General features: G+C 73.8%; 45 protein-coding genes and 1 pseudogene (2 of these 46 cut by a window edge). 38 read left to right on the top strand and 8 right to left on the bottom strand.

The window, feature by feature from the left end; all coding sequences use genetic code 11:
- From IE207_RS26195 to IE207_RS26175, 5 genes and pseudogenes are all read left to right on the top strand, one after another.
- A protein-coding gene (locus IE207_RS26195) for an SDR family NAD(P)-dependent oxidoreductase (RefSeq protein WP_190186767.1) crosses the window boundary here: on the top strand, window positions 1-4,164 show its 3' portion. Its footprint begins 1,338 nt before the window's first position; 4,164 of the gene's 5,502 nt are visible here — the last part of the coding sequence; its start codon lies beyond the left edge, outside the window; the stop codon is at window positions 4,162-4,164.
- Entirely contained in the window at window positions 4,161-5,396 is a 1,236-nt protein-coding gene (locus IE207_RS26190) for a cytochrome P450 family protein (protein WP_373304770.1), read from the top strand. The genes IE207_RS26195 and IE207_RS26190 overlap by 4 nt, the downstream gene beginning before the upstream one ends.
- Window positions 5,397-5,454: 58 nt before the next feature.
- Window positions 5,455-6,756 (top strand): activator-dependent family glycosyltransferase, encoded by a 1,302-nt coding sequence (locus IE207_RS26185; RefSeq protein ID WP_190186765.1) that lies wholly within the window; start codon window positions 5,455-5,457, stop codon window positions 6,754-6,756.
- Window positions 6,753-7,499: a class I SAM-dependent methyltransferase gene (locus IE207_RS26180; RefSeq protein WP_229874016.1), complete on the top strand. Its 747-nt coding sequence runs from the start codon at window positions 6,753-6,755 to the stop codon at window positions 7,497-7,499. The genes IE207_RS26185 and IE207_RS26180 overlap by 4 nt, the downstream gene beginning before the upstream one ends.
- A gap of 455 nt (window positions 7,500-7,954) precedes the next feature.
- A pseudogene (locus IE207_RS26175) lies at window positions 7,955-9,775 on the top strand (helix-turn-helix domain-containing protein); the annotation flags it as partial.
- Here the strand turns inward: IE207_RS26175 and IE207_RS34350 are convergent.
- The gene (locus IE207_RS34350) at window positions 9,765-11,072 is read right to left on the bottom strand and encodes an IS701 family transposase (protein ID WP_444545001.1); all 1,308 of its coding nucleotides are present in this window, start codon (window positions 11,070-11,072) and stop codon (window positions 9,765-9,767) included. The pseudogene IE207_RS26175 and the gene IE207_RS34350 overlap by 11 nt on opposite strands.
- A 450-nt stretch (window positions 11,073-11,522) precedes the next feature.
- On the opposite strand from IE207_RS34350, the gene IE207_RS26170 reads away from it, so the two are divergent.
- The 3 genes from IE207_RS26170 (at window position 11,523) to IE207_RS26160 (ending at window position 15,877) form a co-directional block, all read left to right on the top strand.
- A complete protein-coding gene (locus IE207_RS26170; protein ID WP_190186763.1) occupies window positions 11,523-14,048 on the top strand; it encodes a beta-glucosidase in 2,526 nt (841 codons plus the stop codon).
- A 35-nt stretch (window positions 14,049-14,083) separates the two neighbouring features.
- Window positions 14,084-15,490, top strand: a complete 1,407-nt coding sequence (gene hflX, locus IE207_RS26165) for a GTPase HflX (RefSeq protein ID WP_190186762.1) — start codon at window positions 14,084-14,086, stop codon at window positions 15,488-15,490.
- 204 nt (window positions 15,491-15,694) lie between these two features.
- Window positions 15,695-15,877 carry a DUF5302 domain-containing protein gene (locus IE207_RS26160; RefSeq protein WP_190186761.1) on the top strand — a complete coding sequence of 61 codons (183 nt, stop codon included), beginning with the start codon at window positions 15,695-15,697 and terminating at the stop codon, window positions 15,875-15,877.
- A gap of 300 nt (window positions 15,878-16,177) precedes the next feature.
- Here the strand turns inward: IE207_RS26160 and IE207_RS26155 are convergent, their stop codons facing one another.
- Window positions 16,178-16,948: a helix-turn-helix domain-containing protein gene (locus IE207_RS26155; RefSeq protein WP_190186760.1), complete on the bottom strand. Its 771-nt coding sequence runs from the start codon at window positions 16,946-16,948 to the stop codon at window positions 16,178-16,180.
- Between the two features lie 388 nt (window positions 16,949-17,336).
- On the opposite strand from IE207_RS26155, the gene IE207_RS26150 reads away from it, so the two are divergent.
- The 20 genes from IE207_RS26150 (at window position 17,337) to IE207_RS26055 (ending at window position 42,409) form a co-directional block, all read left to right on the top strand.
- The gene (locus tag IE207_RS26150) at window positions 17,337-17,573 is read left to right on the top strand and encodes a hypothetical protein (RefSeq protein ID WP_190186759.1); all 237 of its coding nucleotides are present in this window, start codon (window positions 17,337-17,339) and stop codon (window positions 17,571-17,573) included.
- A 74-nt stretch (window positions 17,574-17,647) separates the two neighbouring features.
- Complete coding sequence (locus IE207_RS26145) at window positions 17,648-18,472, top strand: thioesterase II family protein (RefSeq protein ID WP_229874014.1); 825 nt, start codon at window positions 17,648-17,650, stop codon at window positions 18,470-18,472.
- Window positions 18,473-18,505: 33 nt separating this feature from the next.
- Window positions 18,506-19,420, top strand: a complete 915-nt coding sequence (locus tag IE207_RS26140) for an isocitrate lyase/PEP mutase family protein (RefSeq protein WP_229874011.1) — start codon at window positions 18,506-18,508, stop codon at window positions 19,418-19,420.
- Window positions 19,417-20,397 (top strand): 3-oxoacyl-ACP synthase, encoded by a 981-nt coding sequence (locus tag IE207_RS26135; protein ID WP_229874009.1) that lies wholly within the window; start codon window positions 19,417-19,419, stop codon window positions 20,395-20,397. Before IE207_RS26140 ends, IE207_RS26135 begins: the two co-directional genes overlap by 4 nt.
- A gap of 1 nt (window position 20,398) precedes the next feature.
- Window positions 20,399-22,720, top strand: a complete 2,322-nt coding sequence (locus tag IE207_RS26130) for an iron-containing redox enzyme family protein (protein ID WP_190186758.1) — start codon at window positions 20,399-20,401, stop codon at window positions 22,718-22,720.
- An 11-nt stretch (window positions 22,721-22,731) separates the two neighbouring features.
- Window positions 22,732-23,925, top strand: coding sequence for an acyl-CoA dehydrogenase family protein (locus IE207_RS26125; protein ID WP_373304768.1), 1,194 nt, complete (start codon window positions 22,732-22,734; stop codon window positions 23,923-23,925).
- Window positions 23,926-23,956: 31 nt separating this feature from the next.
- A complete protein-coding gene (locus tag IE207_RS26120) occupies window positions 23,957-25,102 on the top strand; it encodes a cytochrome P450 (protein ID WP_190186757.1) in 1,146 nt (381 codons plus the stop codon).
- A 137-nt stretch (window positions 25,103-25,239) separates the two neighbouring features.
- Window positions 25,240-26,301, top strand: a complete 1,062-nt coding sequence (locus IE207_RS26115) for a saccharopine dehydrogenase (RefSeq protein WP_229874007.1) — start codon at window positions 25,240-25,242, stop codon at window positions 26,299-26,301.
- The gene (locus IE207_RS26110) at window positions 26,291-27,517 is read left to right on the top strand and encodes a saccharopine dehydrogenase C-terminal domain-containing protein (protein ID WP_190186756.1); all 1,227 of its coding nucleotides are present in this window, start codon (window positions 26,291-26,293) and stop codon (window positions 27,515-27,517) included. Before IE207_RS26115 ends, IE207_RS26110 begins: the two co-directional genes overlap by 11 nt.
- A complete protein-coding gene (locus IE207_RS26105; RefSeq protein ID WP_190186755.1) occupies window positions 27,514-28,845 on the top strand; it encodes an ATP-grasp domain-containing protein in 1,332 nt (443 codons plus the stop codon). Before IE207_RS26110 ends, IE207_RS26105 begins: the two co-directional genes overlap by 4 nt.
- Window positions 28,835-30,157 (top strand): MFS transporter, encoded by a 1,323-nt coding sequence (locus tag IE207_RS26100; RefSeq protein ID WP_229874005.1) that lies wholly within the window; start codon window positions 28,835-28,837, stop codon window positions 30,155-30,157. Before IE207_RS26105 ends, IE207_RS26100 begins: the two co-directional genes overlap by 11 nt.
- Before the next feature lie 91 nt (window positions 30,158-30,248).
- Window positions 30,249-31,577: a lysine N(6)-hydroxylase/L-ornithine N(5)-oxygenase family protein gene (locus IE207_RS26095; protein WP_190186754.1), complete on the top strand. Its 1,329-nt coding sequence runs from the start codon at window positions 30,249-30,251 to the stop codon at window positions 31,575-31,577.
- On the top strand, window positions 31,577-32,665 hold the full coding sequence (locus tag IE207_RS26090) for an NAD(P)/FAD-dependent oxidoreductase (protein WP_190186753.1): 1,089 nt from the start codon (window positions 31,577-31,579) through the stop codon (window positions 32,663-32,665). Before IE207_RS26095 ends, IE207_RS26090 begins: the two co-directional genes overlap by 1 nt.
- Complete coding sequence (locus IE207_RS26085; protein ID WP_190186752.1) at window positions 32,662-34,926, top strand: class I tRNA ligase family protein; 2,265 nt, start codon at window positions 32,662-32,664, stop codon at window positions 34,924-34,926. The genes IE207_RS26090 and IE207_RS26085 overlap by 4 nt, the downstream gene beginning before the upstream one ends.
- On the top strand, window positions 34,923-38,255 hold the full coding sequence (locus IE207_RS26080) for a non-ribosomal peptide synthetase (protein ID WP_190186751.1): 3,333 nt from the start codon (window positions 34,923-34,925) through the stop codon (window positions 38,253-38,255). The genes IE207_RS26085 and IE207_RS26080 overlap by 4 nt, the downstream gene beginning before the upstream one ends.
- Window positions 38,252-39,832, top strand: coding sequence for an AMP-binding protein (locus IE207_RS26075; protein WP_190186750.1), 1,581 nt, complete (start codon window positions 38,252-38,254; stop codon window positions 39,830-39,832). The genes IE207_RS26080 and IE207_RS26075 overlap by 4 nt, the downstream gene beginning before the upstream one ends.
- Window positions 39,825-40,103 carry a phosphopantetheine-binding protein gene (locus tag IE207_RS26070; RefSeq protein WP_190186749.1) on the top strand — a complete coding sequence of 93 codons (279 nt, stop codon included), beginning with the start codon at window positions 39,825-39,827 and terminating at the stop codon, window positions 40,101-40,103. The genes IE207_RS26075 and IE207_RS26070 overlap by 8 nt, the downstream gene beginning before the upstream one ends.
- A 3-nt stretch (window positions 40,104-40,106) precedes the next feature.
- On the top strand, window positions 40,107-40,718 hold the full coding sequence (locus IE207_RS26065; RefSeq protein ID WP_190186748.1) for a GNAT family N-acetyltransferase: 612 nt from the start codon (window positions 40,107-40,109) through the stop codon (window positions 40,716-40,718).
- Window positions 40,715-41,728, top strand: a complete 1,014-nt coding sequence (locus tag IE207_RS26060; protein WP_190186747.1) for a C45 family autoproteolytic acyltransferase/hydrolase — start codon at window positions 40,715-40,717, stop codon at window positions 41,726-41,728. Before IE207_RS26065 ends, IE207_RS26060 begins: the two co-directional genes overlap by 4 nt.
- Before the next feature lie 18 nt (window positions 41,729-41,746).
- The gene (locus IE207_RS26055) at window positions 41,747-42,409 is read left to right on the top strand and encodes a 4'-phosphopantetheinyl transferase family protein (protein ID WP_190186746.1); all 663 of its coding nucleotides are present in this window, start codon (window positions 41,747-41,749) and stop codon (window positions 42,407-42,409) included.
- A gap of 29 nt (window positions 42,410-42,438) precedes the next feature.
- Here IE207_RS26055 and IE207_RS26050 read toward each other — a convergent pair whose 3' ends face one another.
- A complete protein-coding gene (locus IE207_RS26050) occupies window positions 42,439-42,795 on the bottom strand; it encodes a nuclear transport factor 2 family protein (RefSeq protein ID WP_190186745.1) in 357 nt (118 codons plus the stop codon).
- A gap of 126 nt (window positions 42,796-42,921) precedes the next feature.
- Here IE207_RS26050 and IE207_RS26045 point away from each other — a divergent pair, with 126 nt between their 5' ends.
- Complete coding sequence (locus IE207_RS26045) at window positions 42,922-43,524, top strand: TetR/AcrR family transcriptional regulator (protein WP_190186744.1); 603 nt, start codon at window positions 42,922-42,924, stop codon at window positions 43,522-43,524.
- Window positions 43,525-43,584: 60 nt separating this feature from the next.
- On the opposite strand, the gene IE207_RS26040 is transcribed toward IE207_RS26045, so the two are convergent.
- Window positions 43,585-44,166 (bottom strand): TetR/AcrR family transcriptional regulator, encoded by a 582-nt coding sequence (locus IE207_RS26040; RefSeq protein ID WP_190186743.1) that lies wholly within the window; start codon window positions 44,164-44,166, stop codon window positions 43,585-43,587.
- Between the two features lie 103 nt (window positions 44,167-44,269).
- On the opposite strand from IE207_RS26040, the gene IE207_RS26035 reads away from it, so the two are divergent.
- On the top strand, window positions 44,270-44,716 hold the full coding sequence (locus tag IE207_RS26035) for an anthrone oxygenase family protein (protein ID WP_190186742.1): 447 nt from the start codon (window positions 44,270-44,272) through the stop codon (window positions 44,714-44,716).
- 255 nt (window positions 44,717-44,971) lie between these two features.
- Window positions 44,972-45,655, top strand: coding sequence for a TetR/AcrR family transcriptional regulator (locus IE207_RS26030; RefSeq protein WP_190186741.1), 684 nt, complete (start codon window positions 44,972-44,974; stop codon window positions 45,653-45,655).
- Window positions 45,656-45,712: 57 nt separating this feature from the next.
- Here IE207_RS26030 and IE207_RS26025 read toward each other — a convergent pair whose 3' ends face one another.
- Window positions 45,713-46,363 carry an NADPH-dependent F420 reductase gene (locus IE207_RS26025; protein WP_190186740.1) on the bottom strand — a complete coding sequence of 217 codons (651 nt, stop codon included), beginning with the start codon at window positions 46,361-46,363 and terminating at the stop codon, window positions 45,713-45,715.
- 74 nt (window positions 46,364-46,437) lie between these two features.
- Here IE207_RS26025 and IE207_RS26020 point away from each other — a divergent pair, with 74 nt between their 5' ends.
- Window positions 46,438-46,830 carry a winged helix-turn-helix transcriptional regulator gene (locus IE207_RS26020; protein ID WP_190186739.1) on the top strand — a complete coding sequence of 131 codons (393 nt, stop codon included), beginning with the start codon at window positions 46,438-46,440 and terminating at the stop codon, window positions 46,828-46,830.
- An 89-nt stretch (window positions 46,831-46,919) separates the two neighbouring features.
- The gene (locus IE207_RS26015; protein WP_190186738.1) at window positions 46,920-48,296 is read left to right on the top strand and encodes a serine hydrolase domain-containing protein; all 1,377 of its coding nucleotides are present in this window, start codon (window positions 46,920-46,922) and stop codon (window positions 48,294-48,296) included.
- A gap of 7 nt (window positions 48,297-48,303) precedes the next feature.
- Here IE207_RS26015 and IE207_RS26010 read toward each other — a convergent pair whose 3' ends face one another.
- On the bottom strand, window positions 48,304-49,290 hold the full coding sequence (locus tag IE207_RS26010; protein WP_190186737.1) for an ArsR/SmtB family transcription factor: 987 nt from the start codon (window positions 49,288-49,290) through the stop codon (window positions 48,304-48,306).
- A gap of 55 nt (window positions 49,291-49,345) precedes the next feature.
- On the opposite strand from IE207_RS26010, the gene IE207_RS26005 reads away from it, so the two are divergent.
- The 5 genes from IE207_RS26005 (at window position 49,346) to IE207_RS25985 (ending at window position 54,051) form a co-directional block, all read left to right on the top strand.
- On the top strand, window positions 49,346-50,614 hold the full coding sequence (locus tag IE207_RS26005; protein WP_190186736.1) for an MFS transporter: 1,269 nt from the start codon (window positions 49,346-49,348) through the stop codon (window positions 50,612-50,614).
- Between the two features lie 281 nt (window positions 50,615-50,895).
- Window positions 50,896-51,447, top strand: coding sequence for a helix-turn-helix domain-containing protein (locus tag IE207_RS26000; protein ID WP_190186735.1), 552 nt, complete (start codon window positions 50,896-50,898; stop codon window positions 51,445-51,447).
- 134 nt (window positions 51,448-51,581) lie between these two features.
- Complete coding sequence (locus tag IE207_RS25995; protein ID WP_190186734.1) at window positions 51,582-52,277, top strand: hypothetical protein; 696 nt, start codon at window positions 51,582-51,584, stop codon at window positions 52,275-52,277.
- Complete coding sequence (locus tag IE207_RS25990; RefSeq protein WP_190186733.1) at window positions 52,274-53,443, top strand: MAB_1171c family putative transporter; 1,170 nt, start codon at window positions 52,274-52,276, stop codon at window positions 53,441-53,443. The genes IE207_RS25995 and IE207_RS25990 overlap by 4 nt, the downstream gene beginning before the upstream one ends.
- Window positions 53,440-54,051 (top strand): phosphatase PAP2 family protein, encoded by a 612-nt coding sequence (locus IE207_RS25985; RefSeq protein WP_190186732.1) that lies wholly within the window; start codon window positions 53,440-53,442, stop codon window positions 54,049-54,051. The genes IE207_RS25990 and IE207_RS25985 overlap by 4 nt, the downstream gene beginning before the upstream one ends.
- Window positions 54,052-54,130: 79 nt before the next feature.
- Here IE207_RS25985 and IE207_RS25980 read toward each other — a convergent pair whose 3' ends face one another.
- Window positions 54,131-54,775, bottom strand: a complete 645-nt coding sequence (locus tag IE207_RS25980) for a TetR/AcrR family transcriptional regulator (RefSeq protein ID WP_190186731.1) — start codon at window positions 54,773-54,775, stop codon at window positions 54,131-54,133.
- A 239-nt stretch (window positions 54,776-55,014) separates the two neighbouring features.
- Window positions 55,015-57,671: the 3' portion of a type I polyketide synthase gene (locus IE207_RS25975; protein ID WP_190186730.1), read on the bottom strand. Its footprint extends 1,309 nt past the window's final position; only the last 2,657 of its 3,966 coding nucleotides appear in the window; its start codon lies off the right edge, out of view; the stop codon is at window positions 55,015-55,017.

Raw genomic sequence — 57,671 nt, 5'->3', positions numbered from 1 at the left:
TTCGGCGTGGGCGGCACCAACGCACACGTCATCCTGGAAGAGGCACCCCCCGCGCCCGCCCCGGCCCCCGACGCCGAAGAGGCGCCGCGCGTGGCCCTGCCCCTCGTGCCGTGGTTCGTCTCCGGCCGTACCGGGCCCGCGCTGCGCGCACAGGCGGCCCGGCTGCGCGAGCACCTCGCCGACGCCCGGCCCTGCCCCCTCGACACCGGCCTCTCCCTCGCCGCCACCCGTACCGCCTTCGACCACCGCGCCGTCGTCCTCGGCACCTCCTACGCCGACCTCGCCCGCGGCCTGGACGCCCTCGCCGACGGCACCCCCTCCCCGGCCGTCGTCCACGGTGTGCGCCGGCGCGAGGCGAAGACCGCCTTCCTCTTCACCGGCCAGGGCAGCCAGCGCCCCGGCATGACCCGCGAACTGCACTCGGCGCAACCGGTGTTCGCGAAGGCGTGGGACGCCGTCGCCGAGCGGCTCGACGCCCACCTGGAGCGCCCGCTGGCCGCCGTACTGACCGCCCCGCCCGGCACTGCGGACGCGGAGCTGCTGCACCGCACCCGGTACGCGCAGGCCGCGCTGTTCGCGGCGGAGGTGGCCCTGTTCCGGCTGCTGGAGCACTGGGGCATGCGGCCCGACGTCCTCCTCGGGCACTCCGTCGGCGAGATCGCCGCCGCACACGTGGCCGGTGTCCTCGGACTCGACGACGCCTGCACCCTCGTCGCCGCCCGCGGCCGGCTGATGGACGCGCTGCCGCCCGGCGGTGCCATGCTCTCGGCCCGCGCCGCCGAGGAAGAGGTGCGGGAGCTGCTGGCGGCGCACCCCGGCGCGGTGGACATCGCCGCCGTCAACGGCCCCCGGTCGGTGGTCGTCTCGGGCACCGAACAGGCCGTCGAGGCCGTCCGCGCCCTGCTGGAGGAGCGGGGGACGAAGACCAAGCGGCTCACCGTCAGCCACGCCTTCCACTCGCCGCTCATGGACCCCGTACTGGCCGAGTTCCGCGAGGTCGCGGACCGGCTGGCCTACCACGCCCCCCGCATCCCCGTGATCTCCAACGTCACCGGCCGCCGCGCCACCGGACAGGACCTGCGCACCGGCGCCTACTGGGCCCGGCACGTCCGCTCCGCCGTCCGCTTCGCCGACGGGGTGCGCACCGCCCGCGGCCTGGGCGCCGCCACCTACGTCGAACTCGGGCCCGACGGCGTGCTGTGCGCCATGGCCGAGGACGTACTCACCGCGCCCGACGCCACCGGCGCGGCCCCCGCCGACGAGGCGCCCCTGCTGGTGCCCGTACTGCGGCGCGGCCGCCCCGAGGGCGAGACGCTGCTGCGCGCCGTGGCCGCCGCCTCCGCCCGGGGCGCCGCCCTCGACCGCGCCCGCCTCTTCGAGGGGACCGGCGCCCGCCCGGCCCCGCTGCCGGTGTACGCCTGGCAGCACCGCCGGTACTGGATCGCCCCCGCCGGACGCGGCGGCGCCCGCACCGGGGCCCGGCGCTACGAGGTCACCTGGCGGCCCCTGACCACCCCGCCGGGCCCGGCCGCCCGCCTCCACGGGACCTGGCTGATCGTGGAACCCGCCGGGTCCGCCGCACCGCTCGCCGAGGCCGCCGAGCGGGCCCTGACGGCGCGCGGCGCGACCGTCCGCCGGCTGCCGCTGGACGCCGGGGCGGCCGACCGGACCACCGCGGCCGCCCTGTTCGAGGCGGCCGGCGACGGCCCGGCCGGGGTCCTGTCCCTGCTGGGCACGGCCGAGGACACCGGGTCCGACCTGGTCCCGGCCGCCGTCCGGGCCACCTTGCACCTCGCCCAGGCCATGGCCGAGAAGGCCCCCTCCGCGCGGCTGTGGTGCGCGACCCGGGGCGCGGTGGCCGTGACCGAAGGCGAACGGCCCCGGGCCGCGGGCGCCCAGCTGTGGGGCCTCGGCCGGGTGGCGGCCCTCGAACTCCCCGCCCTGTGGGGCGGCCTGGTCGACCTGCCCGGGACGGACCCGGCCGACGACGACGCCTGGCGGCTGCTCGCCACGGCGCTCGGCGGCCCCGAGGACCAGGTGGCCGTCCGCGCCGGACGCGCCTACGGCCGCCGGCTCACCCCGGCCCCCGTACCCCGCGCCGGGCAGACCCCCTACCGTCCGCACGGCACCGTCCTGGTGACCGGCGGCACCGGGGCGCTCGGCGGGCACCTGGCCCGCCGGCTCGCCGCCGAAGGAGCCGCGCACCTGCTGCTCGTCGGCCGGCGCGGCCGCCGGGCCCCGGGCGCGGCGGAACTGGAAGCCGAACTCCTCGCGCTGGGCGCCAAGGTGACCTTCGGGGCCGCCGACCTCGCGGACCGGGACGCGCTCGCCGCCCTGCTGGCACAGGTCCCCGCCGACGCCCCGCTGACGGCCGTCTTCCACGCCGCGGGCGTCCCGCAGGTCAGCCCGCTGACGGAAGCCGGCGCCGAGGTCTTCGCGGACGTGTACGCGGGCAAGGTAGCCGGCGCCCGCCACCTCGACGAACTGACCCGGCCCCTCGACCTGGACGCGTTCGTCCTGTACTCCTCGGGCGCCGGGGTCTGGGGCAGCGCCGGACAGTGCGCGTACGCCGCGGCCAACGCCGACCTCGACGCGCTCGCCCTGCGCCGGCGCGCCGACGGACTGCCCGCGACCTCCGTCGCCTGGGGCCTGTGGGGCGGTCGCGGAATGGGCGAGGGCGAAGGCGGCGCCTACCTGCGGCGCAGGGGCGTACGGCCGATGGACCCGCAGGACGCGCTGACCGAGCTGCTGCGCGCCGTCGCGGCGGGCGAGGCCAACCTGACGGTCACCGACACCGACTGGGGGCCCTTCGCGGACGGCTTCACCGCCTACCGCCCCAGCCCCCTGATCGCAGACCTCACCCCGCCCACCCCCGGCGAGCCCCGGACCCGGTCCGGCCTCGGCCCGGCGGACGCCGGTACCCGGTCCGGCCTCGGTCCGGCAGACGCCGGTGCCCGGTCCGGCCTCGGTCCCGCGGACGGCGGCGCACCGTCCCGGCCCCCGGCCGCCGCCGTCCCGGCCCCCGGCCGTGGCGTGGCCCACCTGCCCGCGGCGGAGCGCCCCGGCGCCGTCCTCGCCCTCGTGCGCGCCGAGGCCGCCGCCGTACTCGGCCACGACACCCCCGACGAGGTCGAGACCGACACGCCGTTCCTGCTGCTCGGCTTCGACTCCCTGGCCGTCACCCACTTCCGGCGCGCGCTGAACTCCGTCACCGGACTCGAACTGGACGCCGAGGCGCTGTTCACCCACGACACCCCGGCCAAGCTCGCCGCCCACCTGCTGGAACTCCTCGGCACGGAACGCGGCGAACAGGGCGCGTCCGCAGCCGCCACCCTCGTCCCGCTCTACCGCGACGCCGTCGCCACCGGCAGGGTGGCCGAGGCCGTCGACGCGCTCGGCGCCGTCGCCGCCCTGCGACCCGTCTTCACCCGCGAACGCCCCCACCCCGTCTCGCCCGTCCCCCTCGCACCCGAACCCGCACCCGACGCCCCCGGCCGGCCGCTGCTCATCGCGGTCAGCGGCACCGCCGCCGTCTCCGGCCCCACGGAGTTCGCGGCCTTCGCCACCGCCCTGGCCGGACGGCGCCCCGTCCTCGCCCTCCCGCAGCCCGGGTTCCGGCCGGGGGAGCCGCTGCCCGACTCCCTGGAAGCCCTGTGCGCCGCCCACGCCGCGGCCGTCACCCGCCTCGCCGCGGGCCGCCCGTACGCGCTGATCGGCCACTCCGCCGGGGCCAACGCCGCCCACGCGCTCGCCCGGCACCTGGAGGACACCGGCCCCGGACCCGCCGCCCTCGTCCTCGCCGACGTCTACACCCCGAGCGCGCCCGGAGCCATGGGCGTCTGGCGGGACGTCATGCTCCGCTGGGCGATGGACCGTACGCCCGTACCGCTCGACGACACCCGGCTGACCGCCATGGGCGCCTACCACCGGCTCCTGCTCGGCTGGGCCCCGCAGCCCACCCGCGCGCCGGTCCTGCACCTGCGTGCCACCGACCCCATGGCCGCCTGGAGCGACCCGGACCAGGACTGGCGGTCCGTCTGGGAGTTCTCCCACACCGCCCTGGACGTCCCCGGCAACCACTTCACGATGATGACCGAGCACGCCCCGGCCACCGCCCGCGCCGTCGACGCCTGGCTGGACGCGCTGCCCGGCGGCGACCGATGACGAGGAGCCCCATGACCTCAACCCTGCCGGCCCCGACCCTGCCGCCCGCGCCGCAGCCGTCCCCCGAGTCCGGACGGGACATCGCCCGTCGGGCCCGTGGCAGCCAACTCACCCGGGCCGCCCAATGGTTCGCCGGCATCGCGGGCGACCCGTACGGGCTGCTCCTGCGCGCCGGGACCGACGACCCGGCCGCCTTCGAAGAGCGGGTGCGGGCCCTCGGCCCGCTGCACCACAGCGAGCTGCTGGACACCTGGGTGACGGCAGACCACGCCGTCGCCCGGGAGGTCCTGGAGCACCCGGCTTTCGACGGACCCGGACCGGCCGCCGGTGACCCCGGCGACGACCCCCTCCCGTACCGCAGCACCGCCTTGACCCTCGACCGGGCGGGCGCCGCCCGGCTGGCCGCCCTCACCGCCTTCGGCGGCCCCCTGCTGCACGTCCCGGACGGGACCGGAGCCGAGGAGCAAGCCGCGGCGCACGCCCGTACGCTCCTGGCCGGGCTCGGCCGGCGCTTCGACCTCGCCGAGGACTTCGCACGCCCCCTCATGGGCCCCGTCCTCGCAGGACAGCTCGGCCTGCCCGCCTCCGCGCACGCGGAGTTCGCCCGCATCCTGCCCGGCTGCCGCCACGCCCTCGACGGCCTGCTCTGCCCCCAGACCCACGCCACCGCGCGGGCCGCCGAAGCCGCCGAGGAGGCCATGGCCGCCCTGCTGGCCCGCGCCTTCGACGGGGCCGGGGCCGATGCCGTGCGGGCCCGTCTGGTGGTGGCCGTCAGCGCCGCCGAGGCCACCGCCGTCCTCCTCGTCAACGCCGTCCGGGCGCTGCTGGCGGAGCCGGGCGCCTGGCAGCGCGTCGCGGCCGGCCCCGCCGCGGCCCGCGCGGCCGTCGAACACACCCTGCGCGTCGCACCGCCCGTACGGCTGGAGACCCGCGTGGCCCGCACCGGCGTCACCCTCGCCGGCACCCCGCTCCGGGCCGGGGCACGGGTGACCGTCCTCGTCGCCGCCGCGGGCCGCGACCCACGGGCACCCGAGGACGCCGGACCCCTCGGCCTGCCCGGCGACCTGCACTTCGCCCTGTCCGCCCACCTCGTCCGGGCGAACGCCGGCGCCGCGCTGCGCGTCCTCGCCGAGACCCTGCCGGACCTGCGCACCGTCGGCGAGCCGGTGATCCGCCCGCGCTCACCGGTGCTGCGCGCCCCCGCCCGCTTCCCGGTCGCCACGGCCGCCTGAACCGGCCCGACCGCCCGCCCGCCCACCGTCACGAGGGCCCCGAGGGGGAGACGACGTCATGCGCGTCCTGATCACGTGCTTCGCGCACAACACCCACTACTACAACCTGGTGCCGCTCGCCTGGGCGCTGCGCGCCGCCGGCCACGAGGTCCGGGTCGCCAGCCAGCCCGCACTCACCGAGGTGATCAACGGCTCCGGATTGACCGCCGTGCCCGTCGGCGACCTGGACTCCATCGCCGAACTGATGACCCGGATCGGCGGCGACCCCACCCCGTACCAGCAGGGCCTGGACTTCGCGCAGACCCGCAGCGGCCCCCTCGGCTGGGAACACGCCCTGGGGCGGCAGACCATGATGACGGCCATGTCGTTCGCGCCGCTCAACGGCGACACGACCATCGACGACCTGGTGGACTTCGCCCGCGCCTGGCGGCCCGACCTGGTGCTGTGGGAGCCGTTCACCTACGCCGGACCCGTCGCCGCGCACGTCGTCGGCGCCGCCCACGCCCGGCTCCTGTGGGGCCCGGACGTCATCCTCGCCGCCCGGAGCCAGTTCCTCGAACTGCTCGCCCGGCAGCCCGAGGAGCGGCGCGAGGACCCGATGGCCGAATGGCTGACCTGGACCCTGGAGCGGCACGGCACCACCCCCGACGCCGCAGCGATCGAGGAGCTCGTCGGCGGCCACGCCACCATCGACCCTGCCCCCGCGAGCCTGCGCGTACCCGTACCGGGCGAGGTGCTGCCGATGCGCTTCGTCCCGTACAACGGCCCCTCGGTGGTCCCCGACTGGCTGCACGCGCCGCCCACCCGGCGCCGCGTGTGCATCACCCTCGGTGTCTCCGCACGCGAGACCTACGGCCGCGACGCCGTCCCGTTCGAGGAACTGCTGCACGCGCTGGGCGACGTGGACGCCGAGATCGTCGCCACCCTCGACGCGAGCCAGCTGCGGGACCGCGAGGGCCTGCCCGCCAACATCCGCGCCGTCGACTTCGTGCCCATGGACGTGCTCCTGCCGACCTGCGACGCGATCGTCCACCACGGCGGCGCGGGCACCGGATACACCGCGACCCTGCACGGCGTGCCGCAGATCATCGTCGGCTCGCTGTGGGACGCCCCGCTCAAGGCCGAACTCCACGCCGAACAGGGCGCCGGCATCGACCTGCCGCCCGAGAAGCTCGACGCTGCCTCGCTGCGGGAGGCGGTCGTACGGGCCCTCACCGACCCCTCGCTCGCCGCGGGCGCCCGCCGCCTGCGCGAGGAGACGCTCGCCGCCCCGTCCCCCGCGGCCCTCGTCCCCGCCCTGGAACGCCTGGCGGCGCGCCACGGCCGCACCCCCCACCCCAGCCAAGGAGACCCGACGTGACCACCACCGACCTGCGCCCGGACCAGGGCTACACCGGCGGCATCGCCCGCCTCTACGACCTCGTCCACCAGGGCAAGGGCAAGGACTACGCCCGCGAAGCCGCCGACCTCGCGGCCCTGGTCACCGCCAAGGTGCCCGGCGCCCGCAGCCTCCTCGACGTGGCCTGCGGCACCGGACTCCACCTGGAGCACCTGAGCGCGGTCTTCGACACCGCCGAAGGCCTGGAACTCTCGCCCGACATGCGGGACATCGCACAGCGCCGCAACCCGGCCACGGCCGTCCACCCCGGTGACATGCGCGACTTCGCGCTGGACCGCACGTACTCCGCCGTCACCTGCATGTTCAGCTCCATCGGCCACATGCGCGACCAGGACGAACTCGACGCGGCGCTCGCCTGCTTCGCCGCGCACCTCGACCCCGCGGGCGGGGTCGTCGTGGTCGAACCGTGGTGGTTCCCGCAGACCTTCACCCCCGGATTCGTGGGCGCGTCCATCGTCGAGGCGGAGGGCAAGACCATCTCGCGGGTCTCGCACTCGCGGCTGGAGGGCGACGCCACGCACATCGACGTCCACTACCTCATCGCCGAACCGGGCCGGGACATCACGCACCTGTCCGAAAGCCATCTGATCACCCTCTTCGAGCGCGCCGCCTACGAGCGGGCCTTCGAGCGGGCCGGTCTGGAGGTGGAGTTCCAGGAGGGCGGCCCGTCCGGCCGGGGCCTGTTCGTCGGCGTGCGCACCTGACACGGCCTGCGCCTGCCCTACGTGGCGTGCGCCGGCCCCACGCGACCTGCGAGAGGCCCACGCGACCTGCGAGAGCCCGGGGCGGACCGGCGTCCCGGGTCGCGATCCGGCGGGGACCCGGGCCACGAACGCCCGGGCCCCGGTCGAGCACCGCTCGCATCCCGCCGGAGGATCCGGGCCGCCGGAACCGGCCCCGCGGGACCCGGCGGCCCGCGGGACGGCCCACGCACCGCCGCCCCGGCAGGCACACCAGCCCGCCTGGAACCGGGGACAGGTCCGGTCCAAGGTGGTGCGGCCACTGCCCGGCCCGCCGGTCCGCCCCGCCCGTGGTGGCCAGGTCACCACCGCTCCCGCACCCCGTCCGGACGCCCCCCGGTCCGGTTGACGCTCGTTCAAGACGGAAGTTACGTTCCCGGCATCTGAGGTTCCGTCCTATTTGACCGTTGGGGGCAGCGATGACGGGGGAGTCGGCGACCCTCCTGAGCCACACAGAAGAGGACGTACTGCGCGTCCTGGAACTCCTCGCGAGCGAGGCACCTGCCCGCTCCTACGACGAACTCGTCGCCCGGGCCCGCAGATCCGGCGACACCCCAAGGGCCGAACGGCTGGAACGCGCCAGGAGCCTGGCCCTGGAGGTCAGCGGGCTCTTCGAACGCCGCAGCCGCCGCGAGGCCGAGCTGGCCTCCCTCGTGGACGCCGCCCGCGACCTCGCCCGGCCCGGGGGCCTCGACGCGACCCTGCGCCTGATCACCCGCCGCGCCCGGCTCATGATGAACACGGACCTCGCCTGCACCGTCCTGCTGGACGGGGACACCGGCGACGCCGTCGTCAGCACCGCCGACGGCGCGGTCAGCGCCCTCACCGTCGGCTACCGGGTGACCGGCGCCGCCGTGCCCGCCGGGGCCCCAGGCGAACAGCCCGCCCCCTTCTGGACCGCCGACCACCTCGGCGACGACCCGCCCACCCCGGCCGGCGCCCTCGACGAGGTCCTGCACGCCGAGTCCCTGCACGCCGTGCTCGGCGTGCCGCTGCGCGCCGACGACCGCCACCTGGGACACCTGTACGTGGCCGCCCGCGGCATCCGCCACTTCACGCCCGAGGAGGTCGCGCTGATGTGCTCCCTCGCCGACCTCGCCGCCGTCGCCATCGGGACCGCCCGGCACCTGGAGGACGTCCACACCGCCAACACCGAACTGGAGGAGTCCGGGGCCCGCGTACGCGCCTCGCTCAGTGACGCCCTGCGCGCCAACAGCGTCCAGGACGAGCTGGTCCAGCTCGTCCTGGACGGCGCCGGCCTGGACGAACTGCTCGCCCGTGCCGCCGCCGAGCTCGGCGGCGGCCTCGCCGTACAGGGCCAGGGCGGCGAACGCCTCGCCGAACACGGCCGCATCCCGCGCCCCGACCCGCAGGAACTGGCCCGGGTACGACTCGACGCCGCCGCCACCGGCATCGCCTGCCCGCTGTCCGACGGCACCTGGGTGCTGCCGCTGTCCGTCCGCTCCGAAGACGTCGGCTGCCTCCTGTTCCACCCCGAGGACGCCACCGCCGCACCCGGCGAACAGATCCTGCTGTCCTACGCCCGCACCGTCTCGCTGCTCCTGGTCACGCAGCGCTCCACCGCCGTCGAGGGCCAGGTGCGCGACGAGCTGCTGGCCGACCTGACCAGCCCCGAAGCGCCCCCCGACCGGGTCGTGGAACGCGCCGGCCGGTTCGCCGAACTGCACCGCCCGCACGTGGTGGTCGTCGCCCACGCCCGGACCGGGGCCGCCGAACTCGTCGAGAGCTGGGCCACCGCCTACGCCCGCCGCCACCGCGGCATGAAGACCGTCCAGGGCGACCGGCTGGTCCTGCTGCTTCCCGGCGAGGACGCCGCCGCCCGCGCCCGCGAGGTCCGCGCCGAACTGGCCGGCGCCACCGGCGCCCAGGTCACCGCCGGTTCCTGCGGGCCCAACCGGGGCGCCGACGGCGTCCACCCCGCCTACCGGGAAGCCGTGCGCTGCCTGGAGGCCCTCATCGCCCTCGGCGGAGCCGGCCGTTCCGCCGCTGCCTCCGAACTCGGCTTCCTCGGCATGCTGCTCGCCGAGGAAAACGATGTCACCGGATTCGTCGAGCGGACCCTCGGGCCGCTGCTCGACCACGACGCGGAACGGTTCGGGAACCTCGTCGAGACCCTCCAGGGCTGGTTCATGGCCGCAGGCAGCCCCACCCGCGCCGCCGAACTGCTCTACGTGCACCCCAACACGGTCTCGCGCCGCCTGGAGCGGATCACCCAGCTGCTCGGCCGGGACTGGCAACACCCCGACCGGGCACTGGAACTTCAGCTCGCCCTGCGACTGCGACGGGCCCGAACCTCCCTCGACCCCGAGCCCGCCGGCCCCCCGTCACCATAGGGACCGCCGTCAGCGCGGCGCCGCCCCGGTGGGCGCCCGAGGCCAGCATCCGCTCGGCGTGCGCCAGCGACACGAGCGTGGCGTGCCGGTGCCAGCCGTGGTACGAGCGCCCCTCGAAGTCCAGGGCCCCCACCGCCAGCCCGGTGCGGCGGAAGTCGGCGTCGGCCCGCCCGATCAGCCTGCCCAGCCCCAGCAGCGTCCCGCGGCCCGCCCCCGTCATGTTCGTCAGCCACAGCTCCGACACCTCCCGGCTGTCCGGCGACCACACGCCGGCCAGGGTCAGCGGCGCCGAGCCCCCCGGCCCGCCCGGCAGCCGCACCGGCAGCAGCGCCACCATCGACGTCCGCGGCAGCCCCGGCCCGGCCGGGTCGAACCACTCCACCGGCCGCCGCTGGGAGCGGGCCAGCTCCGCGAGCAGCGTCGCCGAACCGGCCGCCACCCGGCTCCGCCCCGCCGACAGGTTCGGGGCGAGCAGCCCCGTACCGCCGCCGATCCGCAGCAGGAACGACAGCCCGGCTCCCGAGAAGGCCTCCACCAGCGCCGGCAGCGCCTCCTCCCGGGCGTCGGCCACCACGGGCACCGCCGACGCACCCCACCCGGCGCTCTCCAGGACCATGTCCACGGCCGGCGCCCGCGCCGCACCCTCGTCCATGGAGTCGGGTATCGCCGCCCGCTGACGCATCTCCGCGTCGTCGAGCCAGTCGCCGCTCAGCGACAGCCGCCAGTTCACCGGCACCGCCGCCGCGCCCGAGGCCAGCCACAGCCCGTACCCGTGCTGGCTGTTGACGACCTGGCCCAGCTGCGGCACGAACCTGCGGCCCACGCCCACCGAATGCCGGCCCGTCTTCGGGATCACCAGCGGCCGCACCACCCAGGCCCGGGGCGCCAGCAGCCGGTCCAGGCCGCGGGCCAGGCGGGCGCGCAGCGGCGACCAGTCCCAGGTCGAGCAGCTGATGAAGTGGTGCAGGCTCTGCTCCGCGGCCCGCTCGTCGGTGCTCGCGGCCAGGTTGCGCATGGTCTTGCGGCCGGGCGCGGTCAGCAGCCCGTCCACGTACAGCTCGCCCTTGTGCCGCTGGTCCCGGCGGCGCAGCGAACCCAGCACGGACGCGCGCAGCGCCCGGGCCTCGGCGGCAGGATCACGCGGCAGGGCTTCGGCTTCCTCCGCCGGGCGGATGGCCCTCATGACGCTCCTCGGGGTCGGCGCCCCGAAACGCGCTGGCCGGGGGCGGTTCACTGGATCCCCTCCACCGTCCCCGCACCAGGCCGGCACCGGCCAGGTCGGCCGGAAACACACTTCCCGTCGGCCGGCCGCCCCCGCCCCGGCCGGCCCCCCGGCCGCCCGCCTGCCGTCCCGGGGTGGTGGCCGGGTCACCACCCCGTGCCCCCGACGGGCCGTTGCGGGCCCGTTCCGGGCGCTCCGCGCGCCCGCCTTCGTGCGGGCGGAACCGGTGGATCCCCCTCCCCGCAGGGCAGACGGGCCCCGCGCGGGCGCCCCGAGAAGTGTGTGACGGGCCGACCTCGTCCGCGGGGCGGATTTCGGGAAGCGTGGAGAGGCGCGTACGTGGCGCCCGTTTTGTCGCCGGCCCCCGGCGTGAACCCAGCACGATCCCGGCACGACCCCCAGGAGAGACGCATGCTGTCCCGCAGGCCAGGCAGGCGAATACCCCGCCTCCGCACCAGATTCCGGACCGGCGGGCGCCCCGGCCGCGCCGCGCGCCTGCTCGCCGTCGGCTGCGTCCTGCTGTGCACCGGCGGCCTGCTCACCGCGGGCACCGCCGAAGCCTCGACGGCCCCCGCACCCGAAGGCACCGCCCGCGTCCGGGCCCTGGTCGCGCAGATGACCCTGGACGAGAAGCTGTCCTTCGTCCACTGGACGGCCGGCCCCGCCGGCGGCCCCCTGGCCAAGGGCGTCGGCTACCTCCCCGGCGTGCCGCGCCTGGGCGTCCCCCCGCTCCAGGTCTCCGACGGCCCGACCGGCGTGCGCATCAACGGCGCACGCTCCACCGCCCTGCCCACCCCCACGGCGCTCGCCGCCACCTTCGACGACTCCCTCGCCACCGCCTACGGCAAGGTCCTGGGCCACGAGGGCCGGGCGCTCGGCCAGGACGTCGTGCTCGGCCCGATGGTCAACACCATCCGGGTGCCGCACGGCGGCCGCAACTTCGAGACGTTCAGCGAGGACCCGCTCGTCACCGCCCGCACCGCCGCCGCCCAGATCAAGGGCACCCAGAGCCAGGGCCTCATGGCCACGGTCAAACACTTCGCGGGCAACAACCAGGAGAGCGACCGGTTCACCGTCGACGCCACCATCGACGAGCAGACCCTCCAGGAGATCGAACTCCCCGGCTTCCACAGCGCCGTCGACGCCGGCGCCGCCGCCGTCATGTGCTCCTACAACGGCGTCAACGGAACCCACTCCTGCAGCAACGACCAGCTGCTCCAGAAGGTCCTGCGCGAACAGTGGGGCTTCCGGGGCTGGGTGATGTCCGACTGGCTCGCCACCCACGCCCCCAGCGACATCACCAAGGGCCTCGACCAGGAACTCGGCCTGGAGATGGGCAAGCCCACCGACCCCGTCCCCGACTCCAAGTACTTCGGCGCCTCCCTGCGCACCGCGCTGCGCGAGGGCGCCGTCCCCGAAGCCACCCTGGACCGCTCCGTCACCCGCATCGTCAGCCAGATGGAACGCTTCGGCCTCCTCGACACCCCCGCCCCCCAGCGGCCCGTGCGCGACGCCCAGGCAGGCCGGGACACCGCCCGCCGCATCGCCGAGAACGGCGCCGTCCTGCTGCGCAACACCACCGCCGCGGGCCGCCCCGCCCTGCCGCTGACCGGGGCCGCCGCGGCCGACCTCGCCGTCATCGGCGACAGCGCCCTGCGCCCCAAGGTCTCCGGCCTCGGCAGCGCCCACGTCGTACCCGACGGGGCCCAGGCACCCCTGGACGCCCTGCGCGAACGCGCCGGCTCCGGAGCCTCCGTACGCTACGAACCGGGCGTCGACCGGCTCGGCACACCGCTGCCCGCCGAGAACCTCAGCCCCGCCTTCACCAACGGCAAACAGCTCGACGCCGGAGGCGACCGCGCCTTCTACGACGGCACCCTGACCGTCCCCGCGGACGGCGACTACCGCCTGGGCCTGCGCGTCGACGGCGGTCTGGCCGTCCTCCAGGTCGAAGGCCAGGACCCCGTCTACGCCGCCGACTCCTTCAGCGAGACCACCAGCGTCGTCCTGCGGCTCACCCGGGGCACGCACAAGCTCTCCATGAGCGGCTGGGCCTGGCCCGACCGCCCGCTGTCCGTGGACCTCACCTGGGTCACCCCCGAGCAGGCCGCCCGCAACCTCCAGCGCGCCGTCACCGCGGCCTCCGCCGCGAAGACCGCCGTCGTCTTCGCCCAGGACGAGGGCTCCGAGGGCTACGACCGGCCCGGCCTCTCGCTGCCCGACGGGCAGGACGCGCTGATCTCCGCCGTCGCCAAGGCCAATCCGAACACCGTCGTCGTCCTCAACACCGGCTCCTCGGTGCTGATGCCGTGGCTCTCCTCCACCGCCGCCGTCCTCGACATGTGGTACCCCGGCCAGGAAGGCGCCCGGGCCACCGCCGCCCTGCTGTACGGGGACACCAACCCCAGCGGCAAGCTCACCCAGACCTTCCCCGCCGCCGAGGACGCCCAGCCGATGGCCGGCAACCCCAAGCGGTTCCCCGGAGTCGACGGCAAGCAGGAGTACAGCGAGGGCATCCATGTCGGCTACCGCTGGTACGACCAGCAGGGCGTCACCCCGCTGTTCCCCTTCGGCCACGGCCTGTCCTACACCACCTTCGACTACCGCGACCTCGCCGTGGAACGCACCGCCACCGGCGCCGCCGTCCGCGTGAGCGTGCGCAACACCGGCTCCGTCGCCGGCAAGGAAGCCGTCCAGGTCTACCTCGGCCCCAGCGGTCTCGTCAGCGCCCCGCAGGCCGTCAAGAAACTCGCCGGCTACACGAAGGTCGCCCTGGAACCCGGCGAGGAGAAGCGCGTCACCGTCCCCGTCGACGCGCGGCAGCTCCAGTACTGGAACACCCAGCGGCACACCTGGCAGAACGCGCCCGGCCCCCGCACGGTCCTCGTCGGCTCCTCCTCGGCGGACATCCGCCTCACGGGCCGCCTCACCCAGTGACCCACCACCACCCCACCCCCTCTGAGAGGAAGCGCATGACCGCAACAGAGCAGCCCAGGACCACCGGGAACCCGATCGGGACCGCCGCCGCGATCAACGCCGCGGAGGACACCGGGCTGCGCCACGTCGCCGCCCTGTCCACCGAACTGCGGGACGTCGTCGAGGTCGAACAGCGCCAGGTCCGCCTGGAGCGGGTGGTGCTGGTCGGCGTGTGGACCTCCGGCACGGTCGCGGAGGCGGAGAGCTCGCTCGCCGAACTCGCAGCCCTCGCCGAGACCGCGGGCGCCCTGGTGCTCGACGGTGTGATCCAGCGCCGCGACAAGCCCGACCCGGCGACCTACATCGGCTCGGGCAAGGCGAAGGAGCTGCGGGACATCGTCGCCGAGAGCGGCGCCGACACGGTCGTGTGCGACGGCGAGCTGAGCCCGGCCCAGCTCGTGCGGCTGGAGGAGTTCGTCAAGGTCAAGGTCGTCGACCGGACCGCCCTGATCCTCGACATCTTCGCCCAGCGCGCCACCTCCCGCGAGGGCAAGGCCCAGGTCGCGCTCGCGCAGATGCAGTACATGCTGCCGCGCCTGCGCGGCTGGGGCGCCTCGCTGTCGAGGCAGATGGGCGGCGGCGGCGCCGGCGGGGGCGGCATGGCCACCCGCGGCCCCGGCGAGACCAAGATCGAGACGGACCGGCGCCGGCTGCGCGACAAGATGGCCAGGATGCGGCGCGAGATCGACGAGATGAAGACCGCCCGCGACCTCAAGCGCCAGGAGCGCCGCCGCAACAAGGTCCCGTCGGTGGCCATCGCCGGCTACACCAACGCGGGCAAGTCCTCGTTGCTCAACCGCCTCACCGGCGCCGAAGTCCACGTGCAGAACGCCCTGTTCGCGACGCTGGACCCCACGGTGCGCCGCTCCGAGACCCCGGCCGGACGGACCTACACCCTCGCCGACACGGTCGGCTTCGTCCGGCACCTGCCGCACCAGCTCGTCGACGCGTTCCGCTCCACCCTGGAGGAGGTCGCCGAGGCGGACCTCATCCTGCACGTCGTGGACGGCTCCCACCCGGACCCCGAGTCGCAGATCGAGGCCGTGCGCACCGTCGTCGGCGAAGTGGGCGGCGCCGGCGTGCCCGAGGTGATCGTGGTCAACAAGGCGGACGCCGCGAGCACCGAGGCCATGGAGCGGCTGCTGGCGGCCGAACCGGGCGCGGTGGCCGTCTCCGCCCGCACCGGGGAGGGCATCGCCGAGCTGCTGGCGCGCATCGAGGCGGAACTCCCGCACCCCGAGACGCAGGTGGAGGTGGTCATCCCCTACACCGAGGGCCACCTGGTCGCCCGGATCCACGCGGACGGCGAGATCCTCGCCGAGAGCCACGGCGAGACCGGCACCCACCTGCGCGCCAACGTGGACGCCGCCCTGGCCGCGGAACTCGCGGACTACGTGGCCTGAGCGCCCCGATGACTCCCCGTATTCGCCGGGGGAAATCGGCCCCGGGGCCGGTTTTCCCGAAGCGGACGGGGCGCCGGCCGAAAGGGCCGGAGCAAGTCCCCGGGCAGGTGGCGGGATTCGTTCCCCCAGCCGGAAATGGGGTTCGCTGCAACCCCGCTCGGGTGTCAGACTAAAGCAGCTCTGGAAATGCTCAGGAGGTAACGCATGACTGATACGCCGGAAAACAACGCCGCCGAGAACGACGGCAAGCGCAAGTTCCGTGAGGCTCTGGAGCGCAAGGCACGCACCGCCATGTCGCAGCAGGCTCAGCACGAGGGCCGGTTGAAGCTCAAGGGGTACAACGGACCCAACGGTCAGAACCGCAGCTTCCGCCGCAAGTCCGGCTGAGGGCCGCCCGGCCCACTACCCGCCGCACGGCCCGGCGAACCCGCAGGGGCTGCCGCGATCCGATTCCCTTCCCGGATCGCGGCAGCCCCTTCTTCGCGTCGCGCTGCAGAACCGCTCGAATGCCGCCGCAGTACCGCTTGAGCGGATCTCCCGCACCCACGGGCCGTGGTCGTCATCCGGACTTTCCCGTCTTTCCCCGGTCCTTCCGTGGAGCGCCGCGAAACCAAGTCGTTCCCCCGGTTTCCTCTGGCCAGGCCCCTTGTCCGGTCCCCCGGCGGACGCCTGACGCCCCCGCCCGCGTTACAGAACGTAAGTGGTCTCGTTGCGTCCGAGCAGATAGCCGAGCTGTAATCGGTTGAGCGCTCCCAGTTCCTGCTTGATGGCCGCGATGTGTGCCTGGAGGGAACGCTCGCTGATGCCGATCCGCCGGGCGATCGCCTTGTCCGAATATCCCTCCACGAGCAGTCTGCTGATGGACTCCCGGATGGCCGGGACCACCTCGTCGGCTGCCTTCGCCGCGTGCAGCGGGACGAACGGAAAGGGCTTGGCCCGGTCCCAGGCCTTGTCGAAAGTGTCGCGCAGGAATCGGATGATGGTGGGTTCGGTGATGGATATCGCGGTCGTGCGTTCCTCGTTCGCCGAAATGAAGGCGACGTCGTCCACGATGATCAGCCGGTCGAAGAATTCCTCCAGGGTCCGCACCTGGGCCCCGTATTCGGTGACCGTGCGCACGTAGTCCTTCGTCGCCTCGTCAAAACGTGTGGTGTGCTGGTACAGCGTGCGCATCGATATGCCTGCCGCGATCTGCCGGCGTACGGATTCCAGTGCTTCCTTCAATACCGCGCTCGGCCGGGCCCCGTCCGGCTGGGCGGTCAGGATTTCCCGGCGCACCGCACCGAGCGCCTCATTGATCGCGGTGGAGATGCTGCTCAGGCCGTGCAGGTAGCGCACTCCGGGGCCCACGACCTGCTCGTCCGGGCCGGCCTCGGTCTCCGGGAGGGCGGCCGCGCGCGTGGCCTGCTGTGCGGCTTCCTCTGCCAGCAGGCCCAGGTGCGTTGCGAGTTCTCGCAAAAACGCCTGCGGTTCCTCCCCTGCGGGCGCGTGAGGCTCCTCCGCTGCTCTATTTTGTCCAGATGTGTCGTATTTGACTACGTCCACTCGCCACCCCTGTCTGTCCGATGTGCGGGTGTTTGGGGTGATTGAGACCCCGTAGGTTCCCGCAATGCGGAAACAGGAGCCATCGTAGGTCTACCTCGGGATCTCCCGGCAGAGGAGATTTGGTCTCACCGCAGGAACGAACACCGACAAGGCGAACGGCGGATCACCACAGCCGCCCACCGGATTCGGACTTCCGTTTCTCGAATGGCCAGGGCGAAAACGACCGAGGGGACTGGGGAAAATGACGAAGAACCAGATGGTTACTCAAGGGAACGGCCGCGTTTACGGAATCCGCGGACGAGTGGTTCTGGCCGCCGCCGGACTCGCCTTGGCGCTGGGTACCGCGGCGACCGGCATCGCCCAGGGGGCGCTGTCCGACGGGTCCGGCACCCACCTGCGCCTCGGCGACGTCGGCTGGAACCACACGAACCCCCACGTCCTCGCGGACGGCGCCGGTGACGTCGGCTGGAACAACCCGCAGCCCGGCACCACCCCGGCCCCCCAGCCCCTCAACCCGACCGACGTTGGCTGGAACTGACCACCCACCACCACCCGTCCTGCACTCCTTCCCCTCCCGCCACCGCCCGACCGGCAAAGGAATGGCTGATCTTCGTGGCTGCGTCACCCTGGTTCCTGACCTCCGAGACCACCTCCGGCGCCGACCCCACCGGCACCGCCGCCGACGCCCCCACCCGCGTCTACTGCTTCCCGCACGCCGGCGGCAACCCCCGGACCTTCCTCGACTGGCAGGACGGCATGGGCGACGATGCCCGGATCCTCGCCGTGTGCCCGCCCGGCAGGGGCCACCGCTTCCGTGAGCCCGCCCCCGCGACCGTCGCGGAGCTCGCCGACGGAGCCGCCCTGGCCATCGCCCTCGACACGGCGCCCGGCCGGCCCTTCGTCCTCTTCGGCCACAGCTTCGGCGCGGCCCTCGCCTTCGAGGTCGCCCGCCGCCTCGACGCGGTTCCCGGCCTCGCCGCCCTCGTCGCCTCCGGCTGCTCCGCCCCCTCCCTGCTGCCCACCCCCCGCGTGGTCGAGGCGGCACGGCTGGAGGGCCGCCGGTTCACCGAGGCCGTCGGCTTCTTCGGCGGGCTGCCGCCCGAGGTGCTCCAGGACGAGGCCGTGCAGGAACTGCTGCTGCCGCACCTCAAGGCGGACTTCACGATGGTCGCCGAGTACGAGTACCGCCCCGCCGCGCCGCTGCGCGTGCCGATCACGCTGCTCAACGGCATCGACGACCCGCACGTCACCACCGCCTCCCTCGCGCCCTGGGCCCGCGAATGCCCGGGAGAGCCGGCCCGCCACTGGGCCGACGGAGGCCACTTCTATTTCGAGGGCCGGCCCCACACCGTCACCGACGTACTGCGCCCGCTGGCCCGCGCCGCCCGCCACGAGGCCGTGACGCCCGCCCGCGATGAGTACGTTGAGCTGATCTGACCGCCGGCCGACGCACGCACCAGCGAGGACACCGTGAACCACAGCACCGACGCCCACCAGTCCGACGCCCGATCCCAGTACGGCCGCGCCGTCACCTTCCGCGACCTGCACGCCGGCCCCGGCCCCTTCGTCGTCCCGAACCCCTGGGACGCGGGAACCGCCCGCATCCTGGCCTCCTTCGGCTTCGCCGCCCTCGCCACCACCGGCGCCGGCCTCGCCCACAGCCTCGGCCGCCCCGACGGTGCCAACCAGGTCGGCCGCGCCGAACTCCTCGCCAACGCCGCCGCGATCGTCGACGCCACCGGTCTGCCCGTCACCGCGGACCTGGAGAGCGGCTTCGGCGAGCGTCCCGAGGACATCGCCGAGACCATCGCCCTGGCGGCCGCCGCAGGCCTGGTCGGCGGCTCCATCGAGGACTCCACCGGCCGGGACGAGGACCCCGTACGCCCCCTCGGCGAAGCGGTGGAGCGCGTCGAAGCGGCCGTCGAAGCGGCGAAGCGGCTCGACTTCCCCTTCACCGTCACCGCCCGCGCCGAGAACTTCTTCCAGGGCCGGCCCGACCTCGAGGACACCATCCGCCGCCTCCAGGCCTACGAGGCCGCCGGCGCCGACGTGCTCTACGCGCCCGCCCTGCCCGACGCCGCAGCCATCCGCGCCGTCTGCTCCTCCGTCTCCCGCCCCGTCAACGTGCTGATGGGCGGGGCGCTTCCGCTGTCCGTCGCCGACCTCGGAGCGCTCGGCGTACGCCGCATCAGCACCGGCTCCGCCCTCTCGCGCGCCGCGCTCGGCGCCCTGACCCGGGCCGCCCGCGAGATCAGCGAGCACGGCACCTTCGGCTTCGGCGCCGACGCCCTCCCCTACGCCGAGGCCAACGCCCTGCTGGCCGCCCGAGTCCCGACCGCCCCGACCGCCCCGTCCGACGACCGAGAGAGCGATCCGGCACCGTGAGCCTTCCTTCCGCAGCCATACCCGCCGTCCGCCTGCCCGCGGTCCATCTGTCCGCGCCGCGCTACGTGCTCGGCGAACAGGTGGCCGACCACACCAGCATCGGCAACCTCACGGAACGGGCCCGCCAGTTCAAGATGGCGCCACGGGCCGAGCTGTGGGGCTGGGGCAGCATCCGCAGGACCGCCAAGAGCCTGGAGGCCCTCGCCGTCGAGAGCGCCCGCGCGACCGTGGCGGCCGCGGGCGCCGACCCGGCCGGCATCGACTGCCTGATCCTGTGCTCCACCCGCTTCCCCGGCGGCCCGCGCACCCACGGCGGCTTCGTGGAGAAGGTGATGAGCGGCATCGGACTGGTCGACGCCGCCGTCACCGGCCTCACCCTGAACCGCTGCACCAACCTCCTCACGGGCATCCGCACCGCCCACGCCCTCGTCGCCGCGGCAACCCACCGCCGGGTCCTGGTCGTCACCACCGACCGGGTCACCGACGAGTCCGTCCGCATGGAGAACTTCGCGCTGTTCAGCGACGGTTCCGCCGCCTGCCTGGTCTCCGCCGAACCCGCCGGCACCGACTCCTACGAGATCATCGCCGGCGCCGCCGCCCAGGACCCCGGCTCCCTCGACTGGTCCAACGAGATCAGCTCCGAGCTCGCCCGCACCGTCAACCGGCGCATCCTCGACGCCGCCGGGATGAAGCTCGACGAGATCGACGGCCTGCTGCACCCCAACCTCTTCAAGCCGCTGATCGCCCTCAAGGAACGCCAGGCCGGCTTCACCCGGCAGCAGCTCCACCTCGACAACATCACCCGCTTCGGCCACTGCTTCGCCGCCGATCCGCTGATCAACCTCGTGGACCGCGCCGCCGCCGGACAGCTGAGCCCCGGCGGCCACTACCTGCTGGCCTCCAGCGTCCCCGGCTCCCGCGTCGCCGTCCTGCTGCGCAAGTCCGCGCCCGCCACCCCGGACCGGGGGGAGAACTGAGATGACCACCGCGCCCTCCTACGACAGCGCCCGCACCCGCCCCGCGCCCGCGTTCCCGCTGCCCGACCTGACCACCTCGCTGCCCGCCGGGCCCGTCGAGACGAGCCCCGCCGCCCTCGCCGAGGCCGAACGGATCACCGCCTCCGCACCCGCAGAGCTCTTCGCCTGCCTGCTCGCCGACCAGGAGAGCGAGAGCGCTCTCATCGCCGCCCGCCGGGTCCTCACCGCCTTCCTGACGCCCGCCCCGGAAGACGAGGCCGCCCCGGGTGACGCCTCCGCCGCCACCGCCAACACCGCAGCCACCGCCGCCGATGCGGATGCCGAGGCCGAGGCCGATGCCGTGGCCGCCCACGTCCTGGCCGCCCGCGCCGACCTCGCCGCCGCCCTGGCCCCCCTGCGCGACCACGACGATCCCGCGATCCGCGCCGCCGTCCTGCGCCAGCGCGCCCCCCTCGCCCTGACGGGCGCCTGCTGGCTGGACACCGTCTCCCAGGCCGCCACCCAGCCCGCCGAGATCGTCGGCCGCCTCTTCGGCCAGCACTGGCTGCTCCAGGGCGAGGGCACCGCCGAGGCCGGCCAGCTCGCCCGCCGCCGCCGCGCACTGGCCGGGCAGGGCGTGTACCTCCCCGAGGTGGAGGCCGCCGGCTTCCTGCGCGACGCCGGAGCCCGCCCGCTCACCGCCCTGCACGCCGCCTTCCGCGTGGCCCTCTCCCGCCTGCCCGCCGCCTTCCTCCCCGAGGTGGTCGGCGTCCACTACGCCGCCCACGCCCTCGGCGTCGACGAACTGCTGCTCGGCGGAGAGCCGATGCTCGCGGAGAGCGACGTACGGCCCCTGCTGGCCGAGTACCTCGCCTTCACCGCGCAGTCCCCGAACGGACCCGAGGACCGCCGCCGCGTCCTGGCGGCCGTACGCCTCCTCGTCCGCCTGGAGCGCGAGCACACCGCCGCCCTGACCGAACTGGCCCGCTGGCAGGAGGGCCTGTCACTGGACGACGAGGTCGCCGCGATCGTCGCCCGGCACGCGCCGCACGCCGGCCGCCAGCACCGCGCCGTACGCCTGGGCAGCCGCAAGCTCACCGACTGGCTGGACGACGAACACCTCGACGCGGCCGCCTTCGTCGCCGAGTTCCGCACCTCCCGCCAGGTCCGGCCCGCCCGCGACGGCGGCCCCTGCCGCTTCCTCAAGTCCATCAAGTTCGGCGGCCCCATGTTCGGCATCTTCGACGAGCGCGAAGCAGCCGTCTTCACCGCCTGGACCCGCTCCATCGCCGCCGGGGAGCCCGCCGGACCCCCCAGCGGCCCCGCCACCGCCGGCGACGACGCCGCCCGCGCCTGGACCGCCCGCCTCACCGCCGCCCGCCCCGCGGACCTGGTACCGCGCGAGCCCGGCCCCGCCCCCGACGAGCGCACCTTCTTCCACCGGATCGTCAACTTCGAGCGCTACCCCAACGTGCTGCCCCTCGCCCGGGCCCGCGCCGAAGCCGGCCTCACCGACGCCGAACTCCTCTTCACCCACGGCGCCGGCGGCCTGCTGACCGACGCCGAGTACTTCGACTACACGCCCGAAGCCCTGCTGGAACGCGTCGAGCGGATCTACTGGGACAAGCTCGTGAACCCGTACGAGCCGCTCACCGAGATCCCGGACCGCGACCAGGTCGTCTTCGAGCAGTCGACGTACGCCCTCGGCAGCCTCATCGACGGCACCTGGGCCCACCGCATCGCCAACCTCGGCCGCCGCGCCCGGCGCAGCGACGACATGCTCTTCTCCATCTACGCCGACGAGATGGGCCGCGGCGACATGGCGAAGAACCACATCACGATCATCCACAAGGTCCTCGCCAGCATGGACATGGACCTTCCGCACATCCGCCAGGACGCCTTCCTCGACCAGGGCGACCTCCCCGACCACCTGTACGGCTTCTCCGTCCACCAGGTCTGCCTGTCGCTCTTCCCCGACACCCTCTACAACGAGATCCTCGGCTACAACCTGGGCATCGAGATGTTCGGCCTCGGCGCGATGCGCCTGCACGAGATCCAGAAGCTGCGCAGCCACGGCTTCGACATCTCCTACGAGGAAGCGCACCTGTCGATCGACAACTTCTCGGCGGGACACGCCCGCCAGTCGGCGGAGATCGTCGTCGCCTACCTGGACGACGTGCGCCGGGCCTCCGGCGGCGAAGCCGTCCAGCGCGAATGGCGCCGCATCTGGCGCGGCTACGCCTCCTTCGCCTACTTCGTCGAACACGCCCTGGTCAAGCGGGTGCGCTCGGCGCAGGCCGAGCCCGTCACCGCCCCGGCCACCGCCGCCGACCTGGTCATCTGAGGAGCCCCGCCGTGGAACTGACGACGAGTTTCGACCCCGAGGTCCTCGACCTCCCCTTCTACGACGACGGCCACCGCCGGCTCGCCGAGACCGCCGGGACCTGGTGCGACAGCAACCGCGTCCTGTGGGAGGAGGTCCGCGCCCTGGACCCCGACACCGCCGGCCGCAGGCTGGTGCGCACCCTCGGCGACGCGGGCTGGCTCGCCGCGCTCGATCCCGCCGCGGGCGTCGCCGAGGACCTGCGCTCGCTGTGCCTGCGCCGCGAGGCCCTCGCCTACGCCGAGGACCTGGCCGACTTCGCGTACTCCATCCAGGCGCTGGCCGCCACGCCCCTGCTGCGCTTCGGCAGCGAGGCACAACAGCGCCGCCACCTGCCCGGGATGGCCGCCGGGACGACGATCGGCGCCTTCGCCGTCTCCGAACCGGAGGCCGGTTCGGACGTGGCCTCCGTGGGTCTGGAGGCCGTACGGGACGCGGCGGACGGCTCGTACGTCCTGAACGGGCGCAAGGCCTGGATCGCCAACGGCACCATCGCCGACCTGTTCGTGGTCATCGCCCGCACCGGCCAGGGACCCGGCGCGCTCGGGCTCACCGCCTTCCTCGTCCCGGCCGCCACCCCTGGCCTGCGGGCCGAGCGGATCGACGCGATCGCCCCGCGCTCCTTCGCCCACCTGGCCTTCGAGGACTGCCGGGTGCCCGCCGACGCGGTACTGGGCCGGCCCGGACGGGGTTTCGTGGTCGCCGTGGACCTGCTGGAGCGCTTCCGCACCACCGTCGGCGCGGCCGCCCTCGGCTTCGCCCGCCGCGCCTTCGACACCGCCCTCGCGCACACCCGGCAGCGGGAGGCCTACGGACAGACCCTGTTCGACCTCCAGCTCGTCAAGGCCTCACTGGCCGACATGGAGGTGCAGACGGGCGCAGCCGCCCTGCTGGTGGCGCGCGCAGCCTGGGAGACCGACCGGGGCAGCCGCCGCTTCGCCCGGCACTCCAACATGGCCAAGGTCCACGCCACCGAGACCGCCCAGGGCGTGGTGGACTCCGCCGTGCAGCTGCTCGGCGCGGCGGGCGTCGTCCAGGGCGGCGTCACCGAGCGGCTGTACCGGCAGATCCGGTCGCTGCGCATCTACGAGGGCACCTCGGAGGTGCTGCGGATGGCCATAGCGGGCTCGCTCGACATGCGCCGCGCCGCGCGAGCGGCAGCCTGACCTACGTGTCCACCCCGGCAAGGAGCAGGAAGTGATCAGCACCACCACCACACCGATCGAGGCGGTCCGCCTGCCGGACCCCTACCCCTTCTACGCGCGCCTGGTGGCCGAACGCCCCTTCGCCTACGACGAGGCGCTCGGGGCCTGGGTCGCCGCCGACGCGGCCGCCGTGCGGGCGGTGCTGGGCAGCGACGCGCTGCGGGTGCGGCCGCCGGCCGAGCCGGTCCCGGCCGGGATCGGGGGGACCGCGGCGGGCGAGGTCTTCGGCGACCTGGTGCGCATGACCGACGGCACGACGCAGGCCCGGCTCAAGACGGTGGTGGCCGACGCGCTGGCCCACGCCGACACCGCCCGCGCGGCCCGCCTGGCCGGGGAGTTCACCCGGGAGGCCCTCGCGGCCGACGGCGACGTCCCCTACGAGGAGCTGATGTTCGCCGTCCCCGCCCGCGTCGTCGCCGCGCTCAGCGGCCTGACGGACGGCGCCGGCCGTCAGGCCGCCCGGGCCATCGGCGACTTCGTCCAGTGCATCCCCGCCACCGCGACCCCCGCGCAGCAGCAGGCGGCGGCCACGGCGGCGGCCCGGCTGCGCCAACTGCTGGGACCGGGCCTGACGGCGCGGGGTGAGGGCCTCCTCGCCGAGCTGGTCCGCGCCGCAGACCGGGCGTCCTGGCCGCATACGGCGCCGCTGCTCTCCAACGCCGTCGGGTTCCTGTCGCAGACCTACGACGCCACCGCCGGGCTGATCGGCAACACGCTGGTCGCCCTCGCCCGGGGAGCGGGCCCGGTGGCCCCGGCGGCCCCCTCCGACATCGAGGCGCTGGTCCGCGAAGTGGTCCGCTACGACGCCCCGGTCCAGAACACCCGCCGCTTCGCCGCCGAACCCTTCGTCCACGCCGGCTCCGAGGTGGAGCCGGGCCAGCAGGTGCTGGTCGTCCTCGCCGCCGCGAACCGGGACCCGGCCGTCAACCCGGACCCGCACGCGCTGCACCCCGGCCGGGTGAATCCGGCGGTCTTCACCTTCGGCGCATCGGCCCACCGCTGCCCGGGAGAAACGCTCGCCGTGGCCCTCGCCACCGCCGTCGTCACCGAACTCCTCGCGGCAGGCTTTCCCCCGTCCACCTTCCCCTCGAACCCGGACTACCGCCCCCTGGCGAACGCCCGCATCCCGCTGATCTGAGCCGCGCCCAGCCCCGTCCAACAGCCCAGCCCCGTCCAACAGCCCGGCCACAGCACGGGCCCCGCCCCGCACCCCCGTCACAGAGCAATGGCCGGGGGCCGCCCACCCCCATGCCTCCCGATAGGACAAAACGTAAGATGTCGGACAGCATTCACCTCTGGATGCGGCACGAGTCCCGCGAAACCGAACGCCGCGCGCCCCTCACCCCGGCCGATGCCGCCCACCTCGTCGCCGAAGGCCTGCGCATCACCGTCGAAGCCTGCGACCAGCGCGTGTTCCCCCTCGCCGACTACATCGCCGCCGGCTGCGAGAGCGCCCCCACCGACTCCTGGCACGAACTGGCCCCCGACGACGCGTACGTCCTCGGCCTCAAGGAACTCCCCGACGACCGCACACCGCTGCGCCACCGGCACATCTACTTCGGCCACGCCTACAAGGGCCAGGGCGGCGCGGCCGCACTGCTCTCCCGCTTCACCGCCGGCGGCGGCGCCCTCCTCGACATGGAGTACCTCACCGACGACCGCGGCCGCCGAGTCGCCGCCTTCGGCTACTGGGCCGGCTACGTCGGCGCGGCCCTCGCCGTCCTGCACCGCCGCGGGCAACTGACCACCCCCCTGCGCCCCATGGACCGGCCCGCCCTGGACGCCCTCCTCGAAGCCACCGAGGCCGAGGACGCGAGCACCGCCCTGGTCATCGGCGCCCTCGGCCGCAGCGGCCGCGGCGCCTGCGACGCCCTGACCACGGCCGGCCTCACCCCGACCCGCTGGGACCTCGCCGAGACCCGCGAGCTCGACCGCGCCGCGCTCCTGGAACACCACCTCCTCGTCAACACCGTCCTCACCACCGACCCCGTACCGCCGTTCCTCACCAAGGCCGACCTCGACGACACCGCCCGGCGCCTGGCCCTCGTCTGCGACGTCACCTGCGACGTCACCTCCGAGTGCAACGTGCTGCCCGTCTACGACGAGACCACCACCTGGGACGAGCCCGTCCGCGCGCTGCGCAAGGACACCCCCCGCCTCGACCTCATCGCCATCGACAACCTGCCCTCCCTGCTCCCCGTCGAGGCCAGCACCGCCTTCTCCGCCGAACTCGCCCCGCACCTGCTGCGCCTGGCCGAGTGGGACGGCGTCTGGCCCGGCGCCCTGCACACCTTCGAGACGGCCGTCCAGGCCCAGGAGACCCGCTATGTCCGCTGACCGGCCCGCCATACCCGCCTCCGGCACCGTCCACTGGATAGGCACCGGCCTGTCCACCGGACGATCCGGACTCGCCCTCGTCTGCGAAAGCGCCCCCCGGGTCGTCCTGTGGGACCGCACCGCCGAGCGCGCCGCCGCCCGGCTGGCCGCGCTCGGCCTCACCGGCCGCGCCGAGGTCCGCGCCCTCACCCCCTCCGCCCCGGCCGCCCTCGCGGCCGAGGCGGGCCCGGGCGACGTCATCGTCTCCATGCTCCCCGCCGCCGAGCACGCCCCGCTGCTGCGCCTGGCCACCGAACGCGGCGCCCACTTCGCCTGCACCAGCTACGTCTCCCCGGAACTGGCCGAACTGGCCGCCGAAGCCGGGGAGGAGGCCCGTACGGTCGTCCTCACCGAGGCCGGACTCGACCCCGGCATCGACCACCTGATGGCCCACGACCTGGTGGCCCGGGCCCGCGAGGCCCTCGGCGACACACCCGCGACCGCCCGGTTCACTTCCTACTGCGGTGGTGTCCCGGCGGTCCCCAACGCCTTCCGCTACCGCTTCAGCTGGGCGCCCTACGGCGTGCTCGCCGCCCTCGGCTCCCCGGCCCGGCACATCGAGGCCGGCGCCGAGGTGACCGTCGCCCGCCCCTGGGAGGCCACCCGCACCCGGACCCTCGCCGGGGAGGACTTCGAGGTCTACCCCAACCGCGACAGCCTGCCCTTCGTCGCCCAGTACGGCATCCCCGGCCACTGGAAGCTCGACACCTTCGTCCGCGGCACCCTGCGCAACGCGGGCTGGCGCACCGCCTGGAAGGAGGTCTTCGAAACCGTCGCCGCCGGGGACCCCGCCGCCGTCCGCGCCCTGGCCGCCGAACTCGCCGCCCGCCACCCCACCACCGCCGACGACCGCGACCGCGTCGTCCTGTCCGTCGCCCTGGAACTGCGCACCGCCGACGGCACCCACTGGCGCGGCTCCCACCTCCTCGACGTCACCGGGGACGCGGCGGAATCCGCGATGGCCCGCTGCGTCTCCCTGCCCGTCGCCTACGGAGTGACCCGCATCCTGGCCGGCGCCCTGCCCGCCGGCCTGGGCAGGGCCGCCGAAACGCCCGGGGAGACCGGCCGCTGGCTCTCCTTCCTCGCCGCCCGGGGCCTGGCCGGCACGTACGAGGAAAGCCCCTCCCCGGCCGCCGCCGCGAACCCTTCCGCCACCCCGTCAGGAGCCACGGCATGACCCGCACCAGCCCGCCCGAAGCCTTCGTCCTCACCGGCGCCTTCCGGGTCGTCTGCCGCAACCCCCGCTACCTGGAGGAACTCGCCGCCCGCAACCTGCGGATCCTGCTGATCACCGGCGAGGACCACCGCGACGCGGCCGAGACGGCCCGCAAGGACCCCGATCACCCGGCGTACCTCATCGACGACATCGCGTACGTCGACGGCTCCCTCGACCAGGAGGGCTCCTACACCCCCGGGTTCGTCGCCCAGGCGCGCCGCTGGCGCGGCCGCTACACCGTGCGCGGCGCCTACGCGGTCGGCGAGACCCTGGTCGAGCAGACCGGGCTGCTGTGCGACGCGCTGGGCCTGCCGGGTCCCGGGCTGCGCGCCACCCGGGTGTGCCGCAGCAAGTACCTCCAGCGCTGGTACCTGGAGGAGTTCAGCCCGGTCTCCCTGGTGCTGCCGCCCGGCGGCCGCGAGGAAGCCGACCTGGCCGCCCTCGGGTACCCGGTCGTCGTCAAGCCGGCCACCCGCCACTCAAGTTCGGGAGTGGTGGCGGTGGGCGACGAGGCGGCGCTGCGCGAGCTGCTGACGTCCTACCCGGCCCACGAGACGGTGCTGATCGAGCAGAAGGTCACCGGCCAGGAGTACTCCGTGGAGTCCCTGGTCCAGCACGGCCGGCCCGTCTTCACCTCGGTGACCCGCAAGGAGACCACCGAGTCCGGCGCGCAGACCTTCGTGGAGCTCGCCCACTCCGTCCCCAACGCCCATGCGGAGGCCGACGCGGCCCTGCTGGACGCCAACCGCCGGATGCTCGAAACCCTGGGCTTCCGCGACGGCATCGCCCACGCCGAGTGGCGCACCGGCGACGACGGCCGTCCCTACCTGATGGAGGTCGCCGCCCGCACCCCCGGCGACGGCCTGGTCGCCCTCTACCACCTCGCCACCGGGCAGCCTTTGGAGCCGCAGATCATCCGGATCGCGCTCGGCGAGGAGGCCTCCTACCCGGCCCCGACCCGCTTCGCCCGCCAGGTCTACCTGGAACACGGCACGGGCCCGCTCGCCGACGTCACCCTCGACTGGCCGGGAGTGCGCCCCCTGTGGGTCGGCGAGTCCGGGATGTGGCCCGAACTCGCGCCCGGCGCCAAGGACGACCCGGCCACGCTGCGCGCCCTGTTCGTGCTCAAGGAGGCCGGCGCCCGGCTGGGGCCGCTCGCCAGCTCCGACGACCGGGCGGTGACCTTCCTGATCGACGCGCCGACCCCGCAGGGGCTCGACGAGCTGGAGCAGCGCGTCCGCGGCGCCGTCACGGTCACCACCGACCCGGAGGCCGACGGTGAGCACTGACATCAGAACCGCCGAAACGGCCGACGCGGCGGCGGAACCACAGGCACGACCGGCCGCCGAGGCCGCCGGAAAGGCCGCCGGAAAGGCCGCCGAGGCCGCCGAACGGGCCGCCGTGTGGGCCACCTTCAAGGAGTCCACGCCCGCCGTCAAAACGGTACTGGCCGGGGTGCTCGTCAACCGGCTCAGCGGCTTCCTACAGCTCTTCCTCGTCCTCTTCCTCACCGACACCGGTCACTCCAAGGGCCGTACCGTCATCGCCCTCGGCGTCTACGGGGCGGGCGCCGTCGCCGGCTCCCTCGTCGGCGGCACCCTCGCCGAACGCCTCGGCATCCGCCGCGCCACCGTGCTGTCCATGAGCAGTACGGCCGTGCTGACCGCCGCCCTGCTCTACCTGCCCGACTTCACCCTGCTGCTCGGTGCGATCGCCCTGGTCAGCCTGGGCGCCCAGCTGTTCCGGCCGGCCTCCGCCACCCTGCTGGCCGACCAGACCGACGGCGACCGGCAGATCATGATCTTCGCGATGTACCGCTTCGGCCTCAACGTCGGCGCGACCGCCGCCCCGCTGCTCGGCTACGCGCTCTACAACGCGGGCGGACACTCGTACACCCTCCTGTTCTGGGGCGAGGCCGTCATCGCGCTCGCCTACGCCCTGGTGGCCCGGGCCACCCTCCCCGCCAAGACCGCACAGCACCCCGCGGCCACCGCGGCCACCGCGGTCCCCGCCGGCGCCCGCGGCGGCTACGCGGCCGTCCTGCGCGACCGCCGCTACCTGCTTTACCTGACCGCCGCCTTCTGCCACGCGGCCGTCTACACCCAGTACCTCTCCACCCTCCCGCTGTACATGAAGGACGCCGGTATGGCGCTCTTCTGGTACACCTTCGCCGTCGCGCTCAACGGCCTCATCGTCATCGCCTTCGAACTGCTGGTCACCAAGGTCTCCCAGCGCTGGCCGCTCAAGATCACGGTCGGTCTCGGCTTCGCCCTGGTCGGCGCCGGAGTCGCCTGCTACGGACTGCCCATCGGGCCCGCCGCGGTCGTCATCGGCACGCTCGTCTGGTCACTGGGCGAGATCCTCGGCGGCCCCGCCGTCTTCGCCTACCCGGCGGGCGCGGGCCCCGAGCCCCTGCGCTCGCGCTACATCGGCAGCTTCCAGTTCATGTTCGGCCTGGGCTCCGCCCTCGGGCCGATGGCCGGCACGTGGCTGTTCCTCCAGTTCGGCGCCCTCGTGTGGCCACTGGTCGGCGCCTGCTCCCTGCTCGCCACCGCCTGCGGCCTCGTCGCCGTACGCGACCGCCGGAGCCCCACCGCCTGACCTTCCGCTCCGCCAAGGCTTCCCGACGCTTCCCGACACTTCGCAACGCTTCCGAATACTTCCGAACGCTTTCGAACGAGAGGTTCCGACCATGGCGCACGAGAGCTTCCCGCCCGGTGCCACGCACTTCCGCTGCGTGGGAGTGGGCGTGGGACCGGCCAACCTCAGTCTGGCGTCACTGCTGCACTGCAGGCCGGACATACCCAATCTCTTCCTCGACCGCAAGGAATCCTTCAGCTGGCACGACGGCCAGCAGATACCCGGCACCACCCTCCAGGTCTCCCAGTTCAAGGACCTGGTGAGCCTCGCCGACCCCGCCAGCCCCTTCTCCTTCCTCGCCTACCTCCACGAGAAGGGCCGGGTCTACCACTTCCTCAACGCCCAGTTCGACGACGTGCCCCGGCTGGAGTTCCGCAACTACCTGGCCTGGGCCAGCCGCCGCAACGAGAACATCACCTTCGGCGAGGACGTCCGGGACGTCGCCTTCGACGACCGGCGCGGCACCTTCACCGTCCGGACCGACCGCCGCACCGTCACCGCCGACAACGTCGTGGTCGGCGTCGGCAGCCGCCCCTGGGTCCCGCCGCAGGGCGCCGACCAGCTCGGACCCACCCAGTTCCACGTCGCCGATTACCTCAACGCCGCCCACGACCTCGGCGGCAAGCGCGTCGTCGTCATCGGCGGCGGCCAGTCCGGCGCCGAGGCCTTCCTCGACCTGATCTCCCGCGCCGGCCGGCAACTGCCCCGCCGGGTCTCCTGGATCTCGCGCCGGCAGAACTACTTCCCGATCGACGATTCGCCGTTCACCAACGACTACTACATGCCCAGCCACGCCGACTACTTCTACGCACTGCCCCGCGAGCGCCGCCAGTCGCTGAACGCCCGCAACATCCTGACCAGCGACGGCATCTCGGAATCCACGCTGCGGGAGATCTACCAGAGCATCTACGTCCACCGCTTCGTGGAGGGCAACGAGGACCTCGTCGCCCTCCACCCGGGCCGCGAGGTGTTCGACGTCAGCCCCGCCCCCGTCACCGGCTGGGAAGTCAGCGCCCGCCACACCGGCGAAAGCGAATCGGTGGAGAAGTTCGACGCCGACGTCGTCGTCTGGGCCACCGGCTACCGGCCCGCCGCCATGGACTTCCTCGCCCCCCTCGCCCACCGGCTGGAGCGCGAGGGCGACGAGCTGCGCGTCGACGAGGACTACGCCGTCCGCTGGGACGGCCCCGAGGACCGCCGGATCTTCGTCCAGAACGGGGTGCGCGGCCAGCGCGGCCTCGCCGACCCCAACCTCAGCCTCAACGCCTGGCGCAGCCGGCGCATCGCCGACCGGATGAGCGGCGTACGCGGCGACGAGCAGCTCGCCTCCTTCATCGAGTGGTCCACCAAGCCCGCCCCGCAGGAACGGTGGAGCGCCTGATGGGCGCCGCCGCCCCCGACGGGGCCCGCAGCGACATCGCCGTCGTCGGCGCCGGGATACTGGGCGTCCTCATCGCCGGCGAGATCCTCGCCCGGGACCCGGCCGCCACCGTCACCGTCCTGGACCGCGACATGATCGGCTCCGGCGCCACCCGCCGCTCCGCCGGACTGCACTTCCCGCGCGGCGCCACCGAGACGGTACGCACCCTGGCCGCCGAGAGCGAGCGCTTCTACGCCGGCCTCCACGCCCTGCGCCCCGACCTGCCCATCCACCCGCTGCCCATGACCGTCCTCGCCCCCGAGGCCGCCGAGGAGCGGCTGCGCGAGGTCTACCTCCCCTCGGCGAAACTCCGCTGGACCACCGAACTCCCGTCCGCGATCCCACAGTTGCCGGCCGGATACGGTGCCTGGCAGGGCGACGGCTGCCAGTACGCGGACGTCCACACCCTCACCCAGCAGCTCGCCGCCGAACTGCGCCCCCGCCTCCTCTTCCACGAGGGTGTCGCCGTCACCGCCCTCGACGCCGGCCCGGACGGCGTCCGCCTCACCCTGACCGGCGGCGCCACCCTGACCGCCGGCCGCGTCGTCCTCGCCCCCGGACCCTGGCTCGCCGAACCCGCCTGGCGCGAACTCGTCGCCCCGCTCGGCGCCCGCGTCAAGAAGATCGTCGCCCTGCACATCGACGTCCCCCCGCAGCCCGGGGACGGGGCGATCGTCTTCCAGGACGAGGACGCGTTCCTGCTGCCCTTCCACCACCGCGGCCACTGGCTGTTCAGCTACACGTGCCGCGAGTGGGACGTCGACCCCGCCCACATCGATCCGGCCCCCACCGCCGGCCACCTGGACGAGGCCCGCGCCCTGCTCACCCGCTACGCCCCGCGGCTCGCCGACCGCTGCCGCTCGGGCCGCGTCTTCTGCGACGCGTACGGCCCCGACGGCCACCCGCTGGTCACCCCGCTCACCGAAGACGGCCGGACCGTCTTCGCGGGAGCCGCCGGCGGCTCCGGCTACCGCCTCGCCCCCGCGCTCGCCGCACGCACCGCCGACCTGCTCTCCCTGCCCGCCTCACCCCGGAAGGCCACGACATGATCATCGCCAGCTATGACGCCGACGTCCTGGAACAGGCCTTCGGCATCGACATGAGCGGCGTCGAGGGCCTCGGCACCGGCGCGGGCTGGGGCCGGGTCGCGCCGGGCCGCGCCGCCGACCGCCACCAGCACGACGAGACCGAGCTGTTCGTCATCGTCTCCGGCAGCGGCGAGTTCGTCCTCGACAGCGGCGAGCGCCACCCGGCCGAACCCGGCACCGTCGTCCTCTTCGAACCGTTCGAGACGCACGTGCTGGCCAACACCGGCGCGAACGACCTCGTCTTCTTCACCCAGTACTGGCGCGACGGCGACCGCGCCCTGGCCTCCGCCGCGAACCCCGCCCGCAAGGGCTTCGGCGAACGGCCCGTCTTCGTCTTCTCCACCCCGCCCACCCCCAACGGCGACCTGCACCTGGGCCACCTCTCCGGCCCCTACCTCGGCGCCGACGCCTTCACCCGCTTCCAGCGCATGACCGGCGCCGAGGCCTACCACCTCACCGGCAGCGACGACTACCAGAGCTACGTCGTCGGCGCCGCCCGCAAGGACGGCCGCACCCCCGCCGAGACCGCCGCGCACTACAGCGCGGAGATCGCCGAAACGCTGCGGCTGATGGACATCCCGCTGGACCAGTACACGGTCACCGACCAGGACGGCACCTACCGCGAAGGCCTCCAGGACTTCTTCAGCCGCGTCGTGGACTCCGGCCAGATCGCCGTCACCGCCCACGACGCCCTCTACGACGCCGAAAGCGGCCAGTACCTCTACGAAGTCGACGTCAAGGGCGGCTGCCCCGGCTGCGGCACCGCCACCTCCGGCAACATCTGCGAGGAGTGCGGCGAACCCAACACCGTCGCCGACCTCACCGACCCCGTCTCCGCCGCCTCCACCCAGGCCCCCCGCCGCGCCCCCGCCGCCCGCTGGACCCTCCCGCTGCACGCCTTCGCCGACGACGTACGCGCACACCACCGGCTCGGCCGCGTCCCCGCCCGGCTGCGCGAACTCGCCGACCGGCTCTTCCGGCGCCCCGCCCTCGACATCCCCGTCACCCACCCCTCCACCTGGGGCGTCGAACCGCAGGAGAACGCCACCGAAGGCCAGGTCATCTGGGTGTGGCCGGAGATGAGCTACGGCTTCCTGCACGGCATCCAGTCACTGGGCTCGCGCCTGGGCCGCGACTGGCGGGCCGCCGACCCCGCCCAGGACTGGAAGATCGTCCACTTCTTCGGCTACGACAACAGCTTCTACCACGCGGTGCTCTACCCCGTGCTGTACCGGCTGGCCTTCCCCGGCTGGACCCCCGACATCGACTACCACGTCAACGAGTTCTACCTGCTGGAGGGCAGCAAGTTCTCCACCAGCCGCCGGCACGCCGTCTGGGGCAAGGAGATCCTCACCCCCGACACCGTCGACTCCGTCCGCTACTTCCTCGCCGCCACCCGCCCCGAAGGCCGGCGCACCGACTTCCGGCGCGCCGCCTACGAGGCCACCCTCGACGACACCCTCATCGGCACCTGGCAGCAGTGGCTGAACGACCTCGGCGCCCGGGTCGCCAAGCACCACGGCGGCCACGCCCCCGACGCCGGGAACTGGACCCCCGAACACTCCGCCTTCCTCGCCCGGCTCGGCACCCGCCTCGCCGCCGTCACCGGAGCGCTGGACAACGACGCGTTCTCCCTCAACCAGGCCGCCGCCGAACTCGACGGCATCGTCCGCGACACCGTCCGCTTCGCCCGCGGCGAAGGCCTCCTCGCCGACACCGAAGCCTGGGCGAACGAGAACCGCACCGCCATCGCCCTCGAACTGGCCGCCGCCCGCCTCCTCGCGCACGCCGCCGCCCCCGTCATGCCCCGCTTCGCCGACAAGCTGGCCGCCGCCCTCGGTCTCCAAGCGCCGCGCACGTGGCCCCGTACCGTCGAACTCCTCGCGCCCGGCAGCGCCGTCACCCTCGCCGACGCCGTGTTCTTCCGCCCCGCCGGCGCGCAGCAGGCCCCGAACGTGCTCACCCCGTGGCTGACCGGAATCGTCCGCACCGCCCTGCGCCTGGAAGACGACGAGCAGATCGCCGGACGCACCCTCACCCAGCTGGCCGCCGGCTCCCTCCAGGCCGTCACCGTCCAGTACCAGATCCTCGACGCCCTCGACGTGGACCTGTCCATGGACGAACTGCTGCACGGCGGCACCCTCGACGAACTCGCCGCCGTCATCGCCGAGCGCGCCGACGAGACCGCCGTCGCCGCCCTCACCGGGGGAGAGCCCCGATGAACCACCGACTGATCCTGCGCGAGATAGCCGAACGCGGCCTGTCCGTCGCCCTCGCCGACGGCGACCTGCGCCTCCAGGGCAACCGCGACCGGATGGACGCCGACTTCCTCACCCGCGTCAAGGCCGCCAAGGCCGAACTCGTCGCCCACCTCGCCCGGGAAGCCCAGCACGGCACCGGCTTCCCCCTCACCCCCCTCCAGCGCAGCTACTACATCGGCCGCAGCGGCGTCTTCGAGATCGGCGACGTGGCCAGCCACGTCTTCCACGAGATCGAAGGCGTCTGGGACCTCGACCGGCTGCAGACCGCCCTGGACACCGTCGTCGGCGCGCACAGCGCACTGCGTTCCCGCTTCCTCGCCGACGACCGCCAGGTCACCGAGTACGGGCACCGTGGCCACCCGACCATCGGCCGCCTCGACCTGCGCGACCGCACCCCGCAGCAGCAGGAGACGCTGCGCGCCGAACTGCGCGAGCAGCGCTCCCACCAGGTGCTGCCGACCGACCGGGCGCCGCTGCTCAGCGTCGACGTCACCGTCCTCGCCGACGACAAGATGGTCCTCCACGTCGGCCACGACGGGCTCGTGATGGACGGGATCAGCATGTTCCTGTTCTTCCGCGCCTGGTGGCGGGCCTACCAGAACTGCCCCCTGGAAGGCGGCGGCGCATCCGGCGAGTTCGCCTACGACGACTACCTCGCCGCCCTGGAAGCGGCCCGCGACAAGGCGCCCGCCCGCCGCTCCCGCGAGTACTGGATGCGCCGCGTGGACGACCTCGCCCCCCACCCCGACCTGCCGCTGCGCACCAGCCCGGCCGCGCTGACCCGCTCCCGCTTCACCCAGCGCCGGGTCCACGTCGAACGCGAGCGGTGGACGGCCGTCAAGCAGCGGGCCGCCGCCGCCGGACTGACGCCCTCCGCGCTGCTGCTCGCCGCGTACGCGGAGACCCTGGCCACCTGGGGTGCGGGGGAGCGGTTCACCCTCACCACCACCATCGCCAACCGGCCGCCCGTCCACCCCCGGGTCTTCGAGGCCATCGGCCAGTTCTCCGACACCCTCCTCGTCGAAGCGGAGGTCGACCGCTCGCTGCCCTTCGCGGAGCGGGCCCGGGCCCTGCAGAGCCGGCTGCACGCCGACATCGACCACCGCCACTTCTCCGGCATCGAGGTCATGCAGGAACTGGCCCGCCGCCGCGGCGGAGTGGCCGGCGCGCGGATGCCGTTCACCTTCAACAGTGCCATCGGGCACGTCAGCAGCGAGGTCGACGGCTCGGCACTGGAACTGTTCGGACCCGAGGTGTACTCGGTCAGCCAGACCCCCCAGGTATGGCTGAACGCCTTCGCCATGGAGCAGCACGGGGCCGCCGTCATCCAGCTCGACGGGCTCGACGAACTCTTCCCCGAAGGGCTGCTGGACGACCTCGCCCACGGATACGGGACGCTGCTCGGCGAACTCGCCGACGAGGCGGCCTGGCAGCGCCACAGCTTCGACCTGCTGCCACCCGCCCAGCGCGACCGCCGCCGCGCCGCCAACGACACGGCTGCCCCGCTGCCCGAGGAGATGCTCGGCGACGCCATCGCGGCCCAGGCCGCCCGCACCCCCGACGCCCCCGCGATCCTCACCGCCGACCGGGAGGTCGGCTACGGCGAACTGCTGCGCCGGGCCGCGGCCGGCGCGGCCTGGCTGCGCGGGCACGGCGTGGGCCGGGGCGAACTCGTCGCCCTCGTCATGCGGCGCGGCCCCGAGCAGATCATCGGCATCCTCGCCACTGTGCTGGCCGGCGCCGCCTACCTGCCCGTCGACGCCGCCCTGCCCACCGCCCGGCAGCGGTACATGCTGCAAGACGGCCGGGTGCGGTGCGTGCTGACCGACGGCGGGCCCGTGGAGGCCTGTGCGGCGGGGGAGTTCGCCGTACTGGACCTCACCGCCCCCGACGCCCTGCCGGACGGGCCCGCCGAGGTTCCCGCCCGGCTGCCCGGTTCGCACCCCGACGACCTCGCGTACGTCCTCTACACCTCCGGCACCACCGGCGCCCCCAAGGGCGTCATGGTGACCCACCGCAACGTCGCCAACGTCGTCGCCGACTGCCACACCCGCTTCCGCATCGGCCCCCGGGACCGCTTCTTCGCCATCAGCGCCTTCAACTTCGACCTCTCCGTCTGGGACGTCTTCGGCGCCCTCTCGGCCGGCGCGGCCCTGGTCATGCCCGACCGGGACAAGGCCGTCGACCCCGCCCACTGGCTCGACCTGTGCCGCACGCACCGGATCAGCGTGTGGAACTCCGTCCCCGCCATCGTCGGCCTCATGCACGACCAGGCCGCCGCCGACGGCGACGTACCGCCCGCCCTGCGCCTGGTCATGATGAGCGGCGACCGCCTCCCGCCCGCCCTGCCCGCCGCGCTGCGCACCCTGATGCCCGGCCTGGAGGTGGTCTCCCTCGGCGGCCCCACCGAGACCACCATCTGGAACATCCTGCACCCCGTCCGCGAGGACGAGGACGGCACCGAGTCCATCCCCTACGGCCGCCCCAACGCCAACAACCGCGCCTACGTCCTGGACCGCGACGGCCTCGACGCACCCGACTGGGTCACCGGCGAGATCGTCGCCGCCGGCACCGGCCTGGCCCGCGGCTACTGGGGCGACGAGGAACGCACCGCCGAGCGGTTCTACGAGGACCCGGTGCGCGGCGAACGCCTCTACCGCACCGGCGACCTCGGCCGGTACCTGCCCGACGGGGACATCCAGATCCTCGGCCGCTCCGACTTCCAGATCAAGGTCAACGGCTACCGGATCGAAGCCGGCGAGGTCGAGACCCGACTCGCCGCCCTGGACGCCGTCGCCCAGGCCGTCGTCGCCGCCCGCGGCGGCTCCCTCGTCGCCCACCTCGTCGCCGACGGGGACCGGCGCCCCGAACTCGCCGAGGTACGGCGGGCGCTGCGCGCCGAGCTGCCCGACTACATGCTGCCCGCGGCGCTGGTCTGGCACGAGAGCCTGCCGCTGACCAAGAACGCCAAGGTCGACCGTACGAAGCTGGCGGCGCTCGGCGCCGAGGCCCCGGGCGCCGGCGCCGCACCGGCCGCGGCCCCGGGCGACACCGCCCCCACCGGTGCCACGGAGAAGCTCGTGGCCGACATCTGGTCCACCGTCCTGCGCCGCGGCGACATCGGCGCCCTGGACACCCTCGCCTCCCTCGGCGGTGACTCCATCGCCGCCGCCCGCATCCTCACCGCGGCCCGCAAACGCTTCGGCGTCACCCTCACCCTCGACCAGTTCGCCGAGATCGACACCGTCCGCGCCATGGCCGCCGTACTCGCCGAGAGGGAGACCCGATGACCGCCCCGACGGCCGCCCCCACGGCGGTCCCCGCCGCCCCTGAGTCCCTGTCACCGCTCAACCGGCTCGTCACCGCCGCCCCGACGGCCGGCGGCCGCATCCACGCCGCCCGCCTGGACGGCACCCGCTCCCTGTCGCTGGGCGAGCTGTACGAGCGCGCCGGCCGCCTCGCCCACCACCTGCGCGCCCTCGGCATCGGACCGGGCACGCGGATCGGCATCCTCGCCGCCAACAGCCTGGAGTGGGTACTGCTCGACCTGGCAGCGCTGCGCCTCGGGGCCCAGACCGCCGGCCTGGAACCCGGCAAGTTCACCCCGTCCCGGGAGCTCATGGACCGCTACGGCCTCACGCTCCTGTGCACCGACCAACCCACCGACCCGGCCGCCCGTCTCCCCGGCACCCTGAGCACGGACGACGTCTGGGCCCTGACCGAACCGGGCGACGGGCCCGAGGAACCCCTGCCCCCGGTCACGTGGGCGGAGCGGGACGTCACCACCATCAAGTTCACCTCCGGCAGCACCGGCGTCCCCAAGGGCCTCGGCGCCACCGCCGGCAGCATCGACAGCTCCCTCGAAGCCGTCCAGGAAATCTTCGGACACAACCCCGACGACCACCTGTTCGTCTTCCTCCCCCTCTCCCTGCTCCAGCAGCGCTACTGGGTCTACTCGGCCCTGCTGCACGGCCACGACGTCACCCTCACCACCTACGAGGCGGCCTTCGCCACCCTGCGCCGGGTGCGTCCCACCGTGGTCATGGGCGTCCCCGCCTTCTACGAGACCGCCCGCCGCCAGATCGAGGCCCGGCGCAGGCGCCCCGGCGCGGGCAGCGCCCGCCAGGTCGCCCAGGCCCTGTTCGGCGACCGCATCCGCTACCTGTGGACGGGCTCCGCACCCGCCGCACCCGCGATGGTCCGCTTCTTCACCGAGGAGGCCGGGCTGCCGCTCTTCGAGGGCTACGGCCTCAACGAGACCTGCATCGTCACCAAGAACCACCCCGGGGCCCACCGCGAGGGCAGCGTCGGCCGAGTGGTGCGCGGCAAGCAGGTGCTGATCGGCGAGGACGGGGTGATCAGCGTCCGCAGCGCCCACCCCGTCGGCGACCACTACGAGTACGCCGCCCCCGGCGACTCCGAGAAGGTCTTCATGCCCGACGGCACCGTGCGCACCGGAGACATCGGCCACCTCGACGAGGACGGCTTCCTCTTCGTCCACGGCCGCGCAGACGACGTCATCGTCCTCGACAACGGCAAGAAGATCGTGGTGCGGCCCGTCGAAGAGCGGATGAAGGCCGATCCGGCGATAGCCGAATGCGTGCTGTTCAGCCCCACCCAGACCGACCTCGTCGCCGTCGTCTCCCCGGCCGCGCTGCCCGCCGACACCGACGCCGTCACCGCCGCCCTCGCCGCGGCGAACGCCGCCGGCACCCCCGACGAGCGGATCAGCCGGGTCATCGTCGCCGACGAGCCGTTCAGCATCGCCAACGGCCTGCTGACGAGCCAGTACAAGCCCAAACGCCCCGCCATCCAGAGCGCATACGCGCACCGACTGCACAACCAGGAGGCCGGAATCCATGCCTGACACCCTCACCGCGATCGAGTCGGCGGCCCGTGAACAGCTCTCCCTCGTCCTGATCCCCGAGGTCGCCGCCGAGTCGCTCGACCCCGACGCCGACCTGGCCGCCGCCTACGGCCTGACCTCCCTCAACAAGGTCCTCTTCCTCACCGAACTGTGCGAGGACACGGGCGTCGACCTCGCCCACTTCACCGAACACGACCTCGCCGCCATGCGTACGCTGCGCGACGTCACCGCCGCCCTCACCCGCCACCACGACGACACCCCCGGAGCCTGAACCATGACGACCAACTGGGCCACGGACGCCGCCGCCATCCTGGAGAACGACCGTGTGCGGCTGACCCCGGTCACCGAGACGGACCGCGAGGGCGTCCGCGCCGTCGCCATGGACCCCGACATCTGGCGCTACTTCGTCTCCGCCGTCGAGAACGACACCGACTTCGAAACCTTCTTCGACGCCATGCTCGCCGACCAGGACGCCGGCCGCCGCGCCGTCTACGTCATCACCGACAAGGCGACCGGCCGGATCGCCGGCAGCATGAGCTTCGGCAACATGGCCGAAGCCGACCGGCGCCTGGAGATCGGCTGGTCCTGGCTCGGCCGCGACTTCCGCGGCAAGGGCATCAACCACTGGGCGAAGGCGCTGCTCCTCGCGCACGCCTTCGACGTCCTGGAGGCCGAGCGCGTCGAGTTCAAGACCGACGTCCTCAACATCCAGGCCCGGCGCGGACTGCGCAACATCGGCGCCACCGAGGAAGGCACGCTGCGCAGCTTCAACTTCATGCCCGGAGGCCGGCGCCGCGACGCCGTCTTCTACAGCGTCCTGCGCGCCGAATGGCCCGAGGTGGGCGCCGCCCTCGCCTGGGGCCCGAAGACGGCCGTCACCGCATGAGCGTCACCTTCGTCGCCGCCGGGGGCACCGCGCGCGAAGTCGGCCGTACGCACGGCGCGGCCCTCGCCGCGCCGCTGCGGGCCTTCCTCGACGACGGCCTCGCCCGCCTGAACCACCTCAAGGACGCCCCCCTTTCGCTCGACGGGCTCCGGCCGTCGATCGCCGCCTACCGGGCGGCGGTCACGGCCGCCCTGCCGGACCTCGCCGAGGAGGTGGCGGGGCTCGCGGAAGGAGCCCGCATCACCGAGGACGAAGCCTGGCTGCTCCAGCTGCGCCGCGAGCTCATGGGCTACTCCAAGATCCGCACCGGCGGGGACTGCACCACGTACGCCCGCACCGGGGCCGCCCCCGTCCTGGCCCAGACGGTGGACCTCAGCGGCAACCTCGACACCCACATCACCGTCCTGCGCACCCCGCGCTCGCTGGTCCTCAGCTTCGCCGGACTGCTGGGCTACCTCGGGCTCAACCGCGCCGGCCTCGCCGTCGGGCTGAACCTGGTGCTCGGCGGCGCGTGGCGGCCGGGGGTGCCGCCGTACCTGGCGATACGCCACCTCCTGGACCACGCGGGGAGCGTCGGGGAGGCACTCAAACTCCTCGCGGACCTGCCACTGGCCAGCTCCCGCTCACTGACGCTGTGCGACCGCGAGCGCGCGGTGTACGTGGAACACCTGGACGGGGAACTCCGGGTGGGCCAAGGCCCCGACCCGGTGCACACCAACCACTTCCTGCACCCCGACTTCGCCCCGGCGGACGAACTCAACGTCTTCGCCCGCAACTCCTCGCTGCGCCGCCTGCGCGCGGCGACCGAGGGCCTGGCCCGCATCGCCCCGGCCGCCCCGGCCGAGGACCACTTCGCCCTGCTCGCGCGCCCGCCGGTCTGCGTCCCGGACCGGGGGGACATCCGCGCCGAACGCACCGTCGCGGCGGTGGTGCTCTTCCCGGACGAGGGTGAGCTGCACCTGCGCCCGGGCGACCCCTCGCAGAACGCGACACGGACCTTCACCCTCTGACGGAAAGGAGTGAGGAGGATGGACGCATGGCTGGTCGACCTCGACCAGGTCGCTCCCACCGACATCACCGACTTCGACGGCCTCACCGAGGAAGAGCTGCGGCGCGGAGCCGAGTTCGTCCACGCCCGGGCCGCCCACCGCTTCTTCCGCGCCCGGCTCACCGTCCGCAGGCTGCTGGCCGAACGCCTCGGGCTCGACCCGCGCGACCTGCGCATCCACTACGACCGGGCGGGCAAGCCCTACCTCCCCGACCAGCCCGGCACCCACATCAGCTGGTCCCGCTCCGACGGCCTGCTGCTGCTGGGCGCGACCGAGACCGGGCCGGTCGGGGTGGACGTGGAACTCGTCCGGCCCGCTGCCACCAGCATGGAGGTCCTGTCCTTCGTCTACCCCGCGGCCCCCGCCACGGCCACGCCCCGTGCCTTCTTCCACGCCTGGACCCTGCTCGAAGCGGCGGTCAAGGCCACCGGCCGCGGCCTGGCGCGGGGCGCGAAGGAGGTCGACCTCGACTTCGCCCCGGACGGCGCGGTCAGCCTCCGCGGCATCACCGGCCACGGCCCCCACCCCTGGCACGGCCACACCTCCCTCCACCCCACCCACCCCACCGCCCCGTCGGCCATGACCGCCTTCGTCTCCCACGACCTCCCCCCGTTCCGCATCCGCCCCTGGCCGCCACGCTGACCCCGGGACCTGCTGCGACCGGGGGCCGGTCAGCCCTTGACGTACCCGAAGCTCTCGGCGATCAGACCGTCCTCCAGCCGGGTCACGTTGACGCCCCGGACGAAGTCGTCCGCCCCGGGACCCCACTTGAGCAGCCACCGGCACACGGCCCGCTCGCCGGCCGTCCAGAGCTCCTCCACGACGAAGGCGGTCCCCTCGTCGGCGGCGATCGAGCTCCAGAACCGCAGGCACTCGTCGTACCCGACGTGCCTCGTCCCGTCGGGGGCCGGCCCCGAGTTCTCCAGGAGGCAGTCCGGCGCGAGGACGTCCTTCAGGAGGCCGGGGTCGTGCTGCCGGAACGCCCGGTTGAACTGCTCGATGACCTTGCGCGTCCGCTCGTCCGACATCGGGTGCTCCCGCCAAGATTATGGACCGATCGGTCCGGGACTGATCGGTCCATTTTCGTCCGACGCAAAACCCCCTGTCAACCGTATGCTGGGTGACCGCCAGCGAGAGGGGAAAGGAGCCCGGACATGGCGCGCACGCCGGCACCAGGCACGAGGCGACGCATCCTGGAGACGTCGGCCAGACTCTTCGGCGAGCAGGGGGTCAGGGCCGTCGGCATGCAGCAGGTGATCGACGCGACCGGAGTCGGCAAAAGCCTTCTCTACCGCGAGTTCGCCGGCAAGGACGAACTGGTCGCGGCCTGGCTGCGCGAGAGCGACGCCCAGTGGTGGGAGCAGGCGGAGCGGGTCACGGCTCCCCACTCCGGCGACCCGGTCCGCCAGATCCTCGCGCTGATGGAGTTCCTCCACGACAGCGTCCAGGAGCCGGACTTCCACGGCTGCGTCTTCTACAACACCTCCAGCGAGTTCCGCGACCCCGGGCACCCGGGCCGCCGGGAGGCCAAGCTGCACCTCCAGGCGTTGCGGGACTGGTTGCGCGACAAGGGGGCGCTGGCCGGCGCGGGGGACCCCGACGGCATGGCCGACGCGCTGATGCTCGTCATCGGCGGTCTGCTCGCCAACGGCGAGGTCCTCGGGGTGCGCGGCCCGGCCCGGATGGCGCCCGCGACGGCCGAGTTGATCGTCCGTCAGTACTGCCCGGACACCGCGGTCGCCCCGCCCGTCGCGTAGCGGGCGGCCACCGCGGTCCGGCCGGCGGGCAGCCGGGGCCGCCCCGGCCCCGGCCGCCCGCTACCGCCGGGGAACGAAGCGGTCGACCAGCAGCGTGAGCCGGTCGGCCACCCGGTCGCCGGGCAGGCGGCCGGCCCGGGTGAGGGTGACCAGGCCGTGCAGCGCCGCCCAGAACGTCTCGACGTACAGCCCCGGTTCCTCGTCCGGGCGCACGTGCGCGGCGAGCGGGTCCAGCAGGGCCCGGAACGCCGCGCGCAGCGGGGCCGGCGTGGCCTCGTCGGCGTAGGGCAGGCCGTTGTCGAGGCTGAAGACCGCGTCGTACACGGCGGGGTTGCGCGCCGCGAAGTCGGTGTAGGCGCGCGCCAGCGCGGCCACCGCCTCCCGCCCGTCCGACCCGGCCGGTACCGCTGCGCGCAGCGCGCCCGCCAGCTCGGCGGCCCCCTCCAGCGCGACCGCCCCGATGATCTCCCGCTTGCCGCGGAAGTGGCTGTAGAGCACGGGCTGGCTGTACTCGATCCGCTCCGCGAGCCGGCGCGTGGTGACGGCGTCCCAGCCCTGGGCCTCCGCGAGTTCGCGCGCCGTGGCGACGATCAGCCGGTGGCGGTCGGCCCGCTCCCGTTCCTTGCGTTCCTGTGTCGACATGCCCTCATTCTAGCGTTGCTAGACAATCGAGCGCCGACATGTCTAGCATTGCATCGGAAGCTAGCATCGCTAGAAGTGATGGGCTGTCACCCTGGGAGGGGTCATGCAGGACGTACTGGCCGTCGTCACGGTCGTCGTGGTCGGACTGATGGTGGGCGTGGAGTTCGCGGTGGCGGTGTTCGTCAACCCGATCCTCGACCGGCTCCCCGACGACGGCGGCCTCGCCGCCCGCAGCGACGGCGCACGCGTCCTCGGCCGCGTCATGCCCGTCTGGTACATCGGCTCGGTCGTCCTGGGCGCCGTGTGGGCGGCGGTTTCGTGGGGCGGCCCGGGCGCCTCCCTCATCGTCTCCGGCGCCGCGCTGCTCGTGGTGAGCGTGGTGATGTCGATCCTGCTGCTCGTACCGATCAACTCCCGCGTCGCCACCTGGTCGCGCGACGGCATACCCGCCGACTGGAAGCAGCAGGTCAACCGCTGGGACCGCTTCCACTACGTCCGCGTCGCCGTCATCGTCGCCGCCTTCGCCCTCTTCACCGTTGCCCTGGCTTAGGGCGCGTTTCGAAAGTCCCGCCTGCCCCGCGACGCCCGGCACGCACGCTCGCCGCGTTGTCGGGATCGCCCGCGTACGGCCCGGTACGAGGGCGACCCTCCGCCTTGCGATCGCACGCACCGGACGCCGCGGGGCCCGCCCTTCGGGCGGCCGGCGCTACTTTCGAAACACGCCCTAGCCCCCGCGCCTTGCGACGCACCGCACCGGACGCCGCGACCCGGCAGACCTTCCCGGCCGCAGCACTAGGGTGAACGCATGGCGCGCGAGTCACTGACCAAGGAACAGATCGTCCGCACGGCGATCGAGCTGCTGGATGAGGAAGGCCTCGAAGGCCTGAACATGCGCAGCCTCGGCAAGCGGCTCGGTACCGTCGCCACCGCCGTCTACTGGCACGTCAAGAACAAGGACGACCTCGTCCTGCTCGTCGGCGACCAGGTGTGGGGCGAGATCGAGCTGCCCGATCTCGACGCCGTCGACTGGCGCACCGCCGCCACCCGGATGGCCACCAGCCTGCACGCCATGCTCACCCGCCACCTCTGGCTGGTCCAGGCCTTCGGCTCGTACCTCTTCTACGGCCCCGGAAAAGCCCGCCACGACGACCACAACCTCGCCGTGTACGAGGCGGCCGGTTTCACCGGCGCCGCCGCGGACCAGGCGGCGGCCGGCGTCTTCACCTACGTCCTCGGCAGCGTCCTCGGCGCCTCGGCCACCGCCACCCTCACCCGCAGGATCAGCCGCGACGGCGGCGACCCCGAGGAGGTGTTCAACGAGACGATGGCCAAGGCCACCGAGTCCGTGATGGACTACCCGCGCCTGCGCGCCCGCCTCGGGACGCCGAGCGCCTCGTACGACGCCGCTCCGCACGACACCTTCGACTTCGGCCTCCAAGCCCTGCTGGACGGGCTCCAGGACCGGATCCCCCCTGCCGGCCGCCGGTGAGCCGGCGGGTGCGCGGGCTGCGAACGGAAACCGCCGTGCCGTCTTCCGGTCACAGCACTAGTGATCCGGTCCGGCCGCGTAGGCCAGCGGAGGCGCGATCGCCTGCGCATCCGCTCCCTCGCCGACCCACAGGGAGATGAACAGCGCGGCGGTCGCCTCCAGGAGTCCCGAACGTCCGAGACCCCCGCCGGCCACGGGTTCGCAGCCCACGTCCCGCACCAGCTCGCGTACCCGCACCAGGGCCGTCTCGTCGTCCCCGCAGACCGGCACGGCCAGCGGTCGCCCGTCGAAGACCGGCGGCCGCATGCGCCACACGTCCTCGTGGCAGAGGTTGAAAGCCTTGACCACGTGGGCTCCCGGCGCCGCCGCGGCAAGTCGCTGCGCGGCTGAGGGGCCTCCTTCCGTGAGCAGCCCGAAGCCCGGCCCGACCGGGTTGGAGCAGTCGAGCAGCACCTTGCCCTCCAGGGCCGCGCGCAGGTCCCGTGCCACGTCCACTCCCGCCCCGAAGGGCAGCGCGGCCAGCACCACCTGACCGGACTCGGCCGCCGCGCGCAGACCGGCGGGCTTCGCGCCGCCTCCGACGCGCGTCGCGAGCCGCTCCGCCTTGTGCGGGTCCCGGCCACCGATCGTGACCTCGTGCCCGGCCCGCACCCAGTGGGTGGCGAGCGCGTCGGCCATGTTGCCCGTACCCAGTACACCGATTCTCATCGCGCGGTCCCTCTCCGTCCCTGCTTCGATCGTCCACGCCGACGCTAGACGGCCGTTCGGGCACCATGTGGTACGTGACCACCGATTCCCTCCTCGCCGACTGCCGCGCCCGCCTCGCCTTCGACCTGCTCTCCAACACCTGGAACGCCGTGGTGCTCTGGGCACTGCGCGACGGCCCCAGGCGCCCGGTCGAACTTCGGGAGCGGATCGGGGGCATCAGTTCCAAGGTCCTCACCGAGACCCTGCGCCGGCTGCAGTCCAACGGACTGGTCGACCGGCAGGCAGACGCCGGGGGCCACCAGGTCGAGTACCGACTCACCGCTCTGGGCCGGACCTTGCTGGCGCCCATCGATGCCGTCGGCGCATGGGCCTTCGAGTACGGCGAGGAGGTGATGGCCGCCCGGGAAGCAGCAAGCGCTCCCGACCCGCAGTCCCCTCGTCCACCTGTTCCCGACGACTTGAACTAAGTTCATTCCCACCCTTGCGCCACGCTCGGGGCCGCCATAGGCTTCTCCTGTACTTAGTTCAAGTCGAGCGCTCGAAGCACGGGGGAAACATGTCGCAGGAGAAGCTGTCCGAGTTCGTCGCCGCGCAGGCCGGGGAGTTCGACGTCCCCGGCGTCGCGGTGGGCGTCCTGATCGACGGTCAGGAGTTCCACGCCTCACACGGCGTGACGCACGTCGGCAACCCGCTTCCGGTCGACGACAAGACGCTCTTCCACCTGGGATCGGTGACCAAGACCTTCACCTCGACCGCGCTGATGCGCCTGGTCGCCGAGGGCAAGGTGGAGCTGGACGCACCCGTGCGCCGCTACGTCCCCGAACTCCGGCTCGCCGACGAGCGGAGCGCGGCGGCCATCACCGTACTCAACCTGCTCAACCACACCGCGGGTCTGGACTGGAACCTCATCGACACGGACGAGGGAACCGGCTCGCTGTCCGAGTTCGTGGCGAAGATGTCCGAACTGCCCCTGATCGGGCCGCCCGGTGCGCGCCCCTCGTACAGCCAGGCCGGCTACAACCTGGCGGGGCGGATCATCGAGAAGGTGACCGGCCTGCCCTTCGAGAAGGCCGTGGCCTCACTGGTCCTCGAACCCGCCGGGCTGGCCAACACCTTCTTCGACATCGACGAGATCATGATCCGGCGGTTCGCCGTCGGGCACAACCGCGACGAGGACGGGGCCCTGCGCCCCGCGCGGCCGTGGCGGGCCAACCCGAGCGGCGCCCTCGCCAACAACCCCGGCGGCGGCATCGCCTCCTCGGTGAGCGACCTGCTGAGCTGGGCCCGCTTCCATCTCGGCGCGGGGGACGGCGTCCTGCCCGCCCAGGCGCTGCACAGCATGAAGGAGCCGACGGTCGCGCTGCGCGCCAGCACCCTCGGGGACGCCTTCGGGATCTGCTGGTTCCTGCGCGAGGTGGACGGCGTGGGCACGGTCGGGCACGGCGGATCGGGCAACGGGCAGTTCGCCGACCTGCTCCTCGTCCCCGAACGGAACTTCGCCGTCGTCTCCCTGGCCAACGCCGGCCCCGAGGGCTACCCCTTCAACCAGTCCGTCGTCCGCTGGGCGCTGGAGCACTACCTCGGCGTGGTCGACGAGGACCCGGAGCCGGTCCCCTTCGAGGCGACGCGGGCGCGGGAGGTCGCGGGCCGGTACGAGATCGACGCGATGAACCTCGACATCGCCGTCGACGGCGCCCGGCTCACCCTCGCGGCGGAGATCAAGCCGGAGATCCGCGAGGCCTCGGAGGCCGACATGCCCCCGGGCTACGCTCCGGCCGAGATGGGGTTCCTGCCCGGCGACGGCGACGAGTACATCGTCACCGAGGGCGGCCTGAAGGGGCAGCGCGGCTTCTTCACCCGGGACGCGGACGGCTCGGTCACCGGCGTCGACCTCGCCGGCCGCCTCTTCACCCGTACGCCCGCCACCACCTGACCCCCGCTCACCCCGCCGCCGCGAGCCCGTCCCCGAGCGGGCTGCGCCGGTACAGCACCTGCCGGCCCTGCCGCGCCCGGGTGACCAGGCCGGCCGCGTGCAGCACCCGCAGGTGCTGGGACACGGCGCTCGGGGTGACCCGAAGCCGGCGGGCCAGCTCCACCGTGGCCAGCGGCTCCGCCAGCAGACCCAGCAGCCGCGCCCTCGGGGCGCCGAGCAGCGGCACGAGGGCCGCCCCGGCCCCGCCCGCGTCCGCCACCGGCCCCCACAGCGTCGCCACCCCGCGGCTCGGGTAGATCAGCGACGGCGCCTCCAGCGCACTGACCGGAGGCGCCGGCTTGTGCGCGAAGACCGAGGGCACGAGGAGCAGGCCCCGCCCGGACGCCTTGACCCGGTGCCTGCCGATCATCTTGTCGATGTGCAGGACACCCTCGTGCCAGCGCAGGCTCGGATGCATGTCGGCGAACAACCGCCGCGCCCCGCCCATCGCGAGCCGCCGGGCGCGGTAGGTCATGTCCGCCTCGACCACGAGCCGCATCTGCGGCCACAACGGCTCGACGGCGATCTCCCAGTACCGCCGCAGGAGAGCGCAGATCCGGTCGCGCAGGGCGGCCACGGCCGCGTCGTCACCGTCCTCCGCGGCGCCCAGCGGCTGCGGAGGACGGCCCGGCGCGTGCGCGGCCAGCAGATCGCGACGCACCAGCGCGGGCGGCGTCCGGCGCGCGAGGGCGAGTTCGTCCTCGAAGGACGGGTCGAAGACCGTCGGCCGCGGGGTCAGGAAGTCGGGCAGCGTGAGCCGCACCGCCACCAGCGACATCAACAGCCCCGTATCCAGGCCGCCGAGCGCACCGAGTACGGACCTCCGCCACGGCAGGTGCACGGCGGACAGGCCCGGATCGTGCAGCACCCGCAGACTGAGCACCGTCTCGCTGAGCGGCGACACGGCGAACCGGGTGTCGGCGAGGTCCTCGACCCCGAGCTCGAAGCTGATCATTAAGTCACACGCTACATCGATTGGCGGCCCGCCGGCCATGGCGTGGACTTCCCCCATGACCTCCCCCGCCCTCGCTCCGCGCACGGGCCCGGCCGGCGCCCCCGGCCTGAGCCGCCGACTGGTCCTCCTGCTGGCCGTGACCTGCGCCGTGGCCGTGGGCAACCTCTACTTCCCGCAGGCCATCGGCCCGCTGATCGCCACCGCCCTGCACGTGCCGGCCGACCGGGCCGCCCTGGTCGTCACCACCACGCAACTGGGCTACACCGCCGGGATGGTGCTCCTCGTGCCCCTCGGCGACCGGATCCGCCACGGCACGCTCCTGGTCGCCCTGCTCTCCCTCAGCGGGCTCGCCCTGCTGGCCGCGGGCTGCGCCCCCGCCCTGCCGCCACTGGCCGCCGCGAGCGCCCTGGTCGGGCTGACCACCGTCGCCGCCCAGATCATCAGCCCGCTGGCGGCCGGCCTGGTCGCGCCCGACCACCGGGGGGCGGTACTCGGCACCCTGCTCAGCGGCTCGACCGGCGGCATGCTGCTGGCCCGTACGTTCAGCGGCACCGTCGGCGAGTGGCTGGGCTGGCGGGCCCCCTACCTGGTGGCCGCCGCCGCGGCCCTGGTGCTCGCGGCCGTCATGGCGTACGCGGTCCCGTCCACCACCCCCGCCGCGTCCGCCACCCGGGGTTCCTACGTCGCGCTCCTGGCCGAACCGCCGCGCCTGCTGCGGGCCGAGCCGGAACTGCGCCGGTCCTGCTTCTACCAGGCCACCGTCTTCGGCGGGTTCTCCGCCGTCTGGACCTGCCTGGCGCTGCTGCTGACCGGCCCGGTCTACGGCTACGGGGCCGAGGCCGTCGGCCTGCTCGCCCTGGTCGGGGCGGGCACCATGCTGTGCACGCCGTACGCGGGGCGCCTGGTGGACCGTCACGGGCCGGGCCGCGTCAACCTGGTCTCCCTGCTCGGGGTCCTCACCGCGGCCGGGGTCCTCGCGGCGGGGTCCCTCGGCGGCGCGGCCGGCCTGACCGCCCTCACCGCTGGCACCCTGCTGCTGGACGTCGCCATGCAGTCCGGCACGCTGGCCAACGTCTCACGGGTGTACGCCCTGCGCGCCGACGCCCGCAGCAGGCTCAACACCGCCTACATGACCTGCGCCTACCTGGGCGGCACCGCCGGCTCCTGGCTCGGCGTCCGCGCCTACACCGCCGTCGGCTGGCCCGCGGTCTGCGCCCTCGTCGCCCTCCTGGCATCAGCGGCGCTCACCCGCCACCTCGCCCCGCGCCGCCCAACTGGAGCACCCCACCCCCGCATGCAACGACCGCGGCGGGACCGGCCATAGGTCCGGCCACGGCAGCGGTCGCAACGGACACCCCCGTGCCCCATTGCGACCGCCCGCCCGACGGCGCGTTCTCCAGTCAAGTAGATGACCGTTCGCGACGGCCCGTCTCCAGTTGACTAGATGGCGGCCGCCTTGAAACATACGCGTCGGCCGACCGCCCCTGTCAAGTCGGTTAGATTGTTGGCGGGCGGGCCGGCCCCAGCCGACATCCAGTCGAGTAGAGATGACACACGACACCGCAACAGTGACCGCTGAACCGGTGACGACCGAGGAGTGCCGCGATGGGTGAGTACAACAGCGCGGGCGAGCAGGGCCAGGGTCCCATCGCCCACCGGCTCGATCACCTGATCCGCACCCTGCATCCCAGGGACCGCGGCCCCTACACCTACCAGGAGATCGCCGACTCCATCCGCGAGCAGGCCGGCCCCGACGACCCGACCGTCTCCCACGGCACCATCCACAGCCTCCACAAGGGCAAGGTCACCAACCCGAGCGTCGACACCCTGCGCGCCCTCGGCAAGTTCTTCGGCGTGGGAGCCAAGTACTTCCTCGACGACGAGGTCGCCGCCCGCACCGACGCCCGCATCAGGGAACTCCGCGAAGGCGCCGACCGGGCCGAAGCCGGCCGCGAACTGGCCGACGCCCTGGAGGACAAGCAGGTCAAGGCCGTCGCGTTCCGTCTGAAAGGGCTGTCGGCCGCCGCCCTGCGCGGCATCACGTCCATCGTCGACGGCGCCCGCCAGGCCGAGGGCCTGCCCCGCGTCGACCGGACCCCCGCGGCGGCCCCCGCCACAGGCCCCGCCGCGGTCCCCGACCAGCCCTCCCGCCCGTAGCCGGCGGCCGTACCGTGGGCAACGCGGAGTTCGACCATGCATACGACCGCTGTGACCGGATGCCACTCCCGTGGCGCACACCGCACGAAGTCAGCCCGCACGACGAAAACACCCGGGCCGGAATGGAACGCGATATGAGATGGCGCAGGCGACCGGCCGATCCCTGTGTCGCGATAGCGGACCGACTGCACATACCGCAGCCCTTCGACCTGTCGGCCTTCTGCGCCCGCATCGCCTCACAGCGCGGACGCCCCCTGCTCCTCCTGCCCCTCGAAGGGCCGCCCCAGCCGGACCTCCCCTGCGGCATCTGGATCGGTCTCGACACCGCCGACCTGGTCTTCTACGACCAGAGCGCCTCCGACTTGCTGCGCGTTCAGATCATCCTGCACGAGATCTCCCACATGCTGCTCGGCCACGTCGCCCCGCAGTTCGACGTCCCCCAGGACGCCACCGCCGATGAACTCGCCGCCGCCGCGGCGCACTTCGAACGCCTCCTGGACATGACCGCCCCCGCCGTCGAGGGACTCGACGAACACACCGTGGTGGCCCGCCTCATGCGGACCGAGGCCGAACGGCTCAGGGCCACCGCGGCCGCACCCCGGCCCGGCGACGACGAACTCGAACTGTCCGGCAGCCGCATCCTGAGCCTCCTCGGCCGCACCAAGTTCGACTCCGACCAGGAGAAGGACGCCGAGACCCTGGCCACCCTCGTCCTGGAACGCATCAGCCGCGACGAGGACCGCTCCACGTCCGACGGCGCCGCCGACGTCATCCACCGCCTCCACGACGCCTTCGCCCACCCCGCCCGCCGCACCCACCGGAACCGATGAGCATCCTCAAGATCACCATCATGGTCATGCTGTGGGCGGTGGCGCTGTGGCGCCTGCCCTCCGCGATCCGCGTCCCGCGCCAGCGCTCACTGTGGCTGGCCTTCACCGGACTGGCCCTGGCCACCACCCTCGCCATGCCGCCCATCAGCAGCTTCCTCGACACCTCGACCCACATCAACAACATCTCCGTGCCCGCCAAACACGCGGTCGGCATCGTCGCCTGCGGCGCCATCCTGGACTTCGTCTTCTCCATGGCCCGCCCCCAGCTCGTCCAGCGCACCCGCCTGCCGCACCTGGTCCTCGCGCTGGCCGTCATGCTCCTCATGGGCGTCCTGTTCGCGCACGTCGACCAGCCCACCCGCGTCGAGAACTTCTACGAGGCCTACGCCGGTACCCCCGCGGCCACCGCCTACCTCCTGACCTTCACCGCCTACCTGGGCCTGGCCATGGGCCTGTCCACCTGGCTCTTCCTCTCCTACGCCCGCCACGCCGGCGCCCGCTCCCTGCGCAACGGCCTGCGGCTCCTCGGCACCGGGACCGCCGTCGGCGTCGTCTACGCCGTCATCCGCATCGCCGCCCTGGTGGCCCGGCAGCTCGGTGACGGGCCCCTCGCCGACGAGGAAACGATTCAGCACACCGCCGACCTCGTCGAATACCTCGCCATCGGCCTGATCATCATCGGGAACTCCCTTCCCGCAGCGGGCGTCCTCGCCCGCACCGCCGCCGACTGGCGCGCCGGCCGGCGGCTGCGCCCCCTGTGGACCTCGCTGACCGAAGCCGTCCCCGACATCACCCTCCCCACCCCCCACCGCCACGGCATCCGCGTCCACTTGCACCGCACGGTCATCGAGATACGCGACGCCAGCCTCAGCCTGATGCCCTACGTCTCCGCCACCGTCCGGGACCGCGCCGACCGCGCCGCCGAGGAGGCCGGACTGCACGGCGAGGAACGGGAGGCGATGGCCGAGGCACTGTGGCTGCGCGCCGCCCACGCCGCGAAACTGCGCGGCACCGCCCCGGTCGCCGATCCCGCCCGGGGCCACGGCTCCGCACTGGAGGACGTCGACTTCCCCGCCGAAGTCCACCGGCTCCTGCTGATCAGCGCCGCATACCACTCACCCGCCGCGACGGCCTTCCTCACCGCGCCCGCCCCGGAGTCCCGATGACCCACACCGCACCCGCCCCGACCCAGGAGCCGGCCGCCGAGTCCCGCGCCGCCCGCCTGATCACAGACGGCCTCGAACCCAAGAACTGGATCATCGCCGTCACCCTCCTGACGGGCTGGCACGCCGACCGTTTCGCCGGCGTCGGATGGGGCCTGCTCGCCGCCCTGTTCTGCGGCGTCATCCCGATCCTCTTCATCAAGTGGGGCGAACGCCGCGGCCACTGGGGCGACCGCCACGTCCGCCGCCGCCAGGACCGACTCCTGGTCATCCCCGGCATCATGGCCTCCGTCGCCGTCTGCATCACCTTGATGGCCACCCTCGGCGCACCCCGCGAGATGATCGCCCTCATCGCCGCGATGCTGGTCACTCTGGTCGCCATCCTGGCGATCACCACGCTCTGGAAGGTCTCCGTCCACACCGCGGTCTCCTCCGGCGCCATCGCGATGCTCGCCCTCGCCTACGGCCCCTGGGCCCTCGCCGCCTACCCCCTGGTCGCCCTCGTCGGCTGGTCCCGCGTCGCCCTCCGCGACCACACCCCGGCCCAAGTCCTGGTCGGCACCCTCCTCGGCGCCCTCACCGCCACCCCGGTCTTCATGTCCATCCGCTGAGACCCCGTGCACGACCAGTTCCCCGGTCTCCGCGAGGAGACCGGGGCCCTGGTCACACTCCCGCAACGGGCGGGAAAGATCACCGTACGCTGGCGCAGCGCGGCACGAGTCCGTCGAGGACCGCGGTGCAGGCGGCCTGGAGGGCGGCCTCCAGGTCCGAGTCCTCCTCGGCGCCCCGCGTCCACTGGTAGAGCGTGCCGAGGTAGATGTCGCGCAGCAGGTGTCCGGCGAGCTCGACGTCGACGTCCTGGGGCACGTCGCCCCGCTCGCGTCCCGCTCTGATGAACTCGCTGAACATGTGTGCCGCGTACGGGTGCTCGTGGAGCGGGAACCCGGCACGGACCCAGGCCGTCAGCATCGCCTTGGTCTGGGCCGGGTTGCGCACGCTGATGTCGGCGAGGATGCTCATGCACCGGGACAGGACGTGCCGGGTGGCCTTGTCCTCGGGGTTGGTGAGCCCCCCCGCCTCCAGGCCCTCGCGCAGCAACTCCCGCCGCTCCTGACCCCATTCGGCGATGAGGTCTTCCTTGCGCTGGAAGTGGTTGAAGAAGGTGCCGCGCGCCACATCGGCCCGCTCGGTGATCTCGTCAACCGTGGTCTGGTCGTATCCCTGCTGGGTGAAGAGCACCAGCGCGGCTTCGTAGATGCGGTTCTTGACACGCAGTTTGTTGCGTTCGCGGCGGCCCTGCGGTTGCGTCACGGTGGTGGCCGGTGTGTCTCCCATGTGTACTCCTGTCGCGCGCGGTGTGCGGGGTGGCCCGTCCCGGCTGCCGCCGCCCGGGGTGTGACGGGGAAACGGGTTCAGTTGACCGAGGCCTGGACAGGACCCCTGCACGGGCGGTTCCGTCCACTTGTACCACGATCCATGAATGAACAATAGTGCATGTTTATGCCGTGATTGAAACCGGTGGCGCGAGCGGCGGCACCTGTCACGCACCGCTCCCACCGGCTGGTTTCCTCGTTTCAGCCGCGCACCGGACCGGCCTCGGCGACCTCGGTCGCCAGACTCCGCAGACTGTCCTGGCCGAGCAGCCGCAGCAGCGCGATGTCGCGGCCGGTCTCACGCCGTACGCGTCCCCGCAGTTGCGCCGCGGTCACGGAATCGATGCCGTACGCCTGGAGGGTGCGGCGCAGGTCGAGGCGGTCCCGGGGCATGCCCAGCACATGGGCCGCCGCGTTCAGGAACGCCTCCCCGGCGTCCGGCGCGCCGCCGCCGGCCGGCCCGCGCGGAACGCCGGCCGGCCGGGGCGCCGGCGCGGCGGTCTTCGCCGCCAACGGCCCGACGGCCGCGGCCGGCTGCGCCGGCTGCCGCACCAGAACGGCGTGCTGGCACCCGGCCGGAAGACGGTCCACGACCCGGGTCAGCGCCGACATCGGCATGCGCACGGTGTCGCCGATCCGCTGCGCCGACCGCTGCACCCGCTCCAGCGGTGTTCTGGCGCGGCTGGACGAGCCCTCGAGCCGGTGCAGCCGGATGCCGCGGAACTCGGCGAGAACCGTTCCCTCCGGATCCCTCACCACCACCTCCGCCCGGGCCTCCCGGCCCGACTGCCGTGGCGCGAACCGCGCGTGCACCCAGACCTCGTCACCGAGCGGGTGGTGGAAGCGCACCTGCTCGAACGAGGCGACGGCGTAAGTGCTGTCGACGGGCAGCGACGCGGGGACGGCGGCCAGCAGCAGCATCAGGCACCCTTCCCAGGCCGCGTGCGAAGACGACGCGGGCCGCCCCAGCTGGGCGACCACCTCACCGTCCCTGCGCCACAGGTGCCGCACCGTGCGCAGTCCCGGGCCGGGGACGTAACCACGGCGGGCGAGGGCGGCGAAGAACCGGTCCGGGGTCACATGCGTGGCGCAGCGGCCCAAGGCATCGGCGAGGTGCCCTTCCACGCCGGAGACCCGACCCACCCCCACGCGCTGCCCGCCCGGCACCCCGTCCAGACGCACCCGTGCGCTCAGCCCGGTCCGCGAGGTGTCGCCCACCGTACGGACCTGCGCACGCAGCGCGCCGGCTCCGGACTCCGTCGCCACCTCCAGAGTCAGGGCGCCGCCCTCCGGGGCGTCGATCAAGTCCCCGACCCTGATGTCCTCCAGGACGACCGCCCCGGCGGGAGCGGTGGCGGCGACCGCCTCGTGCAGCGCGGCCAGGTGCAGTGTCGGCGGTACGGGGGCCAGCCCGCGCAGAGCGACCACGGCGCCGGTCAGGTCCACGCTGATCCGGGAGACGGTTCCCGTCGGCGGGGCGGAGCCGGTGGGCAGCGCCCGGCGCAGCACCTCCGCGTCCCACGGGTAGGCGGGCAGCTTCACCTGCCGGGCCGGTCCCCTGAACCAGCGCTCCCAGTCGACCCGGCCCCCCGCGGCGAAGAACGCGCCGAGCGACCGGGTCAGCGCCAGCGCCTCGTCGGCGGTGCGCCGCGTCGTGGAGGCGACGACGGCCGACGCCCCGCCGGACTCCAGGGCGGTGTCCTCGATGGAGGTGAGCAGCAGCGGGTGCGGGCTCATCTCGACGAAGACGCTGTCGGCCTCCTTCACCAGTCGGCGGATGCCGTCGAGGAAGCGGACCGGACGTCGTAAGTTGTCCATCCAGTACGCGGCGTCGAGCTCCGCTCCCGTCAGCAGGCAGTCGTGGACGGTGGAGTGCAGGGGCACCCGGCCGTCGCGAGGTGCGATGCCGGCCAGTCGCACGAGCAGGTCGTCGCGCAGCTGGTCCATGACGGGGGAGTGGGAGGCGACGTTCACCCGCACCGCACGGTGGAAGACCCCCTCCCGCTCCAGCCGCCGCCCGATGCGCCCCAGCGCGGCGGCGTCTCCGGCGAGCACGGTCGAGGTGGGGGAGTTCTCGGCGGCGACGCAGACGCCGCCCTCCTGCGCCGCGACGTCCGCGGCCTGCTCCGGCGAGAGGTCCACGGACAGCATCGCGCCCTGCCCCGCGGTGCTCTGCATCAGCGCGCTGCGGCGGCAGATGACGGCCGCGGCGTCGGCGAGCGTGAGCGCGCCGGTGACGGCGGCGGCCGCGCTCTCGCCCATGCTGTGCCCGATGCACACCTCGGGGTCGACGCCCATGTCGCGCCAGACGGCGGCCAGGGCCACTTCCATGGCCCACAGCACGGGCTGTACCGCGCCGACCTCGTCGGGGAAGTCCCGGGACGCCGAGGCGAGGACCTCGCGTACCGAACGGCCCGTCTCATGGCGGACGGCCTCGTCGCACTCCTGGAACGCGCGGGTGAAGGCGGGTGTGGTGGCCATGAGGGACAGGCCCATTCCCGGCCATTGGGAACCCTGTCCGGGGAAGACGAAGACGGTGCGCTTGTCCGAGCCGAAGTCGGCGTCACCGGTTCCGGCCCGCTCCGTGGCCCGGCCGGCGGCCACGTCCTCGAGCGCGGCGGCCAGTTCGGCGTGGTCGGCGCCGGTCGCCCACAGCCGGAAGGGGTGGGCGTCGCGGTGCAGCGCCGCGGTGGCGCACAGGTCCCACAGCGGCAGCGCGGCGCCGGCCCCGCCGGGGGAGAGGTGGTCGGCCCAGTCCGCGGCGAGCCGTCGCAGGGCCGGCTCGGAGCGGGCGCTGAGCACGAGCAGGTGGGCGGGTCTGCCCTCGGGGAGTTCCGTGGGGCCGTGTCCGGGCCGCA

Origin of the sequence: Streptomyces cirratus (genome assembly GCF_014650775.1) — a bacterium.
Lineage (GTDB): Bacteria > Actinomycetota > Actinomycetes > Streptomycetales > Streptomycetaceae > Streptomyces > Streptomyces cirratus.
This window is presented reverse-complemented; position numbering and strand designations above follow the sequence as displayed.

Coding starts and splice junctions, on each gene's coding strand:
- IE207_RS26035 (WP_190186742.1), top strand. CDS start 44,270: ATGCAGGACGTACTGGCCGTCGTCACGGTCGTCGTGGTCGGACTGATG.
- IE207_RS34350 (WP_444545001.1), bottom strand. CDS start 11,072: ATGAGGGCCATCCGCCCGGCGGAGGAAGCCGAAGCCCTGCCGCGTGAT.
- IE207_RS26170 (WP_190186763.1), top strand. CDS start 11,523: ATGCTGTCCCGCAGGCCAGGCAGGCGAATACCCCGCCTCCGCACCAGA.
- IE207_RS26065 (WP_190186748.1), top strand. CDS start 40,107: ATGACGACCAACTGGGCCACGGACGCCGCCGCCATCCTGGAGAACGAC.
- IE207_RS26130 (WP_190186758.1), top strand. CDS start 20,399: ATGACCACCGCGCCCTCCTACGACAGCGCCCGCACCCGCCCCGCGCCC.
- IE207_RS26060 (WP_190186747.1), top strand. CDS start 40,715: ATGAGCGTCACCTTCGTCGCCGCCGGGGGCACCGCGCGCGAAGTCGGC.
- IE207_RS26015 (WP_190186738.1), top strand. CDS start 46,920: ATGTCGCAGGAGAAGCTGTCCGAGTTCGTCGCCGCGCAGGCCGGGGAG.
- IE207_RS25990 (WP_190186733.1), top strand. CDS start 52,274: ATGAGCATCCTCAAGATCACCATCATGGTCATGCTGTGGGCGGTGGCG.
- IE207_RS26040 (WP_190186743.1), bottom strand. CDS start 44,166: ATGTCGACACAGGAACGCAAGGAACGGGAGCGGGCCGACCGCCACCGG.
- IE207_RS26110 (WP_190186756.1), top strand. CDS start 26,291: ATGTCCGCTGACCGGCCCGCCATACCCGCCTCCGGCACCGTCCACTGG.
- IE207_RS26045 (WP_190186744.1), top strand. CDS start 42,922: ATGGCGCGCACGCCGGCACCAGGCACGAGGCGACGCATCCTGGAGACG.
- IE207_RS26105 (WP_190186755.1), top strand. CDS start 27,514: ATGACCCGCACCAGCCCGCCCGAAGCCTTCGTCCTCACCGGCGCCTTC.
- IE207_RS26050 (WP_190186745.1), bottom strand. CDS start 42,795: ATGTCGGACGAGCGGACGCGCAAGGTCATCGAGCAGTTCAACCGGGCG.
- IE207_RS26055 (WP_190186746.1), top strand. CDS start 41,747: ATGGACGCATGGCTGGTCGACCTCGACCAGGTCGCTCCCACCGACATC.
- IE207_RS26185 (WP_190186765.1), top strand. CDS start 5,455: ATGCGCGTCCTGATCACGTGCTTCGCGCACAACACCCACTACTACAAC.
- IE207_RS26010 (WP_190186737.1), bottom strand. CDS start 49,290: ATGATCAGCTTCGAGCTCGGGGTCGAGGACCTCGCCGACACCCGGTTC.
- IE207_RS26000 (WP_190186735.1), top strand. CDS start 50,896: ATGGGTGAGTACAACAGCGCGGGCGAGCAGGGCCAGGGTCCCATCGCC.
- IE207_RS26025 (WP_190186740.1), bottom strand. CDS start 46,363: ATGAGAATCGGTGTACTGGGTACGGGCAACATGGCCGACGCGCTCGCC.
- IE207_RS26090 (WP_190186753.1), top strand. CDS start 31,577: ATGGGCGCCGCCGCCCCCGACGGGGCCCGCAGCGACATCGCCGTCGTC.
- IE207_RS26070 (WP_190186749.1), top strand. CDS start 39,825: ATGCCTGACACCCTCACCGCGATCGAGTCGGCGGCCCGTGAACAGCTC.
- IE207_RS26030 (WP_190186741.1), top strand. CDS start 44,972: ATGGCGCGCGAGTCACTGACCAAGGAACAGATCGTCCGCACGGCGATC.
- IE207_RS26085 (WP_190186752.1), top strand. CDS start 32,662: ATGATCATCGCCAGCTATGACGCCGACGTCCTGGAACAGGCCTTCGGC.
- IE207_RS26095 (WP_190186754.1), top strand. CDS start 30,249: ATGGCGCACGAGAGCTTCCCGCCCGGTGCCACGCACTTCCGCTGCGTG.
- IE207_RS25980 (WP_190186731.1), bottom strand. CDS start 54,775: ATGGGAGACACACCGGCCACCACCGTGACGCAACCGCAGGGCCGCCGC.
- IE207_RS26115 (WP_229874007.1), top strand. CDS start 25,240: ATGTCGGACAGCATTCACCTCTGGATGCGGCACGAGTCCCGCGAAACC.
- IE207_RS26190 (WP_373304770.1), top strand. CDS start 4,161: ATGACGAGGAGCCCCATGACCTCAACCCTGCCGGCCCCGACCCTGCCG.
- IE207_RS26160 (WP_190186761.1), top strand. CDS start 15,695: ATGACTGATACGCCGGAAAACAACGCCGCCGAGAACGACGGCAAGCGC.
- IE207_RS25995 (WP_190186734.1), top strand. CDS start 51,582: ATGAGATGGCGCAGGCGACCGGCCGATCCCTGTGTCGCGATAGCGGAC.
- IE207_RS26005 (WP_190186736.1), top strand. CDS start 49,346: ATGACCTCCCCCGCCCTCGCTCCGCGCACGGGCCCGGCCGGCGCCCCC.
- IE207_RS26080 (WP_190186751.1), top strand. CDS start 34,923: ATGAACCACCGACTGATCCTGCGCGAGATAGCCGAACGCGGCCTGTCC.
- hflX (WP_190186762.1), top strand. CDS start 14,084: ATGACCGCAACAGAGCAGCCCAGGACCACCGGGAACCCGATCGGGACC.
- IE207_RS25985 (WP_190186732.1), top strand. CDS start 53,440: ATGACCCACACCGCACCCGCCCCGACCCAGGAGCCGGCCGCCGAGTCC.
- IE207_RS26075 (WP_190186750.1), top strand. CDS start 38,252: ATGACCGCCCCGACGGCCGCCCCCACGGCGGTCCCCGCCGCCCCTGAG.